Source organism: Oricola nitratireducens (assembly GCF_014904745.1).
Lineage (GTDB): Bacteria > Pseudomonadota > Alphaproteobacteria > Rhizobiales > Rhizobiaceae > Oricola > Oricola nitratireducens.
Genome location: NZ_JACZCS010000023.1, coordinates 55,263 through 111,741, shown reverse-complemented (window position 1 = coordinate 111,741; position 56,479 = coordinate 55,263). Strand labels below are relative to the sequence as shown.

The following is a 56,479-nucleotide window of genomic DNA, read 5'->3' as shown; positions in this document are numbered from 1 at the left end:
CGGACAGGCGAATTCGCCCGAACAGCGCCGCACCACGCTCTCCTCGCCGCTGGCGATGGCTTCGCGCACGATCGGCGTCTTCAGCGAACACGGACAAACCGTCGGGAATTCGAACGGCTCGGCGTCCTTCGGCCGCTTCTCCGGCACATAGCCGAGGATCTGCGGGATGACGTCGCCGGCGCGCTGCACGATCACCGTGTCGCCGATCATCACACCAAGCCGCTCGATCTCCTCGGCATTGTGCAGCGTCGCGTTTTCGACCACGACGCCGCCGACCGTCACCGGCTCCAGCCGCGCCACCGGCGTGATCGCCCCGGTGCGCCCGACCTGGATGTCGATGGCGTTGAGCGTCGTCATCGCCTTTTCGGCCGGGAACTTGTGCGCGATCGCCCAGCGAGGGCTACGCGAGACGAAGCCGAGCCGCTCCTGCAGCGTCAGGTCGTCGACCTTGTAGACGACGCCGTCGATATCGTAGGCGAGGTCCGCGCGCTCCATCTCGATGCGGTGGTAGTGTTGAATCAGTTTCTCAACACTTTCAAAGACAGCCATCAACGGATTGGTTTCAAAGCCGAATTCCCGGAAGGCTTCGACCATGCCCATCTGCGTGTCGGCCGGCATCTCGGAGACCTCGCCCCAGGCATAGGCGAAGAATTTCAGCGCCCGGCCGGCGGTGATCGAGGCATCGAGCTGGCGCAGCGAGCCGGCGGCCGTGTTGCGCGGATTGACATAGGTCGGCTTGCCGGCGGCCTCCTGGCGCGCGTTCAGTTCGGCGAAATCCGCCTTGGTCATATAGACCTCGCCGCGCACCTCCATCACCGCCGGCGGATCGCCCTTCAGCCTGTTCGGAATGTCGGAGATCGTCCGCGCGTTCGCGGTGACGTTCTCGCCGGTCGTGCCGTCGCCGCGCGTCGCCGCATAGACCAGTTCGCCGTCCTCGTAGCGCAGCGACAGCGACAGTCCGTCGATCTTCGGTTCGGCGGTCAGGCGAAGCGGCGCGTCCTCGCCGAGCTTCAGAAAGCGGCGCACGCGGGCCGCGAAATCGCGCACGTCCTCGTCCGAAAACGCGTTGTCGAGCGACAGCATCGGCACGCGGTGACGGATCTTCTCGAATTTCTCCGAGACCGCCGCGCCCACCTTTTCGCTCGGCGAGTCGGCGCGTTTGAGATCGGGAAACCGTTGCTCGATGGCGAAGTTGCGCTGCTTCAGCGCATCGTATTCGGCGTCCGAGATGACCGGCGCGTCCTCGCGGTGATAGCGCGCGTCGTGCTCGGCGATCTCGGCGGCCAGCCGCTCGAGTTCGGCGGCGGCTTCCTCCTGATTCAGTTTCTCAACAGGTGTAAGCTTTTTGTCCGCCATGCCGCCTATCCGACTCTTCTTTCAGCGGAATTTAGCGGCGAACCCCCGGCAGGCAAACCGATTTCGGCGCGATCCACGAAGACTGCCGTCAGCCGGCCTTCAGAAGTTGCGCCGCCGCGGCCCGCGCCTCGTCGGTGATCGTCGCGCCGGCCAGCATGCGGGCGATTTCCTCGCGCCGCTCGTCGGCGCCCATGCAGGCGACCGAGGTGACCACCTGCTCGCCATGCGACGGCGCCTTGGCGATCAGGTAATGCGTCGCCGCCCGCGCGGCGACCTGCGGCGCATGGGTGACGGAGAGCACCTGCACGGTCTCCGACAGCCGCCGCAACCGCGCGCCGATGGCGTCCGCCACCGCGCCGCCGACGCCGGTGTCGATCTCGTCGAAGACGAGCGTCGGCGCCGAGCCGCGGTCGGCAAGCGCCACTTTCAGCGCCAGCAGGAAACGCGAAAGCTCGCCGCCCGAAGCGACCTTCATCATCGGCCCGGCGCGCGTGCCGGGGTTGGTGCGCACCCAGAACTCGATCTGGTCGATGCCCTCCTCCGACCGTTTCTCCGGATCGGTCTCCATCTCGACGATGAATTCGGCCCGTTCGAGTTTCAGGTCCGGCAGTTCCGCCATCACCGCGCCGACGAGATCGGCCCGCGCCGTCTGCCGGGCTTCCGACAAGGCCGCGGCCGCGCGGTCGTAAAGCGCGCGCGCTTCCGCGGCGGCGTTCTCCAGTTCGGCTAGCCGCGCTTCGCCGGCGTCGAGTTCGGCCAGCTGGTCGGCGAACTGCACCGCCAGCGCCGGCAGATCGTCGACGGCGACATTGTATTTGCGCGACGCGGCCCTGAGCGCGAACAGCCGCTCCTCGATCGTTTCCAGCTCACGCGGATCGAATTCGCTGGTGTTGACCGCGACCTCGATGCGGCTTTGCGCATCGGCAAGATGATCGAGCGCCTGGCCGAGCGCGGCATTGACCTCTTCGAGCAGGCCCGGCGCCTCCACGGCCTTGCGCTCCAGGCGCCGCAGCAGGCTCGCGATATGCGGCACCGGCGACGCCTGCCCGGACAGAACGTCATGCGCCTCGTTGAGGTCGCCGGCGATCTTTTCGGCCCGCATCATCTGCGCGCGCTTTTCGGCAAGCACCTCTTCCTCGCCCGGTTCCGGCGCCAGCGCGGCAAGTTCCTCGTGCGACGAATGCAGGTAGTCGGCCTCGCGCGACGTCTCCTCGACGCGTTTGCGATGCTCGGCCAGCATGCGTTCGGCCGCCCGCCACGCGCGATACAGCGCGCCGGCATGGCCGGTCTCGGCCTTCAGTCCGCCGAAGGCATCGAGCAGCGTGCGGTGGGTGGATGTATCGACCAGCGCCCGGTCGTCATGCTGGCCGTGGATCTCGACCAGGCTGCGCCCGATCGTCTTCAGCAACCCGGCGCTCGCCGGCTGGTCGTTGACGAAGCCGCGCGTGCGTCCGTCGTCGGACTGGACGCGGCGCAGGATCACCGGTTCGCCGGGATCGGCATCGATGCCGCTTTCCTCGAGCAGGGCGCGCACCGGATGGCCGCGCGCCAGGTCGAACAGCGCCGTCACCTGACCGTGGCTCGCCCCGTGCCGCACCAGCGAGGCATCGCCGCGCGCGCCGAGCGCCATCGAAAGCGCGTCCAAAAGGATGGATTTGCCTGCGCCGGTTTCACCCGTCAGCACGGACAGGCCCTTGTCGAAGTCGATGTCCAGCGCCTCGATCAGGACGATATCGCGGATCGAGAGCTGCGACAGCATGACGGCTCAGTTCCTCGCGGTCCGGATTGCCTCAGCTTCCAAAGACGCGCTTGCCGGTACGAGAGATCCACGAACCGGTGTTCTCGCGCGGCTCGACGCCGCCCGACTTCAGCAGCGCATAGGAATCCGCATACCACTGGCTGTCCGGGAAGTTGTGGCCGAGCACCGCGGCGGCGGTCTGCGCCTCGGAGACGAGCCCCATCGCGTAATAGGTCTCGACGAGACGCGCCAGCGCCTCCTCGACCTGGCGGGTGTTGGAATATTCCTCGACGACATTGCGGAAGCGGTTGATCGCGCCCGGATATTCGCGCCGCTCCAGATAGTAGCGCCCGATCTGCATCTCCTTGCCGGCGAGCTGGTCGCGTGCGGCGCGGATCTTCGCCTTCGCGTCCTCCTCGTAGATGGACCCGGGATAGCGCTCCAGAAGCTCGTTGAAATTCTGGACGGCGAGCTTGGTCTCGCGCTGGTCACGCGTCACTTCGGGCATCTGGCTGAAATAGCACAGGCCGATGATGTACTGCGCGTATGCCGCGTCCTCGTCGGTCGGATACAGGTTCACGAACCGCCGCGCCGCCTGGATCGCATCGTCGAACTTGCCAAGCTTGTAGGACGTCCAGGCCGCCATGACATTGGCCTTGCGGGCGAATTCCGAATAGGGATGCTGGCGGTCGACCGCCTCGAACTTCTTCGCCGCTTCACGCAGATTGCCGGCGTTCAGGTTCGCCAGCCCCTGGTTGTAGAGCGCGTCGGCCGGTTCGATCGTGTCCACGTAGGACTGTATGTCCAGCTTGTCGTCCTTGGTGGTGCAGGCGCCCAGAAGCCCCGCGCAGGCGGCAACCACGGCCAAGCGGACGATCATCCGGCCATTTCGCGCTGCATTCCCGTGTGACAAGGTCGCCATGTTCGATTTCCTGTGTTCGCTGCGGTTCCGCGACCGCATCTGCGCTGCCGTCCATTACCGCGACGGCACCGGCCCGGCAACGCCGTGGGGCCAGAATGTCGCGATTTTGTGGCATTCCGTCAATCGCCGCGTTTTCGCATTCCCCGCGGCGCGAGGGCGGCGTCGCCGATTTCCGGAATCAGGCGTAAAATAGCGTCAGAGAATCCACGGAGCATGCGCCGGAGCGGCGGCGACGGTGACGAAATCGCCGGAGAAGACGCGCTCGCGTTTTTCGGGCGTTTCGACGACTTCATAGGCGGTGCGGTCGGTCAGAAGCGCCTTCAGGGCGGCAGCATTCAGACGATGCCCGCCGCGATAGGACGCATAGCAGCCGATGAACTGCGCGCCGGCCAGCGCCAGATCGCCGACGGCATCGAGCGTCTTGTGACGCACGAATTCGTCGCGGAAACGCAGGCCTTCCGGATTGATGATCGTGTGATCGTCGCTGATCACCACCGAATTCTCGAGCGAGGAGCCGAGCGCGTGGCCCGAAGCCCACAGCCGTTCGACGTCCTTCATGAAGCCGAAGGTGCGCGCATCGGCCAGCTCTCCGCGGAAGACGTCGCCATTGATGTCGGACTTGAACTCCTGACGGCCGATGAGCGGGCTGTCGAAATCGATCACGACCTCGAATCGCGTTCCCTGGTAAGGTCGGAATTCCGCCCACGAGCCGCCGATCTCGACGCGCACCGTCTTCTTGACGCGCACATAGCGGCGCTTGACGGCATGGTGCGTCATCCCGGCTTCGTCGATCGCATCGATAAAGACGCGGCTGGAGCCGTCCATCACCGGAACTTCGTTGCCGTCGATCTCGACGATCACGTTGTCCAGCCCGGTCGCCCAGAAGGCCGCCATCAGGTGCTCGACCGTGGCGACATGGATGCCGGCCGGATCGCCAAGCATGGTGCACAGGTCGGTCGCGCCGACCTGACCGGCAACGGCCATGATTTCCGTCGCCGTGCCGTCATCGAAAATGCGTCTGAATTTCACCCCGGTATTGGGGGCTGCGGGGAGGAGGGTGATAGAGACTTGTTCGCCGCTGTGTACCGCTACGCCCGACAGTTCCGCTTTTTCGCAAAGCGTCGCTTGATATCCTAACAATTTTGTCCCCATCGGCCTTCCCACTTACGCCACGTTACAAAACGCAGTTTGGTTGGCTAGTATCCGCAACCCGGTCCCGGCCATACGGCCCGGACAGCACTCCCCTCGTGGCGTGGACAATATCCGCGAGTCGGCTCTCCGACCAAATCACGCTTTTTTACCGATTGTTACCAGTCGGCGCATTGCGTGACTTCCATAAATTATTTGTGAATTCAATTGGTTAATAAAAAACGAAAGGCCGCATGACGCGGCCTTTTGTTTCATCCTGTTACAATTCGCCAGCGTCAATTCGCCTGCCGGCGCAAAAACGCCGGGATCTCCAGCTGGTCCTCCTCGGCGGAAGACGAACCCTGCGGCGCGGCGCGTCCGTGGTCGTCCAGCTGGCCCTTGCGCGGCGCGTAAAGCTGGGCGTCCTGGGAGAGCTGACGGCGCGGTTCGGCCGGGCGCTGATCGACCCCGCCTTCGCTCGGACGCAGTTTCTGCGCCGGCGCCGTCTTGTCCTCGCGGCTCAGGCCATGGGTGAGCCGCTTCAGAAGACCGAGCGGGCCACGCTCGTCCTCATCCTCGCCATGCTGGCGCGCGCCATGCGATTCCACTTCCGCCTTCACCATCGGCGGGAAATCCTCGACGCGCGGCATGCGCGGCGATTCAGGCTCTGTCCGCACCGGCCGCTGCTGCGGTTCGGCGGCGATCGGCGGCGTTGCCGGCGTTGCCCGCATCGGCTGCTGCGCCGAGGTGAACAGACGGCTTTGCGGCCGGAATTCCGGCGCTGTGGCAGTCGCCGTGGCGGCCTTTTCCTCGAAGGCGGCCATGTCACGCTCGGTTTCGCGAATGACTTCGCTCACCGGATCGCTGGCGGCCGCGGGTTTCGGGGCCGGAGTAGCCGTCTGGGCAGTGGCTGCCAGGGCCTGTGCGGGCGCCGGGCGGGAGACCGGAGCGGTGATCGCCGGACGCGGCTGCGCGCGCAGTTCGGTTTCCGGACGCGTGCCGGCCTCGACCTGCGCCTCGATGCCGGTCGCGACGACCGACACGCGGATGATGCCCTCGAGCGACTCGTCGAAGGTCGCGCCCAGGATGATGTTGGCATCCTGATCGACTTCCTCGCGAATGCGGGTCGCCGCCTCGTCGACCTCGAACAGCGTCATGTCGCGGCCGCCGGTGATCGAGATCAGCAGGCCCTGTGCGCCCCGCATCGAGGTCTCGTCGAGCAGCGGATTGGCGATCGCCGCTTCGGCGGCCGTCATCGCGCGGCCCTCGCCCGACGCTTCGCCGGTGCCCATCATCGCCTTGCCCATTTCGCGCATCACGGAGCGCACGTCGGCGAAGTCGAGATTGATCAGGCCTTCCTTGACCATTAGGTCGGTGATGCAGGCGACGCCCGAATAGAGAACCTGGTCGGCCATGCCGAAGGCATCGGCGAATGTCGTCTTGTCGTTGGCGATGCGGAACAGGTTCTGGTTCGGAATGACGATCAGCGTATCGACGTTGCGCTGCAGTTCCTCGATGCCGGCATCGGCCGTGCGCATCCGGCGCTGGCCTTCGAAATGGAACGGCTTGGTGACGACGCCGACGGTCAGGATGCCCTTGGCGCGCGCCGCGCCGGCGACGACCGGGGCCGCGCCGGTGCCGGTGCCGCCGCCCATGCCGGCGGTCACGAAGCACATATGCGTACCGCTCAGGTGATCGTTGATCTCGTCGATGCATTCCTCGGCGGCCGAACGGCCGATATCGGGCTGCGATCCGGCGCCAAGCCCCTCGGTGACGCCGAGCCCGAGCTGGATGATGCGTTCCGCCTTGTTCATCGACAGCGCCTGCGCGTCGGTGTTGGCGACGACGAAATCGACGCCCTCGAGGCCCGCATTGATCATGTTGTTGACCGCGTTGCCGCCGCCACCGCCGACGCCAAACACGGTGATGCGCGGCTTCAGTTCAGTGATATCCGGCTTTTGAAGATTGATCGACATGGTTTTCATCCTTTCTGATGCCGGATGCGCCGCCACATCCGTACGCGGGGCTCCCCCCGCGATTTGCTAAAAACTTTCTTTCAGCCACTGGGTCATGCGACCCAGCGGTCCGTCCGTTCCGGTTCCCGCGACCCGGAATGGACTGCCGAACTTCATGCTGCTCTGGTCGTTGTCCGCGACCTGCGGGTAAATCATCAAACCGGCCGCCGCCGCGAAGGCGGGCCCCTTGGCCGAGGCCGGCAGGCCGCTGACGCCGAGCGGGCGGCCGATACGCACGTTGCGCCCGAGAATCCGACGCGCCACTTCCGGCAGGCCCGTCAGTTGCGCCGCGCCGCCGGTCAGGACGACGCGCTTGCCGACGACACTCGAATAGCCGGACTTGTTGATACGGTCGCGCAGCATCTCCAGCGTCTCCTCGACACGGGCCGCGATAATACGGTTGAGCAGGCTGCGCGGGACTTGCGTCGCATTGGCGTCGTCGTCGTCGCCGATCGCCGGAACATGGATGACGTCGCGCTCGTCGGCCGGCGAAGCCAGCGCCGACCCCTGCATGACCTTCATCCGCTCGGCATCCTCGAGCCGGCACGAAAAGCCGCGCGCGATATCCATCGTCACGTGATGCCCGCCGACCGGAATGCTGTCGGCATGGATGAAGGCGCGGTCGGCGAAGATCGCGACCGACGTTGTCCCGCCGCCCATGTCGACACAGGCGCAACCGAGATCCAGTTCGTCGTCGACCAGCGCCGCCAGCCCGCTCGCATAAGGTGTCGCCACCATCGCCTCGACGCTCAGATGCGCCCGGTTGACGCAAAGCTCGATATTGCGCAGCGGTGCGGAATCCGCCGTCAGAACATGCATGTTCAGGGTCAGTTCGCGTCCGATCATGCCGCGCGGATCGACGATCCCGCGTTCCCCGTCGAGCACGTGGTCGACGGGCAGCATGTGCAGCACGGTGCGGTCGACATTCGACGCGCGCGCCGTGGCCGCCTTCAGCACCTTCTGGATATCCGACTTGGAGATCGGACGGTCCTCGTTGAGTTCGATCGAGGCGCTCGACATGTGGCTGCCGATCCGGCCGGCGCTGACATTGACGATCATCGATTCGACGGTCAGCCCGGCCATGCGCTCGGCCGAGTCGACCGCGTGGCGGATCGTCTGCTCGGCGGCGTCGAGATCGTTGATCAGGCCGGACTTCACGCCGTGCGACTTGGTATGGCCGATGCCGATCACCTCGGGCGCATGCGTGCGCCCGTGCAGGTAATGTCCGCCATCGTTCGGCACCATGCGCGCGATGATGCATACCGTCTTCGTCGAACCGATATCGAGGACGGTCACGACCGCGGAACGGCGCGATTTCTTCTGTTCGGGAGCGCGGGTCTTCGACGCCATCAGATGCTGCTCCGTTTGGCGGCTGCCTTGATGGCCTTCTCGCGGGCTTTGAGTGCGGCTTCGCGGCGCAGCATCGCGTTTTCCGTCAGCGCCACGACCGTGCGGTCTCCGAGGCGCAGATCGACGGATGCGATGTCGCGCGACAGGATCTGGTTTTGCGCGTCCATCGCCAGCAGGCGCTCGACCGCCTTTTCGGGCTGTTCGGCGGGAAGCTTCACGGTCACGCCGTTGGCGAGCCGGACATCCCAGCGCCGTTCGCCGACATGGATCAGCGCCTTCACCTGGCTGGCGAAGGACGGATAGGCCGACAGCAGGTCCATGAACGGAGCGGCGGCCGTTTCTGCGCCGGGTCCGACGACGAGCGGCAGATTGTTGAAACCGGAGCCGCCATAGGCGCCGATGACATGGCCGTCGCGTTCGATCAGCGCCAGCGTCGCGCCGGTTTGCCAGATCGCGAAGGGTTTGCGCTCGCCGATATGGATTTCGAGCTTGCCGGGATAGACCTTGCGCACGGCGGCCGTTTCGACCCATGGCAGCTTCATCAGCCGGGCCCGCGCCTCGCCGGCGTCGAGCGAGGCAAGCGACGTGAAGCCGTCAAGGCCGAGCGCCTCGAATATCGCGACTTCCGACGTGTTGGTGTGGCCGGTGATCTCGACCTCGCTGACCGCGAGACCGAGCGCCGACGTGGCGTGTTCCACCGCGCCGGCAAACTGCCCGCTGACGACGGAGCCATAGATTGCGGTCGCCGCGAAAATGCCGACCAGGCCAGCTGCTTCGGTGAACCGCGGGATGACGATCTCGCCGTCGAAGACCTTGGCGAAGAAGCGGGCCGGCCGGCGCAGGATCCGCGGCAGCACGCGGCCGCCCTCGCAGTCGCGCCCGTCGGACGCGATGCGGGTCTTTCCCGGCGATTTCCCACTCAACGCAAACAAGATGCGTCCTCCACCATCCAACTCAAAAGCTCGCCGAAAGGATGCCCGGCATGAAAGGCCAATTCCGGCACCAGCGACGTCGCAGTCATCCCCGGCTGGGTGTTGATTTCCAGCCAGATCACCTCGCCATTTTCGGAGAAACGATCGTCGTAGCGGAAATCGGAACGGGTCACTCCCCGGCACCCGAAGGCCTGATGTGCTTTGAGCGCCAGTTTCGTTATTGTTTGGTAAATATTTGGTGAAATTTCCGCCGGACACACATGATTTGATCCGCCTGCGACATATTTCGATTCATAGTCGTAGAACTGGTGCCCCTGGGGGATGATCTCGGTCACGCCGAGCGCCACATCGCCCATCACCGCGCAGGTCAGCTCGCGCCCGTGAACGAAGCGCTCGACCATCACCCGGTCGCCATATTTCCAGTCAGGCGAGGTTATGATCTGCGGCGGATGCGGCTGGTCCTCCTTGACGATCACGACGCCGAAACTGGACCCCTCGGAGATCGGCTTGACCACATAGGGCGGCTTCATGGGATGGCTCGAGGTGAAGTCGTGCCGGTTCATCACCTTCGATTCGGCGACCGGGATGCCGTGCGTCCGCGCGACGCGCTTGGCCATCTCCTTGTCCATCGTCACCGCCGCCGCGAGCACGCCGGAATGGGTATAGGGAATTTGCATGTATTCGAGGATGCCCTGGATCGTGCCGTCCTCTCCGAACGGGCCATGCAGGGCGTTGAAGGCGACGTCGGGCTTGACCTCGGCCAGCCGGAGCGCGACGTCGCGTCCGACATCGATCCGCGTCACGTCATAGCCGCAGCGTTCCAGTTCGTCGGCGCAGGCGGCACCCGACATCAGGCTGACCGGCCGCTCCGAAGAAAATCCACCCATGAGAACTGCGACATGTTTGCGCGCGCGATGATCCATCGCTTCCCCTTCCTCGCAACGCCCCCCGGCGCCTCACAAAACTCGACGTCCTGCCGCGTACTCCGGATACGCGAACACTGTGGACGCATACGGCGCCCGAATCGGCAAGACATGGAACACCACCATAAGAATCAGAGCTTTGATTCGCTGGCAAGTGCATGCCGAAAAAAACGGAAAACGATTGGAGACGATGCGGAATGGATTGGTCTGCTCAGCCGCGGGGCCGAAGCGCCAGAAACCGCGAGTTCATCGACGCCGCCGCGAAGAAGAGACCGACGGCCAGGCCGCTCCAGACACCGACGCCTTCCAGCCCTGCCAGGAATCCGAGCCCGTAAGCCATCGGAAAGCCGACGACCCAATAGCTGAAGATGGCAAGCAACATCGGCACGCGCGTATCCCGCAGGCCGCGCAGCATGCCTGCCCCGACGACCTGGCTGGTGTCGAAAACCGAGAACACGGCCGCGGTCATCAGCAATGGCACCGCATACAGCACGACGGCTGGCGCGTCGGGCTTGGAATTGTCGAGGAATAGCGAGATCAGCGGCGCCGGCATGAGCCAGAACATGGCCGCGCTGACCAGCGCGAACAACAGGCAGACCGCCATGACCGTGGCCGCCGCCCGGTTGAGCCCGACGGCGTCGCCGCGGCCGAACGCGCGCCCGATCCGCACCGTCGCCGCCTGCGACAGGCCGAGCGGCACCATGAAGGCGATCGAGGTTATTTGCATGGCGATCCCGTGCGCGGCGAGCGCCACGACACCGAGCCAGCCCATCATCACCGACGAAAACACGAACATGCCGACCTCGGCGAGGATGGTGATCGAGATCGGCAGGCCGAGACGCAGGACCTCGCGCAAATCGGGCCAGTCGGCGCGCCAGAACCGGGCGAAAATCGTGTATTCGGACGCCTTTTTCGCCAGCATCACATGCGCCACGAGAATGACGAGCGTCAGCGTCGTCGTCCCGAGCGATGCCAGCGCCGCGCCGCGCACGCCCATCTCGGGCGCGCCCCAGTTGCCGAAGATCAGGATCCAGTTCAGGAACGCGTTCAACAGCGCGCCCGCGACCGTCGACCAGAAGATGATCCTCGGCCGCTCGATCGACGACAGGAAGGCGCGCAGCCCTTGCGCGACGAGGGTCGGGAACATCGCCCATTGCGCCACGCGCATATACTCGCCCGCCAACGCCGCGACGTCCTGGTCCTGCCCGAGCGCCAGCAGGAGCCTCTCGGTATGCCACAGCGGCGCCATGACCAGCGCCGAATAGCCGATCGCCACCCACAGCCCCATCCGCACCGCGCGCCGCACGCCGCGCGTGTCGCCCTGGCCTTCCGCCTGCGCCGCGATCGGCATGACGGCCTGGCTGAAGCCGGACCCGAAAATCATCACCGTGAAGAACAGCGGCGTCGCCAGAACGGCCGCCGCCAGCGCCTCGACGGAATACCAGCCGAGCATGATCGTGTCGGTCGTGTTGATCAGCATCAGGCCGATTTGCGACCCGACAAGCGGCACGCCGAGCGCCAGGGTCGCGCGCAGATGCCCGGCCCAGCCCATCGTGGCCGGTCCGCCCTCTGCGGGCAAAGCACCCTCTCCGCCAGCGGTTTTGATGTCGACACCATGCGCCATGCGCGCGCTATGCCCTGTTTTGCGTTCCCGTTCCATGCATTTCGCGCCGTCCGCGAACATTGGCGCGCGATTAACCATATGGTTTCGAGCTTTCTTAAATCCCGATGCGTAAGCATGGACCGACAATGTGCGCCTTCATGCAGCATGACGCTGCCCGGCGGCCCGGTCCTCGAACCGGGATGTTTCCTGTCATTGGCTGAATCTGTCCGCGCTGCTCCGGCGGCGCGCGAAGCATGGCGCACTGTCCGCAAGCGGCACGAGAACACGGGGGTGGTTGAAAGATGTCGAAAAAACCGGCCGACAAGGCTGCGGGAAAAACGAAGGCCGGAGCCGGCCAGGGTTCCGCCATGATGTCGATCCTGCAGATCGCGGGCTTCGGCGCGGCGACCATCGCCGTGGCCGTCATGGTCGCCGGCATGCACGATCTCGGCTTCATCGACCTGACGCATAGCCTCGAGGTCGCGGTCGTTCCGATGCTTGTCCTGCTCATCCTTGCCGCATCGGTCCACGCCTTCGCGAACGCCAAAATCCATGCGGCGAAATTCACCGCCGCCGAACAGTCGGTCGGCGAACTCAGGGACCTTCTCGAACAGCGCATCGCGTCGGTCGAAACCCGCATCGACGGTCATCTCGGCGCGGAATACGAAGCGCTGAAAACGGAAAACGAGGCGCTCAAGGCGCAGCTCGACGAAATTCGCAAGGCCGAGGACGAGAAGATCGGCTCGGAGATCGAGCAATTGCGCCAGAAGAACACCGAGTTGCAGGAAAAGATCAGCACCTGGGCGGTCAATTCCGTCGAGGCGGCGATTGCCGAAGAAAAGAGACCGGCCGCCTGATCGGGCCACCGGAAAACGAGCGAACGGACATGAAGGCGGGACGGACACATGCTTGAACTCGCGAGAGCCGGACAAAAGAAGGCGCCTGAACCTTCCGGCGCGCCGCAACCCGGCCCCGAATTTAAGGCCGCCGAGGCCCTGGCCTGCAAGGCGCTCCTGCTCGCCGACACCTATCAGACGCCGCCCGTGCCCAAGACCTACGAAGTCTGGTACTCCTATGCGGCCGGGGTGCCCGAGGAGGTCGCCGGCAAGATCAACGCGATCATCGAAAAGAACGGCTCGCTCGGCACCTACGATCTTGACCAGATCCACCTCGAATATCTTGCGCTCTCCGAACGCGAGCGCAAGCGGCAGGATGCGCTCAACTTTCATCTCGACCGGGAAATGGACGAGATCGCGAAACTCGTTCAGGCGCATATCGCATCGAGCGACAGCTATTCCGGATCGCTGAAACACACCGGCGCTTCGCTGTCGGCAAGCGCGACGCCAGCGCAGGTGCGTTCCGCCATCGAGATCCTTTTGTCCGAAAACGCCAAGATGCGCTCGCAGACGGCCAAACTCGGCAGCGCGCTCGCCGAGTCCCGCGCCCAGGTCCGCAAGCTGCGCACCAGCCTGGAAAGATCGCGCGAAATGGAAATGCGCGATCCCATGACGAATCTCGCCAACCGGCGCTATTTCGAGCTGCAATTGCAGCGCGAGATTGGCGAATCCCGCAACAACAACGCGCCGATGTGCCTGGTGCTGGTCGACATCGACCATTTCAAGATCATCAACGACACATACGGCCACCCGGTCGGCGACGACGTGTTGCGCTTCTTCGCGGGGATGCTGGCAAACAATGTCAAGGGACGCGATCTCGCCGCGCGCTATGGCGGCGAGGAGTTCGCGCTCATCCTGCCGGCCACGGGTCCCGGCGAGGCGCAGAAGCTGATACGCCACATCATGAACCAGTTGCAGACGACCAACCTGGTCCTGTCGCAGGGCAAGACGCCGATCGGGAAGCTGACCGCATCCTACGGCATCGCGCGATTGCGCGACGGCGACGATTCCGAAACTCTGATCGCACGCGCCGACACCAGGCTCTACGAAGCCAAGAACGCCGGCCGCAATCGCATCGCCAGCGACACCTGATCCCGCCTATCCCAGCAGCTTCGCGTCGAAGGGATAGGACGACAGGTTCTCGAAACCGGTCTCCGTGATCAGCACCTGGTCCTCGAGCTTGACCCCGTCGCGGCCGCCGACGACGCCGCAATAGGCCTCCACGCACAGCGCCATCCCGGGGCTGATTTCATAGTCGTAGGCGCCCTCGATGAAATCCTCCGGGTAGTAGATCGACGGGAACTCGTCGCAGAGCCCGACGCCATGCGCCATCACGCCGTAGCGCTGCGCCCGGTATTCCTCCGGCAGCGGTTTGCCCAAATGCGTCAGCTCGGAAAATGTGACGCCCGGTTTCAGCAGCTGCATGTTCGACATGATGTGATCATGCGCATCGCGGTAGATACGCTTCTGTTCGGCGCCCGGTTCGCCATCGCCGACGAACCATGTCCGCGACATGTCGCAGCACATGCCGTAGGGCCCGATCAGGTCGGTGTCGAAGGCGAGCAGGTCGCCCGCCTCCAGCTTGCGCGGGCCTGCTTCCTGGAACCACGGATTGGTGCGCGGCCCCGACGACAGAATGCGCGTCTCGATCCATTCCCCGCCGCGCTTGATGTTTTCCGCATGCAGGATCGCCCACAGCTCGGTCTCGGCGATGCCGGGGCGGCATTCCTTTTCCATTTCCGCCATCGCGATCTCGCAGGTCGCGATCGCGCAGCGCATTGCGTTGATCTCGTCCTCGCTCTTGATCAGCCGCGCGTGCTCCATCACCTCCTGGCCGCTGAAGATCTCCAGCCCCAGCCTTTGCAGCGCGAAGGCCCCGTGCAGTTCCATCTTGTCGATGGCGATGCGCCGGTTGCGCCCGGCATGCACGCGCATCAGGTCGTCGACCTCCGCCGCAAACGCCGCCGCGATTTCGTCTTCCCGGTCGCCGGCGACGAAATAGAACATGGCCGCGCCGGACCGGATCTCACGGATCAGCGGCAGATGCGCCGACAGATGCTCGCAGCGCTTGTAGTCCCACAGCACCATGTAGCCGTCCGCGCTGACGAAGACGGCGCGCGACGGATTGTGCGCGATCCACAGATGCATGTTGGAGGAGTCGCAGGCGTAGCGGATGTTGAGCGGGTCGAACAGCAGGACGCCGCCGAGATCGCGCCTGCGCAGTTCGGCGGCGGTCCGTTCCAGCCGCGTCTGGCGCATGCGTTCCAGGTTCGGCGCCGCGATGCCGAGCTCGGCCCATTCGCGAAAGGCCAGTTCCGTCGGCCCGATCTCGATGCGGTCCGGATTGTCGGGCGAACCGTCCGGCTTCAGGAATTGCGTCGCGCGCCGGCGCGACGGATCGATCTTCCGGTTGGAACTGGTGAATGGTCTGACCGCATCCATCGGCATTGCCCCCGCACGAACGGAAGGGATTTCGCGCCGGAAATCGGAAAATGTCGATTTCCGAAAGCGTCAGAACCTGTGCCGAAAGCGGCGTCGCGCAAGAGAACATTGCAAGAGGCCTGTGAACAACGGGGACACCGGGGACAACTGGATCATGTCGCTGGACAATCCGCGCCGTCGAACCGACACTGATCCCACTGCAGCCCGGGAAAGGCAGACACTGCCAGCAGAAGACGCCCGGACCGGAACGAGCTGCAGCCCATGCGAAAAGCCTGGCGGCTCCCTGCGGGGAAATGCTCGGGCGGATCGATCAACATGGGACGCACCGGATACGGCGTGGACCGGAAACGGGACATGAACGGCTGGTGCAACCGGTAAAGTGGCGAACGGCGGTTTGTACCGTAACGCCAGCGCGGCGAAGGGGCTTTCGGGTTCCAGGGCAGCGCGCCCGGAAGGTTCGTTAGAATCCGAAGGGTCAACATCGGTCGGGACGACGGTGGATGTCGGAAGCTTTCGGGTGGACGATAAAAGCTGGAAAACCCGATCAGATGCAGGGAGGCGGCGACCGAGGTCACCGCCTTCTTTCGTTTTGGGCCCCGAAAAGCACCCGGCGGGCTCTAAAGCATCCGCCCCATGAATTCCTGGACCGCCTGCCCCGGCCTGAACAGGCCGATGCGCTTGATTTCCCATTCGAGACGAACGCCGGACCTCTCCAGCACACGGGCGCGCACGATCTCGCCCAGCGTTTCCAGGTCGTGGCTTGTCGCCGCGCCCATATTGATCATGAAATTGCAGTGCATCGGGCTCATCTGCGCGCCGCCGATCTGCAATCCCCGGCATCCCGCCTTGTCGACTTCCTTCCAGGCCGAGGTTCCTTCGGGGTTCTTGAAGGTCGATCCGCCGGTCTTTTCCCTGATCGGCTGCACCGTCTCGCGGTGATGCTGCACGGCATCCATCTCCGCCTTGATCGTGTCGCGGTCCTCGCGATACCCCTCGAACAGCGCCCCGGTGAAGATCAGGTCCTTCGGCGCCGACGAATGCCGGTAGCCGTAGCCCATCTCGTCGTTCGAAAGCGTGCGCCTGTTGCCCTTCCGGTCGACGGCATGGACCTCCACGACGCGCTCGCGCGTCTCGACGCCGTTGGCGCCGGCGTTCATCCTGAGCGCCCCGCCGATGCTGCCCGGGATGCCGTGATAGAAGTGAAAGCCGCCGATGCCCGCCTCCAGCGCCACCGCCGCGAGACGCTTGTCCGGGATCGCCGAGCCGGCGCGGATCTGCGTGTCGGAGACCGCTTCGGCCTCGCCGAAGCCCTTGGCAGACAGCCGGATCACGACGCCGGGAATGCCGCCGTCGCGCACCAGGAGGTTCGAGCCGACGCCGACCACGGTGACGGGAACATCTTCGGGCAGGGCCTTGAGAAACGCCGCCAGGTCGTCCTCGTCGGCGGGCTGGAACAGCAGTTCCGCCGGGCCGCCGGTGCGGAACCAGGTGATCTGGTCCATCGGCGCGTTCGGCGTCAGCCGGCCGCGAATGCCGTCGAGCTTGCCCGACAGACGCGCCAGCAGTGCCTCTCCGTCGATTGCCGTCATGGCGCCGCTTCGCCCCCGAGTTCCTTCGGCAGCGCATAGGCCCATTGCGTGATGTTGCCGGCGCCCAGAAAGATGACGAAATCGCCCGGTTTCGCGATCTCGCGGATGATCGGCGCGATTGCCTCCGGCCCGTCGATCAGCCGCGCGTCGCGGTGTCCGCCGGCCTTCATCCGCGATACGAGCTCGGCCGCGCCGACACCCTCGATCGGCTGTTCGCCCGCCGGATAGACCGGCGCCACCAGCACCGTTTCCGCCTCGTTGAAGCAGGCGGCGAAATCGTCGAACAGGTCATGCAGGCGCGAGTAGCGATGCGGCTGCATCACCGCGATCACGCGCCCGTCGCCAGCGGCATCCCGCGCCGCGTGCAGCACCGCCTTTATCTCGACCGGATGGTGGCCGTAATCGTCGAAGATCCGCACCCCGTTCCAGGTCCCGGTCGGCGTGAAGCGCCGCTTCACCCCGCCGAACGACAACAGGCCGCGCTTGATGCTTTCGGCATCCATGCCGAGCTCATGCGCCACCGCGATCGCCGCCGTCGCATTGGCGACGTTGTGGCGGCCCGGCATCGGCAGCCGCAGGTCCCTGATTTCGGTCACCGCACCGCTCTTGCGGTCGCGGATGGTCACGTCGAACACCGACGTCGCGCCGTCCATGCGGTGATTGGAGAAGCGCACATCCGCCTGCGGGTTCTCGCCATAGGTGACAATCCGCCGGTCGTGGATGCGCGACACCAGCGCCTGCACTTCCGGATGGTCGATGCACATCACGCCGAACCCGTAGAACGGCACGTTCTCGACGAATTGCGCGAACGCCTCGCGCACCTTGTCGAAGGAGCCGTAGTGGTCGAGATGTTCGGGGTCGATATTGGTCACCACGGCGACGTCGGCCGGCAGCTTCAGGAAGGTGCCGTCGCTTTCGTCGGCCTCCACCACCATCCACTCGCCCGCACCCATGCGCGCATTGGTGCCATAGGCGTTGATGATGCCGCCATTGATCACCGTCGGGTCGAGGCCGCCGGCGTCGAGCAGCGTCGCCACCATCGATGTCGTCGTCGTCTTGCCATGCGTGCCGCCGATCGCGACCGCGTTGCGGAAGCGCATGATTTCGGCCAGCATCTCGGCGCGCCGCACGATCGGCAGGAACTTTTCCCTTGCCGCCACGAGTTCGGGATTGTCGCGCCTGATCGCCGTCGACACGACGACGACTTCCGCGTCGCCGAGATTGTCGGCGGAGTGGCCGACGAAGACCTCGATGCCCTTGGCGCGCAGGCGCTGCACATTGGCGTTGTCTGCCTGGTCGGATCCCTGCACCTTGTGGCCCAGATTGTGCAGCACCTCGGCGATGCCGCTCATGCCGATGCCGCCGATTCCGACGAAATGCACAAGGCCGATATTCTGCGGCATTTTCATGGGATTTGCGTCCTGTATGAGTTTTTTCAGCCAGCCTTGAAGGCGGCAACGGTCCGGCCCGAGGCAATAGCCTCTACCAGATCGGCAAGCAAGGCGGTGGCATTGGGCTTGCCCACCCGGCGCGCGGCCTCGGCCATCTGTTCGAGCCGGTCCGGATTTTCCAGAAGCTCGAGAAGAAGCACACTCAGCGACGCCGCGTCGAGATCGGCCTGGCGGCGCACCAGCGCGCCGCCCGCTGCCTCCAGCGCGGCTGCATTCGCCGCCTGGTCGTGGTCGAGCGCATAGGGATAGGGAACGAGGATCGCCGGCCGGCCGATCGCCGCGATCTCGGAGACAGTGGACGCTCCCGACCGCGACATCACGAGATGAGCGATGGCGATACGCTCCGGCAGGTCGTCGAAGAACGGAGCGACCTCGGCGGAGACGCCCAGTTCCGCATATTGCACCTTGACCCGGCCCTCGTCTTCCGGCCGCGCCTGCTGCGTGATCCGCAGCCGGGCGCGCATCGGAGCGGGCAGTTTCGCGATCGCGTCGGGAACGCAGTCGGAAAAGAACCGCGCGCCCTGGCTGCCGCCGAAAACGGCGAGCCGCAACAGGCCGTCGCGTTCCGGTTTTTCATAGGGCAGCTTCGCCGCCTCGATCACCGCCGGCCGGACGGGATTGCCGGTCTCGACTATTCTGTCGGCCAGGGGGCCTTCGGCTTTCAGGAATCCGCCGGCGATCGCGGTCACCCGGCCGGACAGCATCTTGTTGGCGCGGCCCATCACCGCATTCTGTTCGTGAATGACCGTCGGGAACGCGCCGGACGCCGAGACCAGCGGCGGCACGGTCGGATAGCCGCCGAAGCCGACCACGGCCTTCGGCTTCAGGATGCGCAGCAGCGCGCTCGACTGGCGAAATCCCTTGAACAGCGTCCACGCGGCGGCAATCAGCTTCAGCGGGTTCTTGCCCGACGGCGTCGCCGACTGGATGACGTGCCACCGGTCCTCGGGAAAACGCTCGGCATAGCGCGCGGCCCGCTCGTCGGTCGCAAGCGGCACATCCCAGCCGCGCGCCTTCAGCTCATGCGCCAGCGCCTCCGCCGGAAACAGATGGCCGCCGGTGCCGCCGGCGGAAATGAGAATCGTGCCTTTCGTCTCCGTCATGGGCGCGCCTATGATGCGGGCTGGAACCGCGATGCGGCGTGGAACTGCACCCGCCCGGCCCGGCTTTCCGGCCTGCGCCGGGTTAGTGCCAGCAGCATCCCGGCCGTCAGCGCCACGGCGATCATCGACGACCCGCCGTAGGAAACGAAGGGCAGCGTCATGCCCTTGGCCGGCATCAGCTGCAGGTTCACGGCGATGTTGATGGTCGACTGCAGCCCGATCAGGATCACCAGTCCGCTGATCGCGAAACGCTGGAACGGGTCCTGGTCGCGCATCGCCTTGAGTAGGCCGCGCAGGACGATGAAGGCGAACACCGCGACGAGTACGCTGCACAGGATGATGCCGTATTCCTCGGCGAGGACGGAAAAGACGAAATCGGTGTGGCTGTCGGGCAGGATCCGCTTCACGGTGCCCTCGCCCGGCCCCTTTCCGAGCCAGCCGCCACCGATGATCGCCTCGCGCCCGGTATCGACCTGGTAGGTGTCGCCCTCCCCGGTCAGGAACCGGTTGATGCGCCCGGCGACGTGCGGGAAGACGAAATAGGCGCCCAGCATGCCCGTGCCGGCGACCCCGCCCAGAACCACGATCCACAGCCACGACAGGCCGGCAATGAAGAACATCGCGCCCCATGTGCCCGCCAGCAGCACGGTCTGGCCGAGATCGGGCTGGGCCACCAGCAGCGCGGCCATCGCGCCGAACATGATCATCGCGATCAGGCTGCCGGGGATTTCCGGCCGCCGCTTCGACTCCGCGAACAGCCAGGCGCACAGGATGACGAAGGCCGGTTTCATGAATTCCGACGGCTGCAGCGAAAGGCCGAGAAGACGCACCCAGCGCCGCGATCCCTTGACCTCGACGCCGAAGAACAGCGCCATGATCATCAGCACCACCGATATGACAAGCACAATAAGCGCCAAGCGCCGGATCTGCCGCGGATTGAGGAAGGACACCCCGATCATCACGGCCAGCGCCGGGATGAGGAACAGCGCGTGCCGCTCGACGAAGTGATAGGTGTTGAGCCCGATACGGTCGGCGACCGAGGGGCTGGCGGCAAACGACAACACGACGCCGAACCCGATCAGCACGATGAACGCCGCGAGAAACCAGCGGTCGATCGTCCGCCACCATTCGGCGACTGCGCTGCGGTCACTGCGGTTGTACATTATGCGTCGCTCCCCGGTTCCCCTGTTGTCGAAGCCTCGATTCCATTCAATGCCATGACGGCATTAACAAAGGCTTCACCACGTTTCTCGAAGTTCCTGAACTGGTCGAAACTGGCCGCCGCCGGCGCCAGCAGCACCACCGGTTCCGCCGCGCCGGACGCCGCCGCATCGGCCGCCGCATGGGCGACCGCCTTGTCGAGCGTGCCGGAGATTTCGTAAGCGACCGCCTCGCCCAGCGTCGCCGCGAAGGCGGGCGCGGCCTCGCCGATCAGATAGGCCTTCGCGATGCGGGGAAACAACGGCCGGAGCGCCTCGATCCCGCCTTCCTTCGGCAGCCCGCCGGCGATCCAGTGGATCGCATCGAAGCTCGACAGCGACTTTTCCGCCGCATCGGCATTCGTCGCCTTGGAATCGTTGACGAAGGCGACGCGTCCGCGCCGCGCGACGATCTGCATGCGGTGGGCAAGGCCCGGAAAACTGTCCAGACCGGCAGCGATCTCGCCCTGCGTCAGCCCGAAAGCCCGGCATGCGGCGGCGGCGGCGAGCGCGTTCTGCAGATTGTGGTCGCCGCGCAGCGACGGCGCGTTCGACAGGTCGAGGCCCTGTCCGCCGCCTGTCACCGAGATGGTCTCGATGCGCGCCGCGTCGTTTTCGAGCCCGATGGCGATGCGGCGCGAATAGTCGTCGTCGATGCCGCAAACCGCATAATCCGCGCCCTGCAGCAGCCGCGCCTTGATCGCCGCGTAATGTTCCATCGTTCCGTGCCGGTCGAGATGGTCCGGCGACAGGTTGAGCAGCACGCCGATGCTCGGATCGAGCGAGGGCGCGAGATCGATCTGGTAGGAGGAGCATTCGACGACGTGGTAACGGTGCGACGCGGGCGGCTCCAGGGCGAGGATCGGCGTGCCGATATTGCCGCCGAGTTGCACGTCGCGCGTCGCCGCGCGCAGGATATGGGCGATCAGCGCCGTCGTCGTCGATTTGCCGTTGGTGCCGGTGATCGCCACGAAGGGCGAATCCGGCGCCAATATGCGGCGCTCGCGGCAGAACAGTTCCACGTCGCCGATGATCTCGACGCCCGCCGCATGCGCGAGATCGACCGACCAGTGCGGCTTCGGATGGGTCAGCGGCACGCCGGGCGAGAGCACGAGGCTGGCGGCGGACCCCCAGTCGAAACCGCGCAGGTCGCCGACGGGAAGGCCCTCGGCCTTTGCCTTGTCCACGCTTTCCGGATTGTCGTCCCAGCAGGTAAGTTCCGCCCCACCGGCGATCAGCGCGCGCGCCGTCACCAGTCCGGAACCGCCCAGCCCGAACAGCGCGACGCGTTTTCCCCTGGCGGTCGTGACGGGGATCATCTGAGCTTCAGCGTCGACAGGCCGACCAGCGCGAGAATGACCGCGATGATCCAGAACCGGATGACGATCTGGCTCTCGGTCCAGCCCTTCTTCTCGTAGTGGTGGTGGATCGGCGCCATCAGGAACACCCGCCGCCCCGTCGCCTTGAAATAGCCGACCTGGATGATCACCGACAGCGCCTCGACGACGAACAGCCCGCCGATGATCGCCATGACGATCTCGTGCTTGGTCGCCACCGCGACCGTCCCGATCAGCCCGCCAAGCGCCAGCGACCCGGTGTCGCCCATGAAGATGGCCGCCGGAGGCGCGTTGAACCACAGGAAGCCGAGGCCGGCGCCGATCACCGCGCCCAGCACGACGGAGAGTTCGCCCGTGCCGGGCACGAAATGGATCTGCAGATATTCGGCGAAGATGGCGTTGCCCGACAGATAGGCGATCACCCCGAAGGACGACGCCGCGATCATGATCGGCACGATCGCCAGCCCGTCGAGCCCGTCGGTGAGGTTCACCGCATTGCCGGCGCCGACGACGACGAAGGCGCCGAACGGGATGAAGAACCAGCCGAGATCGAGGATCCAGTCCTTGAAGAACGGAAAGGTCAGGCTCGAGGAGAACGGCGGATTTCCGGCGCGCATGATGGCATAGGTCGCCATGCCGGCGATCACGAACTCGATGCCGAGCCGCGCCTTGCCGGAAAAGCCCTTGTCGCTCTGCTTCGTCACTTTCAGATAGTCGTCGTAAAGCCCGATCAGCCCGAAACCGAGCGTCACCAGCAGCACGATCCAGACATAGATGCTGGTGAGATTTCCCCACAGAAGGATCGAGCCGACGATGCCGCAGAGCATCATCAGCCCGCCCATCGTCGGCGTGCCCGCCTTCTTGAAATGCGTCTGCGGCCCGTCGGCGCGGATCGGCTGGCCCTTGCCCTGGCGGATGCGCAGCGCGGAAATGATCTGCGGCCCGAACAGGAAGACGATGAAGGCGGAGGTGATCAGCGAGGCGCCGGTGCGAAACGTGATGTATCGGAACAGGTTGAAAAGCTGAAATTGCTCGGAAAAATCCGTCAGCCAGTAGAACATGTCGTCAATCCCTCTCCGGCGCCAGGCCGATCCTGCGGAGTTTTTCCCTCACCCGCCCGCGCGGGGATACTTGTCGAGAAACGCCTTCACGATACGCGAAAACCCGATCCCGTTCGATGACTTGACCATGAAGACGTCCCCCGCCTGCGGTGTCGCCATCAGGGATCCGACCAGATCGTCGGCCGATTTTTCGTACTCGCAATAAATGTCGTTCGGCACCTTGTCGGCGAGCGCCCTCATCTCCGGCCCCGCAAGGTAGAGCCGGTCGACGCCGGCGGACACGATCGGATCGGCGAGCCGCTCGTGCAGATCGCGCGAGTGGCGGCCCAGTTCCAGCATGTCGCCGAGAACCGCGATGCGCCGTCCGCGTCTTTCCACCGGTGCGGTGGCGAGCAGGTCCAGCGCCGCCTCCATCGAGGCCGGATTGGCGTTGTAGCTCTCGTCGATCAGCGTGAAGGTGCCGTTGCCCGCCTGCAGCTTGTGGCGCTGGCCGCGCCCCTTCTCCGGTTCCAGCGTCGACAGCGCGTGGCAGGCCTTGGTCATGTCGGCGCCGGAAAGCTTCGCCGCGCCGAGCACGGCGAGCACGTTCTGCACCATGTGCCGGCCGGGCACGCCGATCTTGACGGCGACCTCCTCGTCGAAGACGCGCGCCGTCACCGTCGTGCAGTCGTCGAGATATTTCGCGTTGAGCAGCCGCACCTTGGCGCGGTCATGCGCGCCGAAGCCGTAGATCTTGTCGACGCCGGCCGCCTTGGCCAGTTTCTGCAGCAGGTTGAACTTGCCGTCGTCGCGATTGATCAGCGCCGCGCCGCCGGATGCGATCCCGCCGAAGATTTCCGCCTTGGCATGCGCGATCTCGTTGAGGTCCTTGAAATGGCCGAGATGGGCTGCGGCGATCAGCGTCACGATGGCGATATGCGGCCTGACCAGCTTGACCAGCGGCGTGATCTCGCCGGGATGGTTCATGCCGATCTCGAACACGCCGAACCGGGTGTCGGCAGGCATGCGCGCCAGCGTCAGCGGCACGCCCCAGTGATTGTTGAACGACGCCGCCGAGGCATGCACTTTGCCGGAGGCTTCCAGCACGTGGCGCAGCGCTTCCTTGGTGGTCGTCTTGCCCGCCGATCCCGTCACCGCGATGATCTTGGCCTTCGAGCGCGCCCGCGCCGCCGCCCCCAGCCGCCCGAGCGCGTCGAGCACGTCGGAAACGACCATCATCGGCAGGTTCAGCCGGCCGAGCGCCGGCAGCTTGTTTTCCGAGATGACCAGCACCGACGCGCCCGCGGCCGCCGCCGCCGTCGCGAAATTGTGACCGTCGAAATTCTCGCCCTTGATCGCGAAAAACGCGTCGCCGGGTTGCAGCGTCCGGCTGTCGATGGAAATGCCGGTCACCGCATTTGGCAGTCCGTGGACCGGGCGCGCGCCCATGGCGTCGGCCATGTCCTGGCCGGTCCACAACGGTTCGATGGCGATTGTGTCGGCTGCTTCCTCGTTCACGCCGCGACCTCGCCGATTGCCGTCCGCACTTCTTCGTGGTCGGAGAAATGCACCGTCACGCCCTTTGCCGTCTGGCCGGTCTCGTGACCCTTGCCGGCGATGATCAGCGTGTCGCCCTGCTTAAGCGATGCGATTGCCGTGCGGATCGCCTCGCGCCGGTCGCCGATCTCGGTCGCGCCGGGTGCCGCTTGCAGGATCGCCGCGCGGATGGCGGCGGCTTCCTCGGAACGCGGATTGTCGTCGGTGACGTAGACCCGGTTGGCGAGCCGGCTGGCGATCTCGCCCATGATCGGCCGTTTGCCGGGATCGCGGTCGCCGCCGGCGCCGAAAACCACGACGATCTCGCCGCTGGTGAACGGCCGCACCGACAACAGCACCTGTTCCAGCGCTTCCGGCTTGTGGGCGTAGTCGACATAGACCAGCGCCCCGTTCGGCAGATGCGCAACGAGATCGAGTCGCCCCGGCGCGCCCTCGATCCCTTCCAGCGCCGCGAAGGCATCCGCCGGCCTGACGCCGGTGGCGATCGCCAGTCCCGCCGAAACCAGCGCGTTCGAGACCTGGAATTCGCCCGCCAGCGGCAGCTTGAACAGATAGGTCGCGCCGCCATGGGTCACTTCGACTTCCTGGCGGTAGCGCTCGTGCTCGACGCGTTTCAGGTCGATGAAATCGCCCCTGCGGCCGACGGTCAGCACCTCGAGACCGGCCTTGGCCGCCGCCTCTTCGGCCGCCCGCGAATAGGGATCGTCGGCAAAGATCACCGCCGGGCTACCCTTGGCGAGCAGCGTGTCGAACAATCGAAGCTTGGCGGCGAGATAGTCCTCGACGGTCGGATGGTAATCCAGATGGTCGCGGCCGAGATTGGTGAACGCGCCGGCGGCAAGCTTCACGCCATCGAGCCGGCGCTGGTCGAGCCCGTGGCTGGACGCTTCCATTGCGACATGCGTCGTGCCGGCTTTCGCGAGATCGCGCAGCACGGTGTGCAGCACCACCGGATCGGGTGTCGTCAGCGAGCCCTCGATGGTCAGGTTCGGCGACACCACGCCGGTCGTCCCAATGCTCGCGGCATCGAAGCCGGCATGCGCATAGATCTGTCGGGTGAACGAGGCGACCGAGGTCTTTCCGGCCGTTCCGGTGACGGCGACCACGGTTTCGGGCTGCGGCGCATAGAGCTTCGCCGCAATCAGCGCCAGCGCGCGGCGCGGGTCGTCGCTGCGGATGACGGGAACGGCAAGCTCGCCGACATCGGCGCCGGTCGCGCACAGCACGGCCGCCGCGCCGGCATCCGCCGCCGCCCTGGCGAAGGCCGCGCCGTCGGCCTTGACGCCAGCCAGCGCCACGAACAGGTCGCCCGGCGCAACCTTGCGCGAATCCGCGGTTACGCCGGAAAACTCCACCTCGCCCGCCGGTGTCGCGGCGTCTGCAAATACTTGTCCGTCGAAATCCTGCAAACGCATTGCGAGCCCGGTATCCGTGATTCTGTTTCCTACGCCTGTTTAACCGTCAATACGACACGAGCAAGGCATCATCGCCCTCGCCGAACTCGGGCATCACGCCGAGAAGAGGCGCGGCGCGGCGGATGATGGCGCCCGCGGTCGGCGCCGCGTTGGAGGCCGCCGTCGCGCCCTGGCCGGAACCCGGCACGGGTTTCGGTTCGTCGACCACCACCAGCACGACATAATCAGGGTGGTCGATCGGGAACGAGGCGAGATAGGCGTTGAAGCGCTTGTTGCCGACATAGCGGCCATTGACGACCTTTTCGGCCGTCCCGGTCTTGCCGCCGACGTGATAGCCCTCCACCAGCGCCTGACGCCCGGACCCCTTTTTGCCGTTCAACTCGTACATGTAGCGCATCTCGTCGCTGGTCTTCTGCTTGACCACGCGTTTCGCCAGTTGCATCGCGTCTTCCTGCGTACGCGGCAGGAAGGTCGGCGGGATCAGGTAACCGCCATTCATCAGCGCCGCGGCGGCAACCGCCGTATTCAATGGCGTCGTCGCGACGCCATGGCCGAAGGCGGCCGTCATCGAATTGATCTTCTTCCACTCCTTCGGCTGCGTCGGCATGGCGACCTCCGGCAACTCGGTGTGCAGGCGGCTGAGCAGCCCCATCTTGGTCAGGAAGGCCCTGTGACCCTCGATGCCGATCAGGTCGGCCTCGCGCGCAGACCCGACATTCGAGGAATATTCGAAGATCTCCGGCACGCTGAGCGGACGGTGCTTGGAGTGGAATTCCTTGATCGTGTAACCGCCGACCCGGAACGGACTGGTGTCGAACTTGTCGGTGATCTTCACCTTGCCGGAATCGAGCGCCATCGCCGTGGTGAAGCTCTTGAAGGTCGAGCCCATCTCGTAGACGCCGGCCGACATGCGGTTCAGCCGGTCCTTGTCGAGCGCGTTGTAGGGATTGTTCGGATCGTAATCGGGCAGCGACGCCATGGCGATCACTTCGCCTGTGTGCACGTTCAGGATCACGCCTCCGGCCGCGATCGCCTGGTAGCGCTCGATGGCCGCGGAAAGCTCGTCGCGCATCGCGTATTGCACGCGCTGGTCGATCGAAAGCTTCACCGGCGCGAGATCCGTCCCGACGTCGAGCCCGAGATCCTGCAGCGTGCCGAGGCCCTGGTCGTCGATATATTTTTCCAATCCCGCAATGCCGGCATTGTCGATATTGACGAGGCCGAGAATATGCGACGCGACCGGTCCACCGGGATAGAAGCGGCGCGTTTCGGTGCGGAACCCGATACCCGGAATGCCGAGCGCCAGCACGTCGGCCTGCTGGCGCGGCGTCAGTTCGCGGCGCAGCCAGACGAAACCCGCGCCCGAGGACAGCTTGCGGTGCCACTCCTTGTAATCGACGTCGGGCAGCACCGACGACAGCGCCTCGACGGCCTCGTCGGCGTCGACGATCCGGCGCGGCTCGCCGTAAAGCGAGGCGACGCGGATGTCGGTCGCCATCACGTCGCCATTGCGGTCGACGATATCGGGCCGCGCGGCAAGCGTGCGGTCGTTCGCGATATAGTGGCTGGCGTCGTCCACCTCGGTCATCCCGTACTGCACCAGCCGCGCGCCGATGGCCGCATAGACCATCACGAAGCAGCCGATGGCGATCACCGTGCGCGAGCGCATCTGCGCCGACGGGCTCTCCGATACCGTCTTGCGGGCTTTCCGGAACGGGAACGAACGCGCCATCTCAGTTGCCCTTCACGCTTCCGGTCGTCACCGAATCCGGCATCTCGCCGGCGATGATGTCGGCGATGCCGTCCCCGGCGGGGACGGCCGGCGGCGCCGGCAACTCGTTCGGATGGACGATCTGTTGCGGTTCGGTCGGGCGCAAATTTAGCTGATCCGCATAGAGGTCGGAAAGCTGCTGCAGCCGCGACGGCTGGCTGAGATAGGCCCAGTCGGCATGCAGGAGATTGATCGTGTCCTTCTCGAGCTTGATGCGCCGTTGCAGCTCCGCGATCTGCTTGAGATTGCGCTCCGCGTCATGCTTGACGTTATAGGTCCAGGTCGCCGCGCCCAGCATCAGGACGATCAGCGCGATATTGATGATGCGCATCATGGCTGCCGTCTCCCGTCTGTCGTTTTCGGCCAGGGAAGGTCGGGCAGGCCGAACAGCCCCATGTCGGCCGGCAGTGCCGGCGCGTCCGTGCGCGTGCCGGCGCGCAGTTTCGCCGAGCGGGCGCGCGGATTGCGCTCCGCCTCGGCCTCGGAGGCCTTGAGCATCGCCTTGCCCTCGGCGGCGAAGGTCGCCGGCTTTTCCGCGACTTCCGGCATGTGGCGCGAGCCGCCGCCGCCGCCCATCCGGTCCTGGAAGAAGCGCTTGACGATGCGGTCTTCCAGCGAATGGAAGGTCACCACGGCGAGCCGGCCGCCGCTCTTCAGAATGCGTTCGGCGGCAAACAGCGCGCGGGCGAGTTCTCCGAGCTCGTCATTGACGAAGATGCGCAGCCCCTGGAAGGTCCGCGTCGCCGGATGGATGCGGTCTTTCGGGCCGCGCCCGACCGCCTTTTCGACGATGCGCGCGAGATGCCCGGTCGTCTCGATGCGTCCGGCCGCGCGCTCCCTCTCGATTGCCCGCGCCACGCGCCCCGCATGGCGCTCCTCGCCGAGAATGCCGATGATCCGGATCAGTTCGGAAACCGCAAAGGAATTGACCACGTCGGCGGCGCTCAGCCCCGACTGCGCCATGCGCATGTCGAGCGGCCCGTCCTTGCTGAACGAGAAACCGCGCTCCGCCTGGTCGATCTGCATCGAGGACACGCCGATGTCGAGCACGACGCCGTCGACACTCGCCGCGCCGAAATGCTCGTCCATCCGCGAGAACGGCGCTTCGATCAGGTCCAGCTTTCCCTGGAACTCGGCGAGCATCGGAGCCGCATCGCGGATGACGTCGGGATCGCGATCGAAGCCGGTCACCTGCGCGCCCTTGCCGAGGATCGCGCGCGCATAGCCGCCGGCGCCAAACGTACCGTCGACGACATGGTCGCCGGGCGCCGGCGCGAGCGCCGCCACGACCTCGTCGAGCATCACCGGGATATGGGGCGCGCTCAAGCCGAGGCCTCGCGCGCTGCGCGCAGGCGCTGACGCACCGCCTCGCGATAGGCGTGGAAGCGGCCCGGCTCCCACATCTGGAAGAAGTGGCCGCGCCCGACGAAGGCGATCTCGTCGGTTATGCCCGTATGCTCGCGAATGAAATCCGTCACCGTGATGCGTCCGTCCTTGTCCAGTTTCAGGAACGCGCCATCCCCGTGACAGAAGAAGGACATGTCGTCGGAGGAGCGAAGGAAAGGATCGTCCTGCGCCAGCCGCGCCTCGTAGCGCTCCAGAAGATCCATGCCGCCCGCGTCGATCGCATCCATGTCGATCGCCTGCAGCGCATAGAGTTCCCCCAGGCCCCGTTTCTGCAGCACGCCGCGAAACAGGGCGGGCACCGAGACCCGTCCCTTGGAGTCTATTCTGTTCACCGCGTTCGAGAGAAAACGGTCCACGCCAAACACCTGCCGTTCCCGTCCCGCTGAAGGCCCGTCCCGAAGCCATCGCCAAAGACTTTCCGTTCATCGTGCCGCACAAGGTGGTTTCACCTCGCGCCGTCCATCAAGAAGCTGCGTGTAGAGCGCAAAAGGCACGTCACGCGACCCGAGGTCACGCTGCGCCCGCCCCTCGCGGGCAACGTGCAATCCCTGATGAATGAGGCAGTTCTGCCCGGCTTGAATCTTGTGCTTATGGGATATCATGGGTGAACATGGGAATCAATGGGATCACGGGACACAATCCGAAAAACAGCCCTCCCCGCGCCATGCGGATCCCATCCTTTGTGAACCGTTAACCTTAAGGAAGCGTTGAAGCCGCGGCGGACCCGCGCCTTGACACCCGTGATGGCGCGGGTCATCGAAATGCAGGACACCGTTCGAGGAGGAGCACGTGTCGAATGCGCCGGTCTACGACATCGATCCTGACGCCTTCTGGCGCGATCCCTATCCCGATCTGAAGATCATGCGCCGCGACTGTCCCGTCGCTTATGTGCCGCAGCTCGGCGCGACGCTGATGACGAAACGCGACGCCATCTTCGTCAACGAAAAACGCACCGACATCTTCTCGTCCCGCCAGCCCGGCGGCCTGATGACGCAGTTGATGGGCGAGAACATGATGCGCAAGGATGGCGACGCCCATGCCGCCGAACGCCGCGCCATCTTTCCGACCGTCTCGCCGAAAACCGTCAAGACGGTGTGGCTGGCCGGATTCGAGGAGAACGCCGACCGCATCCTCGACGGCATCGCACCGAAGGGTGAGGCCGATCTGGTCGCTGACTATGCCCTGCCACTATCCGCCGAGGCGCTGAAGGCGATAACCGGTCTCACCAACATGCATTTCGCCGAGATGAACCGCGTCAGCCAGGGCATGATCGACGGCTGCGCCAACTATGCCGGCGACCCGGAAATCGAGGCGCGCTGCAACGACTGCACGGCATCGATCGACCGGCATATCGACGAGCGCATGCCGCAGGTCGAGGCCGCGCCCGATCATTCGCTGCTCTCGGTGCAGATGCGGGCCGGCCTGTCGGACGAACAGGTCCGCGCCAACATCAAGCTCGCAATTTCCGGCGGCCAGAACGAGCCGCGCGACGCCATCGCCGGCGCCGCCTGGGCCCTCATGACCCATCCCGATCAACTCGCGCTGATCGCACGCGGCGAGGCGACATGGTCGCAGGCCTTCGAGGAATATGCGCGCTGGATCGCGCCGATCGGCATGTCGCCGCGCCGCATCGCCCGCGACGCCGAAGTCGACGGCGTGTCGCTGGAGGCGGAGGAGCGCTTTTTCTTCATGTTCAGCTCGGGCAATCGCGACGAGGAGATCTTCGACGCCCCCGAGGAATTCGACATCACCCGTGACCTGCAGCAGACGATCTCGTTTGGGGCCGGCCCGCATTTCTGCGCCGGCGCATGGGCGTCGCGCGCGTTGATCGCCGAGGTCGCGCTGCCGAAACTCTTTGCCCGCCTGCCGGGATTGCGTCTCGCCGAAGGCGCCGACGTCCCCTTCGTCGGCTGGGCCTTTCGCGGCCCGTTATCCGTTCCGGTTGTCTGGGATGCCTAGAGCTTTTCCAGGAAAAGTGTGAAGCGGTTTTCCGCTCGGAATTGCGATCGGAAAACTAGGCCGCCCGCGCCCTGCGCCGTGCCGGCTTGACCAGCCGGATCGCCAGCAGCCCGGCGATGATCGCCAGATAGATGATCGGTTCCGGCGGCCACGCCTTCACCAGCAACAGATAGTGAACCGCGCCGAACAGCGCCGCCGGATAGACGAGCTTGTGCAGCTTGCGCCACCCGGCCGCTCCGAGCTTGCGGATCGACAGGCTGTTCGAGGTGATCGCCAGCGGGATCAGCATCACGAAGGCCGCCATGCCGATGGTGATATAGGGCCGCTTGACGATGTCCTTGCCGATCGCCAGCCAGTCGAATTGCTGGTCGAGCACCAGATAGACCGCCAGGTGCAGCACGACATAGAGGAAGGCCGTCAGCCCGACCGCGCGCCGGTATTTCACCAGGTTGATGCGCGCGAACCGCATCAACGGCGTGATCGCGAGACCGAGGATCAGGAAGCGCAGGGCCCATTCGCCGAGCCCGTGCTCCAGCACCTTCATCGGGTCCGCGCCGAGCCTGTTCTCGACGCCGCGCCAGAGAAGGTCCACCGCCGGGATCAGCCCGACGGGATAGATCACCCAGTCGGGCAGCGCGGTCCAGAGTTTTGATTGTGCCATGACGTCAGAAATACTTCTTCAGGTCCATGCCCTCGTAGAGCGAAGCGACCTGATCGCCGTAGCCGTTGAACATCTGCGTGTCGATGCGGCTCGCGAACAGCCCGCCACCGATGCGCCGCTCCGTCGCCTGGCTCCAGCGCGGATGGTCCACATTCGGATTGACGTTGGAATAGAAGCCGTATTCGCGCGGGTTCTGCATGTTCCAGGTCGCCGGCGGCTGCTCCTCGGTGAAGCTGATCTTGACGATCGACTTGATGCCCTTGAAGCCGTATTTCCACGGCACCACGAGCCGCACCGGCGCGCCGCTCTGGTTCGGCAGCGTTTCGCCGTAGAGCCCGACGGCGAGAATGGTCAGCGGATGCATCGCCTCGTCCATCCTGAGCCCCTCGACATAGGGCCAGGGCAGGATCGGGAAGGTCGAGTTCTGTCCGGTCATTTCCTCGGGCCGCACCAGCGTTTCGAAGGCGACGTATTTGGCGCTGCCCTGCACGTCGAACTTGTCGATGATGCTGGCGAGCGGAATGCCGGCCCACGGGATCACCATCGACCAGGCCTCGACGCAACGGTGCCGGTAGATGCGGTCTTCCAGCGTGTATTTGGTCAGCAGGTCCTCGATGTCGATCGTGCCCGGATTGTTGACCAGTCCGCCGACCTCGATCGTCCAGGGCCGCGTCGTCAGCGAGCCGGCATTTTTCGCCGGATCGCCCTTGCCGGTCCCGAATTCGTAGAAATTGTTGTAGGTCGTGATGTCTTCGTAGCTATTCGGCGTCTCGTCGGTCGAAAGCGGGCTCGAAACCGTTGCAAGCTTCTGGCGCTCCTCTTCGGCCCGGGCGGTCCCGCTCGCCCCCGCCAGCGCGAGGCCCGCGGCCCCGGCCATGAAGGCGCGGCGGTTCAGAAAAACGGATTTCGGCGTGATTTCGGACGCCGGCGGAACGGGATAACGGTAGACAGGCAACAAAGCCTCCTCACGACAGGATTGCATTTGCCTCACGTATACACAGCGCCGCGTTCACTCGGGATCACATCTCGGCGCGCGATAATCACGCCTTGTTGAGCGGAAAAATACCAGCCGGCCTGTAAGCCGGGTTCTGTACGGCCGGGGCAAGCCCCGGCGTGACGGCCATTCCTCTGGGACGGACATTGCTGCCCGCCTCAAGCAACCTACCCGGATGGCATTCCGGAAACAGAACCGGGCCGAAGCCCTGTGCCATCCCTATTCGGTCTTGCTCCCGGTGGGGTTTGCCATGCCATGCCTGTTGCCAGCCATGCGGTGGGCTCTTACCCCACCCTTTCACCCTTGCCCCGCCTGTGTTTGCGCCCGTTTACGGCGAAAAAGGCAGGCGGGGCGGTTTGCTTTCTGTGGCACTTTCCCTAGGGTCGCCCCCGCCGGACGTTATCCGGCACCGTGTTCCCATGGAGCCCGGACTTTCCTCGCCCGCCGCCTTTCGGCATATGGAGGGCGCGGCCGTCCGGCCGGCTGGTCGGATGCATGTAGTCCGCCGCGCCGGACAATGCAAACGCCGGGATTTCCCGGTTGCCGGTGCGGGACGCCGTTCAGGCGACCGCGCGGATGGGACGGCGGCCATATGTCAGCGCCAGTTCCTCGCGGCTGACGGGCCGCTTGTAATGATAGCCCTGGAACAGCCGGCATCCGGCAACGGCGGCGCGCACGCCGTCCGCCTCGCTTTCGATCCCCTCGGCGACCACCGACCGGTCGAGATGGTCGGCGATCTGCACCACCGCGCTGACGAAAACGTCGGTGACGCGATCGAGGCCGATATTCTGGATGAACGACTTGTCGATCTTGATGATGTCGAAGGGCAGCGTGCGCAGCTGGTTGAACTCGCTGTAGCCGAGCCCGAAATCGTCGAGCGCGATCCTGAAACCCGCCGCGCGCAGATCGTCGATCCGCTTGACGAATTTCTCCGACGTCTCGAGCAGCGAACTCTCGGTGATCTCCAGGATGATGTTGCGGGCCTCGACGCCATGCTTTTCCAGCACGTCGAGATAGTCGCGCTTGAATTCGGCCAGCCGCAACTGCCGTGCCGAAACGTTCACGTTGACCGGCACATCCGGCAATTCCGGCAGGTCGCGGCATACTCGGCTGAGCACGAAAACCCCGAGATCGTGGATCATGTTCGATTTTTCCGCGACCGGGATGAACTCCGCCGGGCTGATCGTGCCGCGCACCGGATTGTCCCAGCGCACCAGCGCCTCCAGCGAATTCAGCTGCCCGTCGCCGTCGACGATCGGCTGATAGACCACGGACAGCTGCTGCATCAGGATCGCCGCGCGCAATTCGCGTTCGACGAAGCGCTCGTGGCGCATGTCGCCGAGAATGTCCTTGCGGAAGAACGACCATCCGGCGCGTCCGTTGCGCTTGGTCTGGTAGAGCGCCATGTCGGCATGGGACATCAGGACGCGCATATTGGTGTCGTCGCGCGGCGAGACGGCGATGCCCATCGAGGCCGAGAGCGGCTGGCGCCGGCTGTTCAGATAGACCCCGTCGCGCAAGGTGGCGAGCAGGGTTTCGCAGGCCTGTTCGATATAGGCTTCCGAAATCTCCTCCTCATGCGAAAAGAAGACCGCGAATTCGTCGCCGCCGAGACGGCCCACCGTCGCCTGGTGGAAGGCATCCTTGGCGGCCCGGGCGCAGAATTCGAGCACCTGGTCGCCGGCCGGATGGCCGAACCCGTCATTGAGCTGCTTGAAATGATCGATGTCGATGACGACCAGCGCGACGGAGCCGCGCTTGCGGTGCCTGGCGAGCGCCTCCTCATAGGCATCGAGGAAGCAGCTCCGCGACAATGCCCCGGTCAGCGGATCGATACGGTTCTGCCTGTCGATCATCGAATAGGTGCCGTGAAGCTTGATCAGCTTGCGCGCCATCGACCGGTAGAGTTCGATCACGGCCAGGACCGACGCGGCGGCCAGCGCCACGCCGATGGCCGGAACCAGCCGCAACAGCGTGGACGGCATCAGATTGGAAAAATCGGCGGCGAAATAGGCTGGTGCGAGCGCGGCGATGAAGAACAGCCCGAGCAGCAGCCGGCGTTCCTTGCGGAAGCCTTCCAGGTAGCAGAAGACCTGTGCGGAATTGTGAAGTTCTGGCGTCGGACGATGGACAGGCACCGGATGACTCTCGCGCGTGTTTGAAAGGGCGTGCTGCGGACCGGGCAAGCAGCCGGTCATCGGCGAGGCTTGCCATCCATGTCAGGCGCCGGGGCTTCATGCCGCCCGCGAAGTCGGTTCGCGGCAATCCTTGTCGAAAAGAGCAAAGACTTCATTAAGTCGCAGCGCAAAAAGCCCCGCGTTCCGGGATTTTTGCGCCCGAATCCGGCATCGCGCGGCCTTTCGGCGGCACGACGTCACGTCACTTTCCGGCGTCCGGCACGCTCCGCCGCACCGTGCCGCCCTCCGTCACGATTACATCCATGGGAACATCGTGCGGCTGCGCGAAGATCGTCGCGATCCGCTGGCAATCGTAGCCGACGCCGATCACCTGCGGCTTTGCGGACATGCCGGCAAGCGTCCGGTCGAAGAAGCCGCCGCCATAGCCGAGCCGGAAACATCTCTCGTCGAAGCCGACCACCGGCGCCAGCACGATATCGGGCGTCACGATGCGCCCGTCCTTCGGAACCGGGATCTTCCAGACGCCCGGTTCCAGCGCCTCGCCGGGCCGCCATGACCGGAAGACGAGCGGACGGCCCTTTTCGACGACGACCGGCAGCGCCGCGGTCCCGCCCTCCGCCAGCACATGATCGATCAGCGGTCTGAGATCCGGCTCGCCCCGGAACGGCCAGTAGAAACTGACGATGCGGTCTTTGAAACCGCCCGCTTGCGCGATCACGCCATCGGCAATCGCCTGCGACCATTGTTTCCGTTCCTCGGCGGAGAACGCCAGCCGCGCCGCGATCAGGCGCTGCCGTTCGGCCTTGCGCCAGCGCGCGACGTCGCGGCGCTGTTCCTCGTCCACGGCCACGAATGCGCCGTCGAACCCCTCGGCGAGTTCATGCGCCATACAGGGCGGCGAGGCATAGGATGCGGGGCTTTGATGGTCGCGGTCCGAGGTCATGGCGGTCCTCCCGCCGCAAATCTAGCGCAAACAGCCACGCTTCCGCCATCCGTTTGCGCCATGCCGGCGTCGCTCCCCGCAGCCGTTCAGGCGCTTCTTTGGCTGAAGACGGCTGCGATCAGGGCAACCTCAGTCAGCACCGACACGACCATCCTGACAACATGCCAGTGCCACCAGGTGTCGCGTATGGCGGTCCAGTCCGGCGGCAGGGCGTCCGTCGTCCATGTCATGACCTGGGCGTTGATCGGCTGGTTTGCGAAACGCGTGATCACGCCGCCCGCAATGAACCCGACGATGGCGATGACGTAGAGCGAAAGCGCCACAGGCCGTTCGCGACTCATGAAGGCAAGCACGACCGTCAGCACAAGGCCGGCCATCGCTATCCCCGGGAGCAGGACGTTCAGACCGCGCACCGCGCCCTGATGGACCTCCACGAAAGTCGCGGGCGAAAAACCGTGCGGATTGTATCCCTGCCAGACGCCGAAGGTACTTCCGGCGACCAGGGAAATCAGCGAGATGGCGAGTATCTGGACAAGTGTGGTCACGACGGAAAGCATGGCGATATCCTCTCCCGGCCGGTACGGCGCGACAGTCGCGTGTTCCCGTGGAATCTTGATTTTGATAAACTGGCAATATATTGAATACAGTGTATATGTATCGAAATGATTGAACCTGTCAAGCCGAATAAGCGCCGCTACCGGTCCGCCCTGCGCGCCGCCCAGGCGCACGACACCCGCAACGCGGTTCTGGAAGCCGCGCGCAAGCTCTTCACCGAAAAAGGTTGGGAGACGCCGGTCAGCGCCATAGCCCGGGAGGCCTCCGTCTCGAACGAAACGGTCTACGCGGTGTTCGGCAACAAGCAGGCGATCCTGGAACAGCTGATTGGCGCCGTGCTGCGCGGCGGCGACGAAAAGACGCCGCTCATCGATCAGCCGGAACGGCGGGCCATTCTCGCCGAGGCCGACCCGAAGCGCCGGATCCGCCTGTTCGCGACCGACATCGCGGCGGTTCTCGCCCGCATCGCCCCCCTTGTCGACGTCGTGCGTTCGGCCGCGCGCACAAATCCTGAAATCGCGGAACTCTATGCCAGGCTGCATCGCGGACGCCGCGACAATCTTGAAATCTTCATCGCCGCATTGGACAGCCAGGGAATGTTGCGCGAAGGCCTCGATCGGGACATCGCTGTGGCCACGGTCTGGCGGCTGGCGAGCCCGGAGCTTTTCCTCCTCGTCACGCGCACCGAAGGCATCGCCCATGCGGATTATGCGGACTGGCTGGCCGGCATGCTCGAGGCGTCGCTCCTCGACGGCGACGCGACCCGGGCGTAGAAGACGGATTCGACGGCACGCGGTACGGCCGCTGTCACCGCCGGCGGCCGGTCATTCCTCGTCGAGGTTTTCTTCGGCTTCCGTCACCGGGATCGCGTAGGAACCGGACAGCCAGCGGTTGAGGTCGATGTCCTTGCAGCGCTGCGAGCAGAACGGATAGGTCTCGCGTTTGCTCTCCTTGCCACATTCCGGGCATTTGCGCTTCGGGCGCAGCGGTTCGACCTTGGCCACCATGACAGCCTCAGACACCCTGCAGCCAGTTGAAATGGACCTTGTAGCCCTCTCCGGTCAGCAGCGAGACGGTCTCGTAGAGCGGCAGGCCGACGACATTGGTATAGGAGCCGACGAGACGCACGACGAAAGTGCCCGCCAGTCCCTGGATGGCATAGCCGCCTGCCTTGCCGCGCCATTCGCCCGAGGCGAGATAGCTTTCCATTTCTTCCGACGTGATCCGCTTGAACCGCACCCGCGTCTCGCACAATTTCTGGCGCAGCTTGCCCTTCGGCGTGATCAGGCAAAGCCCGGTATACACCTTGTGATTGCGCCCCGACAGCATGCGCAGGCATTGCGACGCCTCGTCGAGCAGTTCGGCCTTCGGCATGATCTGGCGGCCGACGGCGACGACAGTGTCGGCGGCGAGCAGGAAGGCGTCTTCCGGCTTGTCCTCGTCGCGCAGATGCGCCCAGGCCTTTTCCGCCTTCTCGCGGCTCAGCCGGCGCGCCAGCGAGCGCGGATGTTCGGATTTCAGCGGCGTCTCGTCGATATTGGCCGGCAGCAGCCGGTCCGGCTCGATGCCGGCCTGGGCGAGCAGCTCCACCCGCCTGGGTGAACCGGATGCCAGCACAAGTTTCTGAAACGCGCTCATTGGGAAACTCTGTTCCGGGAAACTCTGGTCAATGCATCCGCCGCCCTTGCGTTGCGGGCGCATTCGCCCGCGAGGCGGTTATTTGAAGCGATAGGTAATACGGCCCTTGGTCAGGTCGTAGGGCGTCATCTCGACAAGCACCTTGTCGCCCGCGAGCACGCGGATGCGGTTCTTGCGCATCTTGCCGGCGGTATGGGCAATGATTTCGTGTTCGTTTTCCAGTTTCACCCGGAAGGTGGCGTTCGGCAGCAATTCCGTCACCACGCCCGGAAACTCGAGGACTTCTTCTTTCGCCATTCGGTCTCTTTTCTGTCCAATGCAAAAAGGCTGCCCTTCGGACGCAGCCTGTTATTCGGCCATCTCTTAACGCGTCGGCCCTTGGCCGACAATAGTTTAATGAATTGCAAACGCACGGGTTCCGGTTCTACCCGCGCCAGTGCAGCACGCAGACCAGCGTGAAAAGCCGCCGCGCCGTGTCGAAATCCATGTCGAGCTTGCCGCTCAGCCGGTCCATCAGCGTCTGCGACCCGTCATTGTGAACGCCGCGCCTGGCCATGTCGATCGTCTCGATCTGGCCCGGCGTCGACATCTTGATCGCCTCGTAATAGCTGTCGCAGATCATGTAGTAATCCTTGATGATCCGCCGGAACGGCCCGAGCGCAAGGATATGGGTGGCGACCTTGTCGCCGTTCTCGCGCGTCACGTCGAAGACCAGCCGCCCTTCCATGATCGACAGCGACAACTTGTAGGGACCGCTCTTCTCGTCGCCGACGACCTGGAACTTGTTTTCCTCCAGCAGGTCGAAGATCGCGACCGCGCGCTCATGCTCGACGTCCGGCGTCGAACGGCCGATGGACTCATCGAGGACGACGTCGATCAGTCGCGCATTGGGTCCGAAATTATCGCCGCTCGCCATCGCCGGAACTTCAACCTCAAAGATTGAGCCGGATGGAGACCGAACGGCCATGCGCGTCCAGTCCCTCCGCTTCCGCAAGGGCGATCGCGGCGGGCCCCAGCGCGCGCAATTGCTCCGGCCCCAACTGTAGCAGCGACGTGCGCTTGACGAAATCCATCACCGACAGGCCCGAGGAAAACCGCGCCGAGCGCGCCGTCGGCAGCACGTGGTTGGAACCGCCGACATAGTCGCCGATCACCTCCGGCGTATAGCGACCGATGAAGATCGCGCCCGCATTGCGGATCCTGCCCGCCAGCGCCTCGGCGCCCTCGCACGCCAGTTCCAGGTGTTCCGCGGCAATCCGGTTGGCGATCGCGACCGCCGTGTCGCCGGCCAAGTCCGGCACCTCGATGACGGCGCCGAAGTCGCGCCAGCTCGCCGACGCCGTTTCCGCGCGTGGCAAGGTCTTCAACTGGGTCTCGACGGCCTCCGCGACCCGCTGGCCGAAGCCCGCGTCGTCGGTGATCAGGATCGATTGCGCCGCTGCGTCATGCTCGGCCTGCGCCAGCAGGTCGGCGGCGATCCAGTCGGGATCGTTCTCGCCATCGGCCATCACCAGCACTTCCGACGGGCCGGCGATCATGTCGATGCCGACCGTGCCGAAGACCTGCCGCTTGGCGGCCGCGACATAGGCGTTGCCCGGCCCGACGATCTTGGCGACAGGCTCTATCGTCTCCGTCCCGTAGGCAAGCGCGGCGACCGCCTGCGCCCCGCCGATCCGGTAGATTTCGGTCACGCCGGCCAGATGCGCGGCCACCAGCACCAGCGGGTTGAGCTTGCCGTCCGGCGACGGCACCACCATCACCACGCGCTCGACGCCGGCGACGAACGCCGGCACCGCGTTCATCAGCACCGAGCTCGGATAGGACGCCGTGCCGCCCGGCACGTAGAGACCGACGGCCTCCACCGCCGTCCAGCGCGAACCGAGCGTCACCCCGATCGGATCGACATAGATGTCGTCCTTCGGCATCTGCCGCGCGTGATGCGAGCGGATGCGGTCGCGCGCCAGCCTCAGCGCCTCGACCACCGACGGGTCGGCTCCCTCGACCGCCTTTTCGGCTTCCTCCGCCCCGATGCGCACCGGAATCGCATTCAGGTCGAGCCGGTCGAATTTCAGCGTGTAATCGGCAAGCGCCGCGTCGCCGCGCTTGCGCACGTCGTCGAGGATCGCGCGCACGGTCGTGTCGACATCCGCCGACGCTTCCCGCTTGGTCAGCAGGAAAGCCCGGAAACGGGTTTCGAAATCGGCATCGCTGGCATTGAGAAAAAGCGGCAAATCAGGTCTCCACCCGGATCAGTTGACGGGATGGCGCGGCTTGAAGCGGGTTTCCCACGCGCCGCCGAGGTCTTCCAGCTGCGCTTCCACGCATTCGACGTCGAGATGGATCAACGGCCCGTCGGCGAAGACCAGCTCGATCGTGCCCGCCGGCGCATCGGTTTCGGCGAAGCGCACCGCCAGAAGCGACAGCACCTGGTCGGAATCGCCCTGGCGCACGCCGCTGGTGCGCACCTTGAGGACGCGCGCGAACGAGAGAACCGCCTGGCGGCGTTCATAGCTGTTGCCGTCGCGCGATTTCTTGCCCGCGGCATCCCAGGCAAAACGGTTGATGACGAGCGTGAAGCGTTTTTCGCGCGACCGGTAGTCGATCGCGTCCGGTCTGGTCACGGCATCCTGCGCCTGCGCCGAGATCACGGCGAGGTCTTCGGCGTCCAGGGCCATCAGTTTGAGCCGGTCCATCGTCCTCGGTACCTGGGTTTTGCGGGCGGGCATGACCGCCATTCAGCTGTGCTGATACGGCTTTCCATGCTGCAACGCAACCGGACCAGGGAGGCAGTTTTGTACCGGACCGGCGGTTAGCCGGAAATGCGCTCGATCTGCGCGCCGCATGCTTGCAGCTTGGCTTCGAGCCGCTCGAAGCCGCGATCGAGGTGATAGACGCGGTTCACGGTCGTCTCGCCTTCGGCGACGAGACCGGCGATCACCAGCGAAACAGAGGCGCGCAGGTCCGTCGCCATGACGGGCGCGCCCTTCAGCACGGGAACGCCGTATACCGTCGCCGTCTGGCCGTTGAGCGAGATGTCGGCGCCCAGACGGGCCAGTTCCTGCACATGCATGAAGCGGTTTTCGAAAATCGTCTCGGTGATGTGCGAGGTGCCATTGGCCCTGGTCATCAGCCCCATCAGCTGCGCCTGCAGATCGGTCGGAAAGCCGGGATAGGGATCGGTGCGCACATCGACCGGCATCAGCCCGTTGCCGTTGCGATAGACGCGGATGCCGTCCTCGACATCCGTGATCTCGATGCCCGCCTCGCGCAGCACGTCGAGCGCGCTTTCCAACAGGTCCGCGCGCGCGCCCTTCAGCACCACGTCGCCGCCGGTCATGCCGACGGCCATCGCATAGGTGCCCGTCTCGATGCGGTCCGGGATCACACGATGCCGCGCGCCCGACAGCGAGGTGACGCCGGTGATGCGGATCTCGTCGGTGCCCGCGCCCTCGATCCTGGCGCCCATGGCGTTCAGGCAGTCGGCCAGATTGACGACCTCCGGTTCGCGCGCCGGATTCTCGATGATCGTGTCGCCCTTGGCGAGCGCGGCGGCCATCAGCATCACATGCGTCGCGCCGACAGAGACCTTCGGGAAGCGGTAATGCGCGCCGGTCAGGCCGTCTTTCGCCGTCGCGTGCACGTAACCGCTCTCGATCACGATATCCGCGCCGAGCGCTTCCAGCGACTCGATGAACAAATCGACCGGTCGCGTGCCGATGGCGCAGCCGCCGGGCAGCGACACCCGCGCCTCGCCCATCCGCGCCAGAAGCGGGCCGATCACCCAGAAGCTCGCCCGCATCTTGGAAACCAGTTCGTAGGGCGCGGTGATGTCGACGATATTGCGCGCGGTGAAATGCACCGTGCGCGCATAGTTGGAATCCTCCGATTGCCGCCGTCCGGTCACCGAATAGTCGACGCCGTGGTTCGACAGGATGCGGATCAGCGATTCCACGTCGGCCAGATGCGGCACGTTTTCCAGCGTCAGCGTATCGTCCGTGAGAAGCGAGGCGATCATCAGCGGCAGGCTGGCATTCTTCGCGCCGGAAATCGGAATGACGCCGTTGAGCGCATTCCCGCCCGTGATCCTGATCTGGTCCATATATGCTGTCCCCGGCCTCTCGGGCGGGCCTCTCTTCGTCCGCGAAATTGTCGCGGCGGCCGAAATTGCGGTCGCGAGCGTTTAACGCATGGTTATGTTATGTTCAAGGCAAGCCGGCTGCCCAGAGCGGGAGAAGGAGGGAACCCCTGTCCGCCTCAACCATTATACCTCTCGACAGTTCCACCCGAACCACGCCGGACAATCGCGCCGGCAGGAAGAAAGCGCCATGTCCATAATCATCGGAATCCTGATCACCTTTCTCGTCATCGTGCTGGTGCTCTACCTCATCCAGCGCCTGCCGCTCGATGCGAAAGCCCGCCAGATCGCGCAGGTCATCGTCATCATCATCGGCATCGTGTCGCTGCTGAAATACCTGGCCGTATTCTAGACCCGCAAGATTCCAGACCCGCAAGGCCGCGGCTCTAGCCGTCGTCATTCCCGTCCGGATCGGATGCGTCCTTCCCGGCCGCCCCCAGCCCTTCCGGCCGCTCGTCGGCCTCGCCGGCCCGCTTGGCGCGCGCCTGCGCCTTGCGGCGCGCCAGATTGGCGCGCAACTGCTGCGCCAGACGCTCCTTGCGCCGGTCTTCGGGCGATTTCGTTGTCATGACGATGGATATGGCGCATTTCCGCGCCTGTGCAAAGGCACCGCCGAATTGCCGCTGATTACGCCTTGCACTCGCAATTTGCTTGTGGCAGAAGCCGCTCACGTTTCCCGGACGACGCTGCCGTAGCTCAGGGGTAGAGCACTCCCTTGGTAAGGGAGAGGCCGAGAGTTCGAATCTCTCCGGCAGCACCATCCAGAAATCCCGCCACATTCAGCCTTGATCGGCCCGTTCCCGGATCCGGGAAGGGATTGCTGCGATCTGTCGAACTGGACGTGAAGAGGCTCACACATCAGGGCGCCGACACGCCCTGATGTGCTTTGCATTCACTTTTCCTGGATGGATTCGATGTAATCGACCAGCGCGACCATGCGCGCCCGCACCAGAAGTTCCGCGCTGAACGGCTGCGTGCCGCCGGTAGCCTCGCGCGAGAAGACATCGCCCCATATCGGCATCTTGCTGTCGCCATGACCGCGGGTGCCGGAACGGCCGTCAATAATGTGGTAGACTTTCACGAAGGGATATACGTCGCCATTGTCCTTGAGCAGCTTCGTCAGGTCGGACGGAGGAACTTTCAGTTCGTCGGCGAATTCGCCGTGCCCCCTGCCGTCGGCCCCGTGGCAGACGGCACATGCCTCAGTGTAAAGCTGTTTCCCCATTGCCATATCGTCGGCCGCGGCGCTCGGACCCGCAAGCCCAATTACTCCGGCGCCGCCAACCAATGCCGCGACCAGATATTTCCCAATTCGTGCCGTCATGAACTCCTCCTTCATTCCACCCAAAAGCTGATGGACAATTCATTATGATTTTTGCCGTTCCCACCTTCATTGATTTCCATCAATACGGAAATCCGGCACTCACGAACCAGGGCGACATGGACGCGATGACCGCGCCACCGGGTTAGGGATCCCCGATCAAACGGCATGGTTCACGTCAGTCCCGCCATCGCCGATTTTCCGGCCCGCCAACAGCCATCCACGCCTAATTGCCCCGCCGCGATTGCGCCGCCCCGCCGGCATGCCTAATGCTGGGCGCATTCACCCGTGATTCCCCGCAACGCGCCCTCGCCCGGCAGTCGAGCCCCGATGTCCAGCAAACACGCCGTTCTGAAAGACGTTTTCGGTTTCGACGATTTCAGGCCGGGCCAGGAGCGCATCGTCGATATCCTGCTGGCGGACCGCAACGTGCTCGCCGTCATGCCGACGGGCGCCGGCAAGTCGCTGTGCTACCAGGTTCCCGCGCTGGTCAAGGGCGGTCTGGCCGTGGTCGTCTCGCCGCTGGTCGCGCTGATGCAGGACCAGGTCGCGGCCCTCAAGCTCGCCGGCGTCGCCGCGGAGACCATCAACTCGTCCGCCGGCCGCGAGGAAAATGTCGCGATCTGGCGCCGCGTCGCTTCCGGACAGGTGCGCATCCTCTACCTTGCGCCCGAGCGGCTGATGACCGGCCGCATGATCGCGGCGCTGCAAAAGACCGGCGTCAGCCTGATCGCCATCGACGAGGCGCATTGCATCTCGCAATGGGGCGCGTCCTTCCGGCCGGAATACGACATGCTGCAGGAACTGAGGACGGCCTTTCCCGGTGTGCCGATCGGCGCGGTCACCGCCACCGCCGACGAGGCGACGCGCCGCGACATCGTCGAGAAGCTCTTCGCCGGCGATGCCGAGCAATATGTCGCCGGCTTCGACCGCCCCAATATCAGCCTGACCGTCGAGCCCAAGGCGAACACGAAAAAGCAGCTCCTCGCCTTCCTCGAGGGCCGCCCGTCGCAAAGCGGCATCGTCTATGCCCTTTCGCGCAAGAGCAGCGAGGAACTGGCCGCCTTCCTGTCGGACAATGGCTACCGCGCCGTGCCCTATCACGCGGGGCTTTCGCCCGAGCAGAGATCCGATGCGCAAAACCTCTTCATGACGGAAACCGGCGTCATCGTCTGCGCCACGATCGCCTTCGGCATGGGCATCGACAAGCCGGACGTGCGCTTCGTGTTCCATGCCGACCTGCCCGGCTCGCTCGACGCCTATTACCAGGAAATCGGCCGCGCCGGGCGCGACGGCATGCCCGCCGACGCCCATATGGTCTTCGGCCTGCAGGACATCTCGATGCGCCGCCGCTTCATCGACGGCGAGAATGGCGACGAGGAGCGCCGCCGCCGCGAACACAAGCGCCTCGACTCGCTGGTCGCCTATTGCGAGGCGCCGGAATGCCGCCGCCAGAGCCTCTTGTCCTATTTCGGCGAGACGACCGGGCCCTGCGGCAATTGCGATGTCTGCATCAATCCGGCCGAGACCGTCGACGGCGGCGAGGATGCGCGCAAGATCCTGCTCGCCGCGCAGATGACCGGGGAGCGCTTCGGCGCGACGCATCTCGTCGACCTGCTGCTCGGCAAGGCCAACCCGAAGGCGCAGTCGCTCGGCCATGACCGGTTGCCGGTCTTCGCGGCCGGCCGCAACCAGCCCCGCAATGTCTGGCAGTCGCTGGTCCGCCAGCTCGTCGGCGGCGGCTATCTGGTGATCGACGTCGCCGGCTATGGCGGCATCTCGATTTCGCCCAAGGGCCACGACCTGCTCGAACGCAAATGCGAGTTCCGCTACCGGCCGGACATGATCCGTCCCGCCGGCAGGAAGGCGCGCTCGGGCGCCGCGATCGAGCTGGACGCCGATGTCCCGCAAGCACTCCTCGAACGCCTGAAGGCGCGGCGCACCGTTCTGGCGCGCGAACGCTCGGTCCCGGCCTATGTCATCTTCTCCGACAAGACGCTGATCGACATGGCGAAACGCCAGCCGGCAAACCACGCCGATTTCGCCGAACTCCACGGCGTCGGCGCATCCAAGCTGGAAAAATTCGCCGACACCTTCCTCGAGGAAGTGCGCCTTCACCGCGAAAGCGCGTAACCCGTCGGCCGCGCGAGTTTGCCCGGCTCCTCCCTGACAGGCGATGCCACATGTTGATCGGGAAGAACCGGTTATCCTGCCTGTTATTTGCGTGAGCGGCGCATATGGCGTTTTATCGCCCCTTGCCCGGCCAATCCTGCTCGCAAGGTGATAGCGCAATGACCAAACCAATCGCTCTCGTTGTCGGCGTCGGAGACGGCCTGTCGGCCTCGCTGGCCCGCCGCCTCCACAAGGAAGGCTACGCGCTTGTGCTCGCCGCGCGCGACATCGGCAAGATCGCCGCGCTCGCCGGCGAAACCGGCGCCGAGCGGATCGCCTGCGACGCATCGAAACCCGCCGACGTCGACAAGCTGTTCGCCGCCATCGGCGGCCCGCTGCGCGTCGCGATCTACAACCCCTCGGCGCGCCAGCGCGGCCCGCTGGTCGAGCTTGACCCGGACGCGGTCAACCATGCCATCCAGGTCACGGCATTCGGCGCCTTCCTGGTCGGCCAGGCGGCGGCCCGCAAGATGCTGGCGCAGCCCCCGGAAAACGGCGTTCTCGGCACGATCCTGTTCACCGGCGCTTCGGCGGGCGCGAAGGGATTTCCGCAATCGGCGCCCTTCGCCATGGGCAAGTTCGCCCAGCGCGGCCTAGCGCAGTCGATGTCGCGCGAACTGCATCCGCAGGGCATCCACGTGGCGTGGATCAATATCGACGGCGCCATCCGCATTCCCGGCCGCGTCGAGCCGCCGGACCGGCCCGACTCGATGCTCGATCCGGACGCCATCGCCGAAAGCTACCTCGCCCTGGTCAGACAGGACCGTTCCGCATGGTCGGAGGAACTGACGCTCCGGCCATGGGTGGAAAAGTTCTGAAGACCGCGTAAAGCGGGCATCCACTGTCTCAGTAGGTCGGCTGGTCCTTCAGCCTTATGTCGCCGGAAAGAAGCCGTTCGACAAACGCGCCGCCATCTTCCTGCTTCATGAAATGCCGGTATGCCTCGACGGCGAATCGTCCGGGATCGAGTTGATAGCTCAGGAAGTTGATTTCCACCGCGCCGTCGTAACCATCGCCGGGAAACCGGCTCAGGATCTCGGATCGCTGGCCCGGCTCCAGGACCGAAATCTGCACCACGCCCGCGATATATTCCTGGGCGGCGGCGGATGGATGCGCAAAACCGAAACTCCCCGCCGCCAGCGCATGCGCCACCTCGTGCGCAACGTAACTCCTGTAAATGCCCGCGTCGTTCGGGACCCTGAAGGCCTGCGGCGCTTCGGTATCGCGGATGCACCGGTCGCTCCCGAGGACATGGATGTCGCCATGGAGCCAGTCATAACAGCCGACGGCATCGCGCAGACCGGACGGCAGCGTTTCCACGATGTTGATCTCGACCGTTGCGCGTTGCGGCACGCCAATCGCGCCGAGGAAATCGATCGCGGCAGCCGCACCCTCGCAGATCCAGTCCGTATTGGCCGGCGCCTCGAGACGGATGACCGCGTCGGTTCCGCTGCAGCGAAAGGACGGCGCGGATGCTTCCCCCGCTTCGGCCGGCGCGACGGCGCTGGCGGCAAGCTGGCAGAAAATGCCGGACAGGTACGCGATGGTGATCTTCGGCCTGGCGATCATGGGCGCAAATTTTCCGTTGGGTCAGGTCGGGAAGTGTGCGCCAATGGGCGGGCTCAGCCAAGGCCAAACCGCCGCAAGATGCGCTTCAGCAGGGTTCGCCGCCGCCCACGAAACCGAGATAATCCTCGATCGCCATGTCCTCCGCCATCGTGACGCAGCCGCCTTTTACAAACGCGACGAGAACATTCGCATTGCCGCTGCAATGCATGACCATGACGCGGTCGGGCGGGCATGTGTCGCTCTCGCCGTCGCAGGAATAGGCGCGCAGAAGTGCGTCGCGCCCCTCGCCCAGAAGTTCGAAATAGCGGATCCCCGCATTGCGGGCGATCACATCGTCACGCCAATGTTCCCAGGCGAGTTCCGGCCGTTCGCATTGGCTTTCACCGGCCTGCGCGGCCGCCATCGACAGCATAAGGGCCATGCCGAAAACGGCGCCGGCCGGCTGCAATCTGCGCGAGGCTTTCATGCCGTCACAATGTCACGGTCGGTTCGCATGGGAAAGATCCGGCGGCGCTACACCGCATCAAGCACGTTTCAGCCACGCCCCGTCGTCCGCCTGCCGCACGTGCTTGGCATTCTTCGCCTCGTAGAGCGCCGCGTCGGCGATCTGGAACAGCGTTTCCGCATCGGCGCCGTCGTCGGGCGCCAGCGCCATCCCGACGCTCGTTCCGATCCGGATCGTCTCGTCGTCCACGGTGAACGGTTGCAGCATTTCCAGTTCGATGCGCTTGGCGAGCGCCTCCGCGTCGCCGCGACCGCCGATCCCGGCCTGGATGAGCACGAATTCGTCGCCGCCGATCCGCGCGACCGTGTCGCCCTGGCGCGAGAACCGCCGCAACCGCTCCGCGACAAGCTTCAGCACCTCGTCGCCCACTGCGTGACCATGGGTGTCGTTGACCGGCTTGAACTTGTCGAGGTCCAGGCAATGGACCGCGAATTTGGTACCGTGGCGCGCCGCCGCCAGCGCCTGGTTCAAGCGTTCGCCGAGCAGCCGCCGGTTGGCGAGATCGGTCAACTGGTCGTGATGCGCCATGTGGTGAATGATGTTCTGGTTGTGCCACGTCTCCGTGATGTCGAAATAGGTGGTCACGAAACCGCCGCCCGCCAGCGGCGCGCCCCGCACCTCGATCAGCGATCCGTTCGAACGCCAGCGCTCGTAGTGATGCGCTTCGCGCTTGCGCACCAGCGCCAGCCTCTCCGCGAGGATCTCCTCGACATCGCCCGGCCCGTATTCGCCACGCTCGGCATTGAAGCGGAAGATATCCTCCAGATGCGGCGGATCCGGCTCGAACATGCTGTCCGGATAGCCGTGCATCGACTTGAATTGCTCGTTGTAGGCGACCAGCCGAAGGGTGCTGTCGATAACCGAGATGCCACCCGGAAAATGGTCGAGGATCGCCTGGAAGGTCAGCAACTGCTCGACGAGATCGTCGGGCGTCGCCGCAAGCAGCCTGTCGTAAACCGTATTGACCGGCGCGGCGCTCCCGGCGCGCGCGCGATTGCTGGGTTGCATGCAGGACTCCGCATTGGATGAAGCGCGTCCGGACGGCCGCAGGCGGACCCGATCCGGTGGCGGAACATCTGCCGATACGGCATTCCAGACGCGGCGTCATGCGGTGCCGCAAGGATGGCGGCAGGGTCTGGCAGGTAAAATCTAGCCGTATCCGCTGAATCTCCGGTTAAGAAACACCCCCTGATTTGCGTGTACCGGCGACGCTATTGATCAACGTCAACGCCTGGCGCCCATCCTCTGCATACATTTGATCTCAGGTAATCTCGCAACCGTTTGCCCGCAGAAGCCTCCGGATCGGGATTGCCGCGTCAACGAACCGCCTTGAGGAGGAAACCCATGAAATTCAACGTGTTTTTTGCGTGTGTCGCCGTGGCGGCGATTGCCGTTCCAGGTGTCGCGTCCGCCCAGATGACCGCGGGCGAGATCGAGTACACCCAGGCCTGCGCATCCTGTCATGGCGCCTCCGGCAAGGGCGACGGCCCGGTTTCGACCTATCTGAGCGTCAAAGTTCCGAATCTGACGAAGATTACCGCCAGGAACGGGGGGACGTTCCCATTCCAGGACCTGATGGAAATGATCGACGGCCGCAACGCCGAGCGCCAAATCGGTGCGCACGGAATATCCATGCCGGTCTGGGGCGATCGCTTCATGACGGACAGCGGTTCGCCCGACCCTGTCGAAAACGAGATCAACACGCTCGGGCGGGTTTCGTCGCTAGTCTACTACCTATACCGCATCCAGGACAAATAGGCATTCACGCTGCGTGCAGCCCGGACGGGTGTCCGGGCTGTACCACCTAGGCGGGAGCCGGCGTTCCGGGCAATTCGGGCGATTCATCCTGTCCGGTCGCAGCGGCCATCAGGACATCCCATGCGCCCAACGGCGCCCGGCAATGCGAGCATGTCACGGGCTCGCCCCAAGGCAGGTTGATCGCCGTGATTTCATTGACCTTGTGACAGGCAGAACATGCGATCCGGACATTTCCGGAAACATGAGACTGCGGCATGGCAAATCCCCTTTCACCGCGCCTCCATGAGCCCGGCCGACTAGCGCTAATCCTCATCCTCGCGGCCGTCTATTAAATTTGACATAGCCATTTCATGGCGCCGGTCCCGTCCGCATCCAGCGATGCGCGAAACCCAGTTTCTCGCGTATGACCGGCGTCAGCACGAAGGGATAGATGTCCTCCAGTCCCATCGAACGGTTGACATGGTTCAGTGCGATGCCGAGCCCCGCCCCGATCGTCACCAGCCGCTCCGCATCCTGTTCTCCATAGGCATCGTAATCCGCGCCGGGCAGATCCGGCGCCGAAAGTCCCGTCGCAACGAAACTGTCGGTGATGTCGGTCAAATGCAGCAGATGCGCGAAAGTTTCGGCCCAGTCCTCGTGCGGATGGCTCGACGCGTAAGGCGTGACGTGCCGCACGTTCCAGTCGGCCGGCGGCCCGTCGCGGTAATGCCTTTGCAGCGCCTCGCCGTAATCCGCGCGCTCGTCGCCGAACAGCAGCCGGAAGCGATCCCCGATGCCGAATTGCGGGGCCAGCCGCTCCAGCATGAAGAAATGGCCGAGCTCGTGCCGGAAATGACCGATCATCGTCCGAAACCGTTCGCCGAGGGCCTCGCGCCGCTGAACCCGCTGCGCGTCATCGGCCTCGGTAACGTTGATCGTCACGACGCCGCCGGCATGGCCCATCGTCACCATTGCCGCGCCGGGCCCGGTCGCTTCCGCCAGGAGGTGAAATACCGGGCGCGGGCCGGGATCGGCCGAGGTCAGCCATCCCCACCGTGCGAGATTTGCCAGCACACGGCGTTTCGCCCGCTCGCTCTCGGCCCACAAACCGCGGTTCTCGCTATGGAATGTGTCAGGAATGACCTTCGTCATGACGCATGAATGGCAAAGCCATCCTTGCGAATCCGCCGCCCAGTTGCAGCCGATTTCGGCACGGTTGGCGCAGGCCCATTGAAGTTGCGTGAACCGGTCGCCCTCGACGTCATAGGCAACCTGTGCCCCGCATGAACAGGACAGGCTCTCGAAGGAGAGCGACCCGGCGCAGGCGGGACAGCGATGAATTCTCACGTCGGGCGCTCCCTGGATGATGTGCATTGTCCCACCGACATGAGGCGGGACAAAGATCAAGGCTCCGCTTGGGGATCAGTTCCCCGCCGCAGATCGAATTTCGCTTTACCGCTTTTCCGTGCCGCTGCGTCAGGGTAACAAGGTTGCCATGTCCCCGTCCCGTGAAAAACCATCCCTTGCCCTGTTTGATCTCACCGGCAAGACCGCGCTGATTACCGGCGCGGCCGGCGGCATCGGCGCGGTGCTCGCCCGCGGCCTCGCCGGCGCCGGCGCCCGCATCGTTCTCAACGGCCGCCGCCGCGAGAAACTCGAGGCGCTCGCCGGCGAACTGGAAAACGACGGATTTGCGGCCGGCATCCTCGTCTTCGACGTCACCGACCACGAAGCGACCCGGTCGGCGATCGACGCCTACGAGGCCGAAACCGGTCCGATCGACATCCTCGTCAACAATGCCGGCATCCAGATCCGCGGCCCGCTCGAGGATTACGATCCCGCCGATTTCGAGCGCATCATGGCAACCAATGTCACCGGCGTCTTCAACGCCGCGCAGGCCTGCGCGCGACACATGATCGATCGCCGCGCCGGCAAGATCGTCAACATCGCCTCGGTGCAGACCGCGCTCGCCCGCAAGGGCATCGCGCCCTACACCGCGACCAAGGGCGCGGTCGGCAATCTGACCAAGGGCATGGCGACCGACTGGGCGCAATACGGCATTCAGGCCAATGCCATCGCGCCCGGCTATTTCGATACGCCCCTGAACAAGGCGCTGGTCGAGGACGATGCCTTCTCCGCCTGGCTGGCCGCGCGCACGCCGGCCGGACGCTGGGGCAGGCTGGAGGAACTCGTCGGCGCCGCCGTCTTCCTCGCCTCCGACGCATCGAGTTTCGTCAACGGTCATGTGCTCTATGTCGACGGCGCGATGACGGTGTCGCTGTGACAGAAGGGACGCGCCCATGCTGACCGAAGCCGCATTGAGCACCCTGATCGCCGGGATTTTCTCGATGATGAATCCGATCGGCAATCTCGGCATCTTCGCCGGCATGACCGCCGACCGTTCCGAGGCCGAAGCGCGAAGGATCGCATGGACCTGCGCCGCCGCCGTCGCGGTCACGCTTCTCGTCGTGACATGGAGCGGCGGTCTGCTCCTCGAATTCTTCGGCATCAGCATCGATTCCCTGCGCGCGGCGGGCGGCGTGATCGTCCTCCTGATCGGCCTGCGCATGCTGTTCAACAACACCGACCACACCCAGACGCCGCAGGAGGCCGAAGAGGCGAAGGATCGCGATTCCATCGCCGTGGTGCCGCTCGCAATCCCCATCATCGCCGGCCCCGGCACCATGGCGGTCGTGCTCGTCGCCGCCCAGCAACATCCCTCCATTCTCGGCAAGGGCGAGATTTCCGGCGTCATCCTCGCCCTTTCGGTCTTTACCGGCCTGCTCATGAGCTTCGCCGCGCCGATTGCGAAACGCCTCGGCGAATCCGGGATCGGCGTCGTCACCCGCGTCATGGGCCTCGTGCTCGCCGCCATCGCCATGGGTCTGCTCGCCGAGGGCCTCAAGGGCATGTTGCCTGGACTGGCGGGATAGAACCGATGCCGGACGCACCGAAAGCCATCGTCTTTTCCGATCTCGACGGCACGCTGCTCGACCACGAGACATACTCCTGGGACGCGGCAAAACCGGCGCTTGCGCTGATGAAGGAGCGCGGCATCCCGCTCGTCCTCGCCAGTTCCAAGACGGCGGCCGAGATCGCCGGTCTGCGCGCCGAAATGAGCTTCGCCGACTGCCCCGCCATCGTCGAGAACGGCGCCGGCATCCTCGAACCCGGCGGCGAGGCGGCGGCGCATGGCGCCTCCGTCCATGCGAAGCTGATCGCCTTGCTCGACGAGATGCCGCTGCGGCTGCGCGAAAATTTCTCCGGCTTTTCCGACTGGAGCCTGAAGAAACTCGCCACCCGAACCGGGCTGTCCCTTGAGGCCGCGGCAAAGGCGGCAAATCGCTGTTTTTCCGAACCCGGCCTCTGGTCCGGAACCGACGAGGAGCGGTTCGAATTCGAGTTGCTGCTCGCCAGGAAAGGCGTCACCGCGCGACAGGGCGGGCGCTACCTGACGCTCTCCTTCGGGGCGACAAAAGCGGATCGCATGCGCGAAATCGCCGCGCGCTATGCCGAAGGCGGCGAGACGCCATACATGATCGCACTTGGCGACGCCCCCAACGATATCGAGATGCTGGAAACCGCGGACAGAGGCGTGATCGTCGCCAATCCGCACGCCGCGCCGCTGCCCGAGCTCGACGGCGAGAGCATTGGCCGCATCACCCGGACCGAAAAACCCGGCCCGCACGGTTGGAACGAATCCGTTCTGCGGATAATTGAAGAACTGTAGGACAGTCACGGGAGACGGCGGCGCATGGCGGATTTTCACCAGAACGGTCACGTGGCCACGCTGCACAACCTGCGCGCCGGCAATCCCGGCATGCTGGAACGCGAGCTCGAGGTCCTGTCCGCTCACCGCAAGATCACGCTGATTCTGCCCTCGCTCTATTCGGAACTACAGGGCCCGGCGCTCGCCAACATCGTCCAGGAACTCGCCGGCGCGCGTTTCATCGACCACATCATCATCGGCCTCGACCGCGCCAACGAGGACGAGTACCGCCACGCCCGCAGGTTCTTCTCCGTTCTGCCCCAGAACCACTCCATCCTTTGGAACGACGGCCCGCGCCTGCAGGCGATCGACGCGCGGCTGAAGGAAGCGGGCCTGTCGCCGGAAGAACCCGGCAAGGGCCGCAATGTCTGGTTCTGCATCGGCTACACGCTGGCGCGGCGTGATTCCGACGTGGTCGCCCTGCACGATTGCGACATCGTCACCTATTCGCGCGAAATGCTGGCGCGGCTGATCTATCCGGTCGCCAACCCGGCCTTTTCCTATCTCTTCTGCAAGGGCTTCTACGCCCGCTACGCCGACGGACGGATGAATGGGCGCGTCAGCCGCCTGCTCGTCACCCCGCTCCTGCTGGCGCTCACGAAAACAGTCGGCCACCGCGATTACCTGACCTATCTGGCCGCATTCCGCTATCCGCTCGCCGGTGAGTTCGCCATGCGCACGGCCATCCTGCCGGATATCCGCATTCCCTCCGACTGGGGCCTCGAGATCGGCGTGTTGTCGGAAGTCTGGCGCAACCTGTCGACCCGCCTCGTCTGCCAGGTCGAAATCGCCGACGCCTATGACCACAAGCACCAGCCGCTGTCGGAGGAAAATCCGCAGGACGGCCTGTCGCGCATGTCGATCGACATCTGCAAGGCGCTTTACCGCAAGCTTGCCACCGACGGCCTGGTCTTCAGCCAGGAGACCTTCCGCACCATCAAGGCGACCTATTACCGCGAGGCGCTCGACCTGATCGAGGCCTATTACAACGACGCGCGCATGAACGGCCTGCATGTCGACCGCCACGAGGAAGAGCGCGCCGTCGAACTCTTCGCCTCCAATATCGTCGAGGCCGGCCAGACCTTCATCGACAATCCGATGGAAACGCCCTTCATTCCGAACTGGAGCCGCGTCCAGGCCGCCGACCCGGACCTGATGCGCGACCTGCTGGAAGCCGTGAAGGCCGACGAAGCGGAATATGCCTGAGAAATGTCGACCCCGTGACCGAGGGGGGATGGTCACGGGGTCGCAAGAAAGGCAAACCGTGATTGGGGGGCGGTTTGCCAGGGGACCGGCGACGGTGGGTCTATGAACCGACGCCGTATTTCATGCAGTTGAACGATCCCAAGCGATGCCGGTTCGCTCATGGCCCGGAGTGTCCAGTCGCCGGGCCGTTTCTGCAATCTGCGTTCGCCTGGCGAGGAGATGCCGTTTCGCCGCAACCGCGTTCGCGTGACGGATTGGTCCCACGAGACGCGAAATCGCGCCAGATGGCATTTGCGATTTCGTGCCTTCGGGTCAGTAAAGATGTTTAACGGCTGGCAACCGTTTCCTGCTATTGCGTGCGACCTGTCCCGATTTGATACAAAATCCCGGATTTCGCCTCCAGCTTGCCGAAATAACCGCAGCTTTCGCCCGTTGCGGAAGCTTCATGCCGCGCGATAGTCTCCAGCCGCGGAGGGGCTAGTAGATGACGGACATTACATTCAAGGCGGCGGTTCTCGACGCCTGCACGACCGACAGACCCTTCACCGGAAGCAAGCCTTTGAAGCTGGAGACCGTTTCCGTCGGCGCGCCGGAAAGTCACGAAGTGCTGGTCAGGATCGACGCCGCCAGCCTGTGCCGGTCAGACCTTTCGGTCATCACCGGCGTGCGCGCATGGCCGATGCCGATCGTGCCGGGCCACGAGGCAAGTGGCACCGTTGTCGAGACCGGATCGGACGTCACCCGCTTCGCGCCCGGCGACCGCGTCGTCCTGGTCTATCAGCCGCAATGCGGCGCCTGTCCCTGCTGCATCGCGGGCGACGCATGGCTTTGCGAACCTGGCCTCGCCTCCAACCGCGCCGGCGAATTGCTCGATGGCGGCGTCCGCCTGTCCTGGAAGGGCGAGCGCCTGCATCACCACATGGGCCTGTCCGCCTTCGCCGAAATGGCCGTCGTTTCGGAACATTCTTTGGTCAGGGTCGATCGCGACCTCGATCCGCAGATCGCCGCGCTGTTCGGCTGCGCCGTCCTGTGCGGCGCCGGCAGCGTCATCAACACCGGCGGCGTCAGGCCGGGCGAAACCGTCGCCATCGCCGGTATCGGCGGCGTCGGCGCCAGCGCCATCCTCGGTGCGCGGCTTGCCGGCGCGCGCCGCATCGTCGCCGTCGACCCCGATCCGGAAAAACGCGAGACGGCGCTGTCGCTCGGCGCGACGGATGCCGTGCCGGCCGGACCGGACGCGGCGGCGCAGATCCTCGAGATGACCCATGGCGGCGTCGATTGCGCGCTGGAAACCGCCGGCCAGCTCGAAGCCTTCCAGACCGCCTACGGCGCGGCCCGGCGCGGCGGACGCGTCGTCACGGTCGGGCTCGTCAGCCCGAAAACGCCCTTCGCGCTCGATGTCGCGGCGCATGTCACGAGCGCCAAATCGGTCACCGGAAGCTACATGGGAAGCTGCAATCCGCTGATCGACATTCCGAAATTCGTCGATCTCTACCGGCGCGGGCACTTCCCCGTCGACCGGCTGATCACCGCGCGCATGCCGCTCGAGGAGGTCAACACGGCGCTTGAAGAAATGGCCGCGAGCCGCGCCCTGCGGCAGATCCTGACGCCGTGACATCCGCCACGCGTTGACACGGCCGCGAACCCTGATGCAAAGGGCGGATACGCGTCTCTTGCCGCAAGGATGTTCGATGCCCCGCCCCTACCGCGACGATCCGGACTGGTGGAAGGACGCCACCGTCTATCAAATCTATCCGCGCAGCTTCCGCGATTGCGACGGCGACGGCGTCGGCGACATTCCCGGCATCGTCTCGAAACTCGACTACCTTGCCGATCTCGGCATCGGCGTGATCTGGCTGTCGCCGGTCTATGCCTCGCCGATGGAGGACAATGGCTACGACATCTCCGATTACCGCGACATCGCGCCGGAATTCGGCACGCTGGCCGATATCGACCGCCTGATCGCCGAAGCCGAAAAGCGCGGCATCGGCATCGTCATGGAC

At 65.0% G+C, this 56,479-nt stretch carries 54 protein-coding genes, 1 tRNA gene and 1 other RNA gene (2 of these 56 only partly in view); 15 read left to right on the top strand and 41 right to left on the bottom strand.

The window, feature by feature from the left end; translation table 11 throughout:
• From ligA to IG169_RS12305, 9 genes are all read right to left on the bottom strand, one after another.
• A protein-coding gene (ligA, locus tag IG169_RS12345) for an NAD-dependent DNA ligase LigA (RefSeq protein ID WP_193176513.1) crosses the window boundary here: on the bottom strand, positions 1-1,356 show its 5' portion. The gene continues 765 nt to the left of window position 1, outside the view; the window shows 1,356 of its 2,121 coding nt (coding positions 1-1,356); its start codon is at positions 1,354-1,356; its stop codon lies off the left edge, out of view.
• Between the two features lie 88 nt (positions 1,357-1,444).
• Positions 1,445-3,115: a DNA repair protein RecN gene (gene recN, locus IG169_RS12340; RefSeq protein ID WP_193176512.1), complete on the bottom strand. Its 1,671-nt coding sequence runs from the start codon at positions 3,113-3,115 to the stop codon at positions 1,445-1,447.
• Between the two features lie 31 nt (positions 3,116-3,146).
• Positions 3,147-4,016 carry an outer membrane protein assembly factor BamD gene (locus IG169_RS12335; RefSeq protein ID WP_193176511.1) on the bottom strand — a complete coding sequence of 290 codons (870 nt, stop codon included), beginning with the start codon at positions 4,014-4,016 and terminating at the stop codon, positions 3,147-3,149.
• Between the two features lie 195 nt (positions 4,017-4,211).
• The gene (gene lpxC / locus IG169_RS12330; protein ID WP_193176510.1) at positions 4,212-5,168 is read right to left on the bottom strand and encodes a UDP-3-O-acyl-N-acetylglucosamine deacetylase; all 957 of its coding nucleotides are present in this window, start codon (positions 5,166-5,168) and stop codon (positions 4,212-4,214) included.
• A 272-nt stretch (positions 5,169-5,440) separates the two neighbouring features.
• Complete coding sequence (gene ftsZ, locus IG169_RS12325) at positions 5,441-7,120, bottom strand: cell division protein FtsZ (protein WP_193176509.1); 1,680 nt, start codon at positions 7,118-7,120, stop codon at positions 5,441-5,443.
• A gap of 66 nt (positions 7,121-7,186) precedes the next feature.
• Positions 7,187-8,509 (bottom strand): cell division protein FtsA, encoded by a 1,323-nt coding sequence (gene ftsA, locus IG169_RS12320; protein WP_193176508.1) that lies wholly within the window; start codon positions 8,507-8,509, stop codon positions 7,187-7,189.
• Positions 8,509-9,441: a cell division protein FtsQ/DivIB gene (locus IG169_RS12315; protein WP_193176507.1), complete on the bottom strand. Its 933-nt coding sequence runs from the start codon at positions 9,439-9,441 to the stop codon at positions 8,509-8,511. Before IG169_RS12315 ends, ftsA begins: the two co-directional genes overlap by 1 nt.
• Entirely contained in the window at positions 9,429-10,364 is a 936-nt protein-coding gene (locus tag IG169_RS12310) for a D-alanine--D-alanine ligase (RefSeq protein ID WP_193176506.1), read from the bottom strand. The genes IG169_RS12315 and IG169_RS12310 overlap by 13 nt, the downstream gene beginning before the upstream one ends.
• A gap of 211 nt (positions 10,365-10,575) precedes the next feature.
• Positions 10,576-11,988, bottom strand: coding sequence for an MATE family efflux transporter (locus tag IG169_RS12305; RefSeq protein ID WP_428982248.1), 1,413 nt, complete (start codon positions 11,986-11,988; stop codon positions 10,576-10,578).
• A 281-nt stretch (positions 11,989-12,269) separates the two neighbouring features.
• On the opposite strand from IG169_RS12305, the gene IG169_RS12300 reads away from it, so the two are divergent.
• Together IG169_RS12300 and IG169_RS12295 are read left to right on the top strand one after the other, a co-directional pair.
• Positions 12,270-12,824, top strand: a complete 555-nt coding sequence (locus tag IG169_RS12300) for a hypothetical protein (protein ID WP_193176505.1) — start codon at positions 12,270-12,272, stop codon at positions 12,822-12,824.
• 48 nt (positions 12,825-12,872) lie between these two features.
• Entirely contained in the window at positions 12,873-13,955 is a 1,083-nt protein-coding gene (locus IG169_RS12295) for a GGDEF domain-containing protein (protein ID WP_193176504.1), read from the top strand.
• Positions 13,956-13,961: 6 nt separating this feature from the next.
• Here the strand turns inward: IG169_RS12295 and dddP are convergent, their stop codons facing one another.
• The 13 genes from dddP to mraZ form a co-directional block, all read right to left on the bottom strand.
• Positions 13,962-15,305: a dimethylsulfonioproprionate lyase DddP gene (dddP, locus tag IG169_RS12290; protein ID WP_193176503.1), complete on the bottom strand. Its 1,344-nt coding sequence runs from the start codon at positions 15,303-15,305 to the stop codon at positions 13,962-13,964.
• Positions 15,306-15,922: 617 nt separating this feature from the next.
• A complete protein-coding gene (gene murB / locus IG169_RS12285; RefSeq protein ID WP_193176502.1) occupies positions 15,923-16,894 on the bottom strand; it encodes a UDP-N-acetylmuramate dehydrogenase in 972 nt (323 codons plus the stop codon).
• Entirely contained in the window at positions 16,891-18,303 is a 1,413-nt protein-coding gene (gene murC, locus IG169_RS12280; RefSeq protein WP_193176501.1) for a UDP-N-acetylmuramate--L-alanine ligase, read from the bottom strand. The genes murB and murC overlap by 4 nt, the downstream gene beginning before the upstream one ends.
• 26 nt (positions 18,304-18,329) lie before the next feature.
• Complete coding sequence (gene murG / locus IG169_RS12275; protein ID WP_193176500.1) at positions 18,330-19,448, bottom strand: undecaprenyldiphospho-muramoylpentapeptide beta-N-acetylglucosaminyltransferase; 1,119 nt, start codon at positions 19,446-19,448, stop codon at positions 18,330-18,332.
• 8 nt (positions 19,449-19,456) lie between these two features.
• A complete protein-coding gene (gene ftsW, locus IG169_RS12270; protein ID WP_193176499.1) occupies positions 19,457-20,611 on the bottom strand; it encodes a putative lipid II flippase FtsW in 1,155 nt (384 codons plus the stop codon).
• Positions 20,611-21,966 (bottom strand): UDP-N-acetylmuramoyl-L-alanine--D-glutamate ligase, encoded by a 1,356-nt coding sequence (gene murD / locus IG169_RS12265; protein WP_193176498.1) that lies wholly within the window; start codon positions 21,964-21,966, stop codon positions 20,611-20,613. Before murD ends, ftsW begins: the two co-directional genes overlap by 1 nt.
• Positions 21,963-23,045, bottom strand: coding sequence for a phospho-N-acetylmuramoyl-pentapeptide-transferase (gene mraY, locus IG169_RS12260; RefSeq protein WP_193176497.1), 1,083 nt, complete (start codon positions 23,043-23,045; stop codon positions 21,963-21,965). Before mraY ends, murD begins: the two co-directional genes overlap by 4 nt.
• Before the next feature lie 48 nt (positions 23,046-23,093).
• Positions 23,094-24,512 carry a UDP-N-acetylmuramoylalanyl-D-glutamyl-2,6-diaminopimelate--D-alanyl-D-alanine ligase gene (locus IG169_RS12255; RefSeq protein ID WP_193176597.1) on the bottom strand — a complete coding sequence of 473 codons (1,419 nt, stop codon included), beginning with the start codon at positions 24,510-24,512 and terminating at the stop codon, positions 23,094-23,096.
• 26 nt (positions 24,513-24,538) lie between these two features.
• Positions 24,539-25,996, bottom strand: coding sequence for a UDP-N-acetylmuramoyl-L-alanyl-D-glutamate--2,6-diaminopimelate ligase (locus tag IG169_RS12250; RefSeq protein WP_193176496.1), 1,458 nt, complete (start codon positions 25,994-25,996; stop codon positions 24,539-24,541).
• A 46-nt stretch (positions 25,997-26,042) separates the two neighbouring features.
• The gene (locus IG169_RS12245; protein WP_193176495.1) at positions 26,043-27,728 is read right to left on the bottom strand and encodes a peptidoglycan D,D-transpeptidase FtsI family protein; all 1,686 of its coding nucleotides are present in this window, start codon (positions 27,726-27,728) and stop codon (positions 26,043-26,045) included.
• 1 nt (position 27,729) lies between these two features.
• Positions 27,730-28,101, bottom strand: a complete 372-nt coding sequence (ftsL, locus tag IG169_RS12240) for a cell division protein FtsL (RefSeq protein ID WP_193176494.1) — start codon at positions 28,099-28,101, stop codon at positions 27,730-27,732.
• Positions 28,098-29,093, bottom strand: coding sequence for a 16S rRNA (cytosine(1402)-N(4))-methyltransferase RsmH (gene rsmH / locus IG169_RS12235; RefSeq protein ID WP_281435917.1), 996 nt, complete (start codon positions 29,091-29,093; stop codon positions 28,098-28,100). Before rsmH ends, ftsL begins: the two co-directional genes overlap by 4 nt.
• Entirely contained in the window at positions 29,090-29,530 is a 441-nt protein-coding gene (mraZ, locus tag IG169_RS24065) for a division/cell wall cluster transcriptional repressor MraZ (RefSeq protein ID WP_343225644.1), read from the bottom strand. The genes rsmH and mraZ overlap by 4 nt, the downstream gene beginning before the upstream one ends.
• A gap of 433 nt (positions 29,531-29,963) precedes the next feature.
• Here mraZ and IG169_RS12230 point away from each other — a divergent pair, with 433 nt between their 5' ends.
• A complete protein-coding gene (locus IG169_RS12230; protein ID WP_193176492.1) occupies positions 29,964-31,133 on the top strand; it encodes a cytochrome P450 in 1,170 nt (389 codons plus the stop codon).
• 55 nt (positions 31,134-31,188) lie between these two features.
• Here the strand turns inward: IG169_RS12230 and msrQ are convergent, their stop codons facing one another.
• The 6 genes from msrQ to IG169_RS12200 all read right to left on the bottom strand — a co-directional run bounded on the left by msrQ (position 31,189) and on the right by IG169_RS12200 (position 36,426).
• Complete coding sequence (msrQ, locus tag IG169_RS12225; protein ID WP_193176491.1) at positions 31,189-31,794, bottom strand: protein-methionine-sulfoxide reductase heme-binding subunit MsrQ; 606 nt, start codon at positions 31,792-31,794, stop codon at positions 31,189-31,191.
• Positions 31,795-31,798: 4 nt separating this feature from the next.
• Positions 31,799-32,749, bottom strand: coding sequence for a protein-methionine-sulfoxide reductase catalytic subunit MsrP (gene msrP, locus IG169_RS12220; RefSeq protein ID WP_246717339.1), 951 nt, complete (start codon positions 32,747-32,749; stop codon positions 31,799-31,801).
• A 106-nt stretch (positions 32,750-32,855) separates the two neighbouring features.
• Positions 32,856-33,275: RNase P RNA component class A (gene rnpB, locus IG169_RS12215), an RNA gene on the bottom strand.
• Between the two features lie 73 nt (positions 33,276-33,348).
• Positions 33,349-34,926 (bottom strand): EAL domain-containing protein, encoded by a 1,578-nt coding sequence (locus IG169_RS12210; protein ID WP_193176489.1) that lies wholly within the window; start codon positions 34,924-34,926, stop codon positions 33,349-33,351.
• A gap of 241 nt (positions 34,927-35,167) precedes the next feature.
• Positions 35,168-35,869 carry a 5-formyltetrahydrofolate cyclo-ligase gene (locus tag IG169_RS12205; protein ID WP_193176488.1) on the bottom strand — a complete coding sequence of 234 codons (702 nt, stop codon included), beginning with the start codon at positions 35,867-35,869 and terminating at the stop codon, positions 35,168-35,170.
• Between the two features lie 86 nt (positions 35,870-35,955).
• Positions 35,956-36,426, bottom strand: a complete 471-nt coding sequence (locus IG169_RS12200) for an anthrone oxygenase family protein (RefSeq protein WP_193176487.1) — start codon at positions 36,424-36,426, stop codon at positions 35,956-35,958.
• A gap of 105 nt (positions 36,427-36,531) precedes the next feature.
• On the opposite strand from IG169_RS12200, the gene IG169_RS12195 reads away from it, so the two are divergent.
• Positions 36,532-37,197, top strand: a complete 666-nt coding sequence (locus IG169_RS12195) for a TetR/AcrR family transcriptional regulator (protein WP_193176486.1) — start codon at positions 36,532-36,534, stop codon at positions 37,195-37,197.
• Positions 37,198-37,248: 51 nt separating this feature from the next.
• Here IG169_RS12195 and yacG read toward each other — a convergent pair whose 3' ends face one another.
• From yacG to murA, 7 genes are all read right to left on the bottom strand, one after another.
• The gene (gene yacG, locus IG169_RS12190) at positions 37,249-37,431 is read right to left on the bottom strand and encodes a DNA gyrase inhibitor YacG (protein WP_193176485.1); all 183 of its coding nucleotides are present in this window, start codon (positions 37,429-37,431) and stop codon (positions 37,249-37,251) included.
• A 7-nt stretch (positions 37,432-37,438) separates the two neighbouring features.
• Positions 37,439-38,062: a Maf-like protein gene (locus IG169_RS12185; protein WP_193176484.1), complete on the bottom strand. Its 624-nt coding sequence runs from the start codon at positions 38,060-38,062 to the stop codon at positions 37,439-37,441.
• A gap of 78 nt (positions 38,063-38,140) precedes the next feature.
• Positions 38,141-38,359 carry a translation initiation factor IF-1 gene (gene infA / locus IG169_RS12180; RefSeq protein WP_131567658.1) on the bottom strand — a complete coding sequence of 73 codons (219 nt, stop codon included), beginning with the start codon at positions 38,357-38,359 and terminating at the stop codon, positions 38,141-38,143.
• A gap of 127 nt (positions 38,360-38,486) precedes the next feature.
• Positions 38,487-38,978 (bottom strand): UPF0262 family protein, encoded by a 492-nt coding sequence (locus IG169_RS12175; RefSeq protein ID WP_193176483.1) that lies wholly within the window; start codon positions 38,976-38,978, stop codon positions 38,487-38,489.
• 16 nt (positions 38,979-38,994) lie between these two features.
• A complete protein-coding gene (gene hisD, locus IG169_RS12170; protein ID WP_193176482.1) occupies positions 38,995-40,293 on the bottom strand; it encodes a histidinol dehydrogenase in 1,299 nt (432 codons plus the stop codon).
• Between the two features lie 18 nt (positions 40,294-40,311).
• A complete protein-coding gene (locus IG169_RS12165; RefSeq protein WP_193176596.1) occupies positions 40,312-40,755 on the bottom strand; it encodes a DUF2948 family protein in 444 nt (147 codons plus the stop codon).
• A 116-nt stretch (positions 40,756-40,871) separates the two neighbouring features.
• A complete protein-coding gene (gene murA / locus IG169_RS12160) occupies positions 40,872-42,161 on the bottom strand; it encodes a UDP-N-acetylglucosamine 1-carboxyvinyltransferase (RefSeq protein ID WP_193176481.1) in 1,290 nt (429 codons plus the stop codon).
• Positions 42,162-42,387: 226 nt separating this feature from the next.
• Here murA and IG169_RS12155 point away from each other — a divergent pair, with 226 nt between their 5' ends.
• Positions 42,388-42,549, top strand: a complete 162-nt coding sequence (locus IG169_RS12155) for a Thivi_2564 family membrane protein (protein WP_193176480.1) — start codon at positions 42,388-42,390, stop codon at positions 42,547-42,549.
• A gap of 34 nt (positions 42,550-42,583) precedes the next feature.
• Here the strand turns inward: IG169_RS12155 and IG169_RS12150 are convergent, their stop codons facing one another.
• A complete protein-coding gene (locus tag IG169_RS12150) occupies positions 42,584-42,766 on the bottom strand; it encodes a hypothetical protein (RefSeq protein ID WP_193176479.1) in 183 nt (60 codons plus the stop codon).
• A gap of 116 nt (positions 42,767-42,882) precedes the next feature.
• Here IG169_RS12150 and IG169_RS12145 point away from each other — a divergent pair.
• Positions 42,883-42,957: transfer RNA gene (locus IG169_RS12145), tRNA-Thr, on the top strand.
• A 132-nt stretch (positions 42,958-43,089) separates the two neighbouring features.
• Here IG169_RS12145 and IG169_RS12140 read toward each other — a convergent pair.
• Positions 43,090-43,521: a c-type cytochrome gene (locus tag IG169_RS12140; RefSeq protein WP_193176478.1), complete on the bottom strand. Its 432-nt coding sequence runs from the start codon at positions 43,519-43,521 to the stop codon at positions 43,090-43,092.
• A 327-nt stretch (positions 43,522-43,848) separates the two neighbouring features.
• Here IG169_RS12140 and recQ point away from each other — a divergent pair, with 327 nt between their 5' ends.
• Complete coding sequence (gene recQ, locus IG169_RS12135) at positions 43,849-45,651, top strand: DNA helicase RecQ (protein ID WP_193176477.1); 1,803 nt, start codon at positions 43,849-43,851, stop codon at positions 45,649-45,651.
• A gap of 158 nt (positions 45,652-45,809) precedes the next feature.
• Entirely contained in the window at positions 45,810-46,508 is a 699-nt protein-coding gene (locus IG169_RS12130) for an SDR family NAD(P)-dependent oxidoreductase (protein WP_193176476.1), read from the top strand.
• Between the two features lie 28 nt (positions 46,509-46,536).
• Here IG169_RS12130 and IG169_RS12125 read toward each other — a convergent pair whose 3' ends face one another.
• From IG169_RS12125 to IG169_RS12115, 3 genes are all read right to left on the bottom strand, one after another.
• A complete protein-coding gene (locus tag IG169_RS12125) occupies positions 46,537-47,259 on the bottom strand; it encodes a DUF6639 family protein (protein WP_193176475.1) in 723 nt (240 codons plus the stop codon).
• Positions 47,260-47,344: 85 nt separating this feature from the next.
• Positions 47,345-47,725 (bottom strand): hypothetical protein, encoded by a 381-nt coding sequence (locus IG169_RS12120; RefSeq protein ID WP_193176474.1) that lies wholly within the window; start codon positions 47,723-47,725, stop codon positions 47,345-47,347.
• Between the two features lie 57 nt (positions 47,726-47,782).
• On the bottom strand, positions 47,783-48,772 hold the full coding sequence (locus tag IG169_RS12115) for a diguanylate cyclase domain-containing protein (protein WP_193176473.1): 990 nt from the start codon (positions 48,770-48,772) through the stop codon (positions 47,783-47,785).
• Positions 48,773-49,108: 336 nt separating this feature from the next.
• On the opposite strand from IG169_RS12115, the gene IG169_RS12110 reads away from it, so the two are divergent.
• Positions 49,109-49,522 (top strand): c-type cytochrome, encoded by a 414-nt coding sequence (locus IG169_RS12110; protein ID WP_193176472.1) that lies wholly within the window; start codon positions 49,109-49,111, stop codon positions 49,520-49,522.
• A 348-nt stretch (positions 49,523-49,870) separates the two neighbouring features.
• Here the strand turns inward: IG169_RS12110 and IG169_RS12105 are convergent, their stop codons facing one another.
• Positions 49,871-50,875, bottom strand: a complete 1,005-nt coding sequence (locus IG169_RS12105; protein WP_193176471.1) for a zinc-binding metallopeptidase family protein — start codon at positions 50,873-50,875, stop codon at positions 49,871-49,873.
• 121 nt (positions 50,876-50,996) lie between these two features.
• Between IG169_RS12105 and IG169_RS12100 the strand changes: the two genes are divergently transcribed.
• The 6 genes from IG169_RS12100 to IG169_RS12075 form a co-directional block, all read left to right on the top strand.
• A complete protein-coding gene (locus tag IG169_RS12100; RefSeq protein WP_193176470.1) occupies positions 50,997-51,785 on the top strand; it encodes an SDR family oxidoreductase in 789 nt (262 codons plus the stop codon).
• A gap of 16 nt (positions 51,786-51,801) precedes the next feature.
• Complete coding sequence (locus tag IG169_RS12095) at positions 51,802-52,434, top strand: MarC family protein (RefSeq protein WP_193176469.1); 633 nt, start codon at positions 51,802-51,804, stop codon at positions 52,432-52,434.
• Between the two features lie 5 nt (positions 52,435-52,439).
• Positions 52,440-53,231 (top strand): HAD-IIB family hydrolase, encoded by a 792-nt coding sequence (locus IG169_RS12090; RefSeq protein WP_193176468.1) that lies wholly within the window; start codon positions 52,440-52,442, stop codon positions 53,229-53,231.
• 24 nt (positions 53,232-53,255) lie between these two features.
• Positions 53,256-54,476: a glycosyltransferase family protein gene (locus IG169_RS12085; RefSeq protein ID WP_193176467.1), complete on the top strand. Its 1,221-nt coding sequence runs from the start codon at positions 53,256-53,258 to the stop codon at positions 54,474-54,476.
• 484 nt (positions 54,477-54,960) lie between these two features.
• Complete coding sequence (locus IG169_RS12080) at positions 54,961-56,091, top strand: zinc-binding dehydrogenase (RefSeq protein WP_193176466.1); 1,131 nt, start codon at positions 54,961-54,963, stop codon at positions 56,089-56,091.
• Positions 56,092-56,167: 76 nt separating this feature from the next.
• Positions 56,168-56,479: the beginning of an alpha-glucosidase gene (locus tag IG169_RS12075; RefSeq protein WP_193176465.1), read on the top strand. It continues 1,341 nt past the right edge of the window; the window shows 312 of its 1,653 coding nt (coding positions 1-312); it begins with the start codon at positions 56,168-56,170; the stop codon falls past the right edge of the window.

Excerpts from the sequence above, each read along its gene's own strand:
- recN (WP_193176512.1), bottom strand. The coding sequence starts at position 3,115 with ATGCTGTCGCAGCTCTCGATCCGCGATATCGTCCTGATCGAGGCGCTG.
- IG169_RS12335 (WP_193176511.1), bottom strand. The coding sequence starts at position 4,016 with ATGGCGACCTTGTCACACGGGAATGCAGCGCGAAATGGCCGGATGATC.
- lpxC (WP_193176510.1), bottom strand. The coding sequence starts at position 5,168 with ATGGGGACAAAATTGTTAGGATATCAAGCGACGCTTTGCGAAAAAGCG.
- ftsZ (WP_193176509.1), bottom strand. The coding sequence starts at position 7,120 with ATGTCGATCAATCTTCAAAAGCCGGATATCACTGAACTGAAGCCGCGC.
- ftsA (WP_193176508.1), bottom strand. The coding sequence starts at position 8,509 with ATGGCGTCGAAGACCCGCGCTCCCGAACAGAAGAAATCGCGCCGTTCC.
- IG169_RS12310 (WP_193176506.1), bottom strand. The coding sequence starts at position 10,364 with ATGGATCATCGCGCGCGCAAACATGTCGCAGTTCTCATGGGTGGATTT.
- IG169_RS12305 (WP_428982248.1), bottom strand. The coding sequence starts at position 11,988 with ATGGCGCATGGTGTCGACATCAAAACCGCTGGCGGAGAGGGTGCTTTG.
- IG169_RS12300 (WP_193176505.1), top strand. The coding sequence starts at position 12,270 with ATGTCGAAAAAACCGGCCGACAAGGCTGCGGGAAAAACGAAGGCCGGA.
- IG169_RS12295 (WP_193176504.1), top strand. The coding sequence starts at position 12,873 with ATGCTTGAACTCGCGAGAGCCGGACAAAAGAAGGCGCCTGAACCTTCC.
- dddP (WP_193176503.1), bottom strand. The coding sequence starts at position 15,305 with ATGGATGCGGTCAGACCATTCACCAGTTCCAACCGGAAGATCGATCCG.
- murB (WP_193176502.1), bottom strand. The coding sequence starts at position 16,894 with ATGACGGCAATCGACGGAGAGGCACTGCTGGCGCGTCTGTCGGGCAAG.
- murC (WP_193176501.1), bottom strand. The coding sequence starts at position 18,303 with ATGAAAATGCCGCAGAATATCGGCCTTGTGCATTTCGTCGGAATCGGC.
- murG (WP_193176500.1), bottom strand. The coding sequence starts at position 19,448 with ATGACGGAGACGAAAGGCACGATTCTCATTTCCGCCGGCGGCACCGGC.
- ftsW (WP_193176499.1), bottom strand. The coding sequence starts at position 20,611 with ATGTACAACCGCAGTGACCGCAGCGCAGTCGCCGAATGGTGGCGGACG.
- murD (WP_193176498.1), bottom strand. The coding sequence starts at position 21,966 with ATGATCCCCGTCACGACCGCCAGGGGAAAACGCGTCGCGCTGTTCGGG.
- mraY (WP_193176497.1), bottom strand. The coding sequence starts at position 23,045 with ATGTTCTACTGGCTGACGGATTTTTCCGAGCAATTTCAGCTTTTCAAC.
- IG169_RS12250 (WP_193176496.1), bottom strand. The coding sequence starts at position 25,996 with ATGCGTTTGCAGGATTTCGACGGACAAGTATTTGCAGACGCCGCGACA.
- IG169_RS12245 (WP_193176495.1), bottom strand. The coding sequence starts at position 27,728 with ATGGCGCGTTCGTTCCCGTTCCGGAAAGCCCGCAAGACGGTATCGGAG.
- ftsL (WP_193176494.1), bottom strand. The coding sequence starts at position 28,101 with ATGATGCGCATCATCAATATCGCGCTGATCGTCCTGATGCTGGGCGCG.
- msrQ (WP_193176491.1), bottom strand. The coding sequence starts at position 31,794 with ATGGCACAATCAAAACTCTGGACCGCGCTGCCCGACTGGGTGATCTAT.
- IG169_RS12205 (WP_193176488.1), bottom strand. The coding sequence starts at position 35,869 with ATGACCTCGGACCGCGACCATCAAAGCCCCGCATCCTATGCCTCGCCG.
- IG169_RS12200 (WP_193176487.1), bottom strand. The coding sequence starts at position 36,426 with ATGCTTTCCGTCGTGACCACACTTGTCCAGATACTCGCCATCTCGCTG.
- IG169_RS12195 (WP_193176486.1), top strand. The coding sequence starts at position 36,532 with ATGATTGAACCTGTCAAGCCGAATAAGCGCCGCTACCGGTCCGCCCTG.
- yacG (WP_193176485.1), bottom strand. The coding sequence starts at position 37,431 with ATGGTGGCCAAGGTCGAACCGCTGCGCCCGAAGCGCAAATGCCCGGAA.
- IG169_RS12185 (WP_193176484.1), bottom strand. The coding sequence starts at position 38,062 with ATGAGCGCGTTTCAGAAACTTGTGCTGGCATCCGGTTCACCCAGGCGG.
- infA (WP_131567658.1), bottom strand. The coding sequence starts at position 38,359 with ATGGCGAAAGAAGAAGTCCTCGAGTTTCCGGGCGTGGTGACGGAATTG.
- IG169_RS12175 (WP_193176483.1), bottom strand. The coding sequence starts at position 38,978 with ATGGCGAGCGGCGATAATTTCGGACCCAATGCGCGACTGATCGACGTC.
- IG169_RS12165 (WP_193176596.1), bottom strand. The coding sequence starts at position 40,755 with ATGGACCGGCTCAAACTGATGGCCCTGGACGCCGAAGACCTCGCCGTG.
- murA (WP_193176481.1), bottom strand. The coding sequence starts at position 42,161 with ATGGACCAGATCAGGATCACGGGCGGGAATGCGCTCAACGGCGTCATT.
- IG169_RS12155 (WP_193176480.1), top strand. The coding sequence starts at position 42,388 with ATGTCCATAATCATCGGAATCCTGATCACCTTTCTCGTCATCGTGCTG.
- IG169_RS12150 (WP_193176479.1), bottom strand. The coding sequence starts at position 42,766 with ATGACAACGAAATCGCCCGAAGACCGGCGCAAGGAGCGTCTGGCGCAG.
- IG169_RS12140 (WP_193176478.1), bottom strand. The coding sequence starts at position 43,521 with ATGACGGCACGAATTGGGAAATATCTGGTCGCGGCATTGGTTGGCGGC.
- recQ (WP_193176477.1), top strand. The coding sequence starts at position 43,849 with ATGTCCAGCAAACACGCCGTTCTGAAAGACGTTTTCGGTTTCGACGAT.
- IG169_RS12130 (WP_193176476.1), top strand. The coding sequence starts at position 45,810 with ATGACCAAACCAATCGCTCTCGTTGTCGGCGTCGGAGACGGCCTGTCG.
- IG169_RS12125 (WP_193176475.1), bottom strand. The coding sequence starts at position 47,259 with ATGATCGCCAGGCCGAAGATCACCATCGCGTACCTGTCCGGCATTTTC.
- IG169_RS12120 (WP_193176474.1), bottom strand. The coding sequence starts at position 47,725 with ATGAAAGCCTCGCGCAGATTGCAGCCGGCCGGCGCCGTTTTCGGCATG.
- IG169_RS12115 (WP_193176473.1), bottom strand. The coding sequence starts at position 48,772 with ATGCAACCCAGCAATCGCGCGCGCGCCGGGAGCGCCGCGCCGGTCAAT.
- IG169_RS12110 (WP_193176472.1), top strand. The coding sequence starts at position 49,109 with ATGAAATTCAACGTGTTTTTTGCGTGTGTCGCCGTGGCGGCGATTGCC.
- IG169_RS12105 (WP_193176471.1), bottom strand. The coding sequence starts at position 50,875 with ATGCACATCATCCAGGGAGCGCCCGACGTGAGAATTCATCGCTGTCCC.
- IG169_RS12100 (WP_193176470.1), top strand. The coding sequence starts at position 50,997 with ATGTCCCCGTCCCGTGAAAAACCATCCCTTGCCCTGTTTGATCTCACC.
- IG169_RS12095 (WP_193176469.1), top strand. The coding sequence starts at position 51,802 with ATGCTGACCGAAGCCGCATTGAGCACCCTGATCGCCGGGATTTTCTCG.
- IG169_RS12090 (WP_193176468.1), top strand. The coding sequence starts at position 52,440 with ATGCCGGACGCACCGAAAGCCATCGTCTTTTCCGATCTCGACGGCACG.
- IG169_RS12085 (WP_193176467.1), top strand. The coding sequence starts at position 53,256 with ATGGCGGATTTTCACCAGAACGGTCACGTGGCCACGCTGCACAACCTG.
- IG169_RS12080 (WP_193176466.1), top strand. The coding sequence starts at position 54,961 with ATGACGGACATTACATTCAAGGCGGCGGTTCTCGACGCCTGCACGACC.